Origin of the sequence: Herbaspirillum sp. YR522 (assembly GCF_000282575.1) — a bacterium.
Taxonomy (GTDB): Bacteria; Pseudomonadota; Gammaproteobacteria; order Burkholderiales; family Burkholderiaceae_D; genus Herbaspirillum.
The window spans coordinates 1-57,671 of record NZ_AKJA01000107.1; the positions used below are offsets into that span (position 1 = coordinate 1).

Sequence of the window (57,671 nt, forward strand, 5' to 3'; positions counted from 1 at the left end):
CCGCCGCCGGTAGCGGCAGGCCGACACGGACGGCGGCGCGCGCCAGGTGGATTTCGTCAAAGACGGCGTCGAGCAGGGTCAAGAGCTTGGGGTCGAGGGCGGCGAGGTTCATGAAGCGGCGGCAGGTGGTCGTCATCGGCGGCAACTACGGTCACCCCGAACGGCGCGAAGTGTAGCCGCTTCGCCGCCGCCGGACAAGCAATGGCACGCGATGGCACGCAAAGGGCGCGCAAAGGGCGCGCAAAGGCGCGCCACGCCGTCAGCCGAACGCTTCCTTGAGCGTGATGATGCGTCCGGTGTCGGTGGCATCGTAGCCGGCCAGGTTGTTGACCACGTTCCTGAAGGCATCGGACTGCAGGGTGTCGATCACGGCACGGATCAATGGATCGTGCAGCGACGCCGATGGCAGCGCGAAGAAGTAGCGCTCGCGCACCAGCGGGATGAACTCCAGGCCGAAGCGTTGCGATGCGGTCTGCACCCCGAAGCCGACATCACCCATGCCGCTGGCGATGAAGGCCGCCACCGCCGAGTGGGTGAACTCGGTATTCTCGAATCCGTTGATGTCCCTGGGCGCGATGCCGGCGTCGCCCAGCATCAGCTCGAGCAGCATGCGCGTGCCCGACCCGGCCTCGCGATTGACGAAGCGCAACTCGGCGCGCGTCAGGTCGGCCAGCGAGTGCACGCCCTTGGGATTGCCGGGGGGAACGAACAGCCCCTGGCTGCGCACGGCCAGGTGAATCAGGCAGTCGCTGCGGCCATTGAGCCACTTGGCGTAGGCGGCGATGGCGGGGCGCTCGAATTCGCCCAGCGGCACATGAAAGCCGGCCAGGTCGCATTCCTGGCGCGACAGGGCGGCGACCGCATCGGTGCTGTGTCGATAGCGGACCTCCACCGGCAGGCGTGCCGCATTGAGCTTGTCGAGCAGCGCGGCTACCGCAAAGCCGTGACTGGCGTTGAGGCGGATGGTCTGGGCGCTGCCGCCGACGGTCTTGCCAAGCTCGGTCTCGAGCTCCGAGGCCAGGCTGTCGAGGGTGGGTGACAGCCGCGCGGTGACCAGCCGGTCGCCCCACAGCAACTTGTTGGCGAAGGCGGTCAGGGTAGTGCCGCGTCCGCGTCCGCTATCGATCAGGTTGTTGCCGAAGATGCGCTCGGCATCGCGCAGCAGGCCCCAGGCGTGCCGGTACGAATAACGGATCTGCTGGGCAGCCTGCGCGATCGACCCGCTCTGCTGGATTGCAGTGAGCAGGGTCAGCAGGTTGGTGGTGTCGAGGGCGGCCTCGTTATCGCGGGAAATTTCCCAGTGTGGCTTGATGTGGACTTTATACATTTATGAAAAATATAGCATATTGATCCACGTCAAATTGGGGGATAATTCGGCCGCAAGCCACATTTTTGATAAAAATATATGTGGTGTTGTTCATATATTAAGGGGAGGGGCCTCTTGCAAAGATGAACCGTAATACGGTTTTACCGGCTTTGCCATGGGTTTCTCCGATTCACATCATCAAATAATTATTCGGAGGAATAATGGCTTTCGATTTCCTGCAAAAGGAACATACGGTTGCCAAGCCCGGATTCAACCGTTGGTTGGTCCCGCCGGCTGCACTCGCAATTCATCTTTGTATCGGCATGGCCTACGGTTTTTCGGTGTTCTGGCTGCCCCTGTCCAAGGCCCTGGGCGTGACCGCGCCGATCGCCTGCGGCGCCGACATCGGCTTTTTCGCGCAGGTCTTCTCGTCCACCTGTGACTGGAAGATTTCGATGCTGGGCTGGATGTACACCATGTTCTTCGTGCTGCTGGGTATCTCGGCAGCGATCTGGGGTGGCTGGCTGGAACATGCCGGCCCGCGCAAGGCCGGCGTGGTTGCCGCATTGTGCTGGTGCGGCGGCCTGCTGATCTCGGCCCTCGGCGTCAAGACCCACCAGCTGTGGCTGATGTGGGTGGGCTCGGGTGTGATCGGTGGCATCGGCCTGGGCCTGGGCTACATCTCTCCGGTATCGACCCTGATCAAGTGGTTCCCTGACCGTCGCGGCATGGCCACCGGCATGGCCATCATGGGCTTCGGCGGTGGCGCGCTGGTGGGCAGCCCGCTGGCCGACATGCTCATGCGCCATTTCGCCACCCCGACCTCGGTCGGCGTGTGGGAAACCTTCGTCGCCATGGCAGCCATCTATTTCGTCTTCATGATGGCCGGTGCCTTCGGCTACCGCGTGCCGCCTTCGGGCTGGAAGCCGGCAGGCTGGACGCCGCCGGCGGCCCAGGCCAGCAACACCATGATCACCCAGAACCACGTGCATGTCAGCCGCGTGTGGGGCATCCCCCAGTTCTGGCTGGTGTGGCTGGTGCTGTGCCTGAACGTGTCGGCCGGTATCGGCGTCATCGGTATCTCCTCGCCGATGCTGCAGGAAGTGTTCGGCGGTCACCTGCTGGGTGTCAATGTCGGCTTCAACGACCTGTCGGTCGAACAGAAGGCTGCCATTGCCGCACTGGCGGCGGGCTTCACCGGCCTGATCAGCCTGTTCAACATCGGTGGCCGTTTTGCCTGGGCCTCGTGCTCCGACTTCTTCGGCCGCAAGCTGACCTACGTGATCTTCTTCGTGCTGGGCTTCGTACTGTACGTGAGCCTGCCTTGGTCGGCCCAGGCCGGCAGCGTGGCCCTGTTCGTGGGGGCGGTGTGCATCATCCTGTCGATGTACGGCGGCGGTTTCGCCACCGTGCCGGCCTACCTGGCCGACCTGTTCGGCACCCAGATGGTGGGCGCCATCCACGGTCGCCTGCTGACCGCGTGGGCCACCGCCGGCATCCTGGGCCCGGTGGTGGTGAACTACATGCGCGAATACCAGCTGTCGCTGGGCATGCCGCGCGAGCAGGTCTACAACACCACCATGTACATCCTGGCCGGCATGCTGGTGCTGGGCCTGATCTGCAACCTGCTGATCCGCCCGGTAGCCGCCAAGCACTTCATGACGCCCGAGGAATTGGCGCGTGAAAAGCAGCTGGCGCACGAGAAATCGGCAGCCGATGCCGCGGCCACCGCTTCCGGCGCCGACCTGTCGAAGGTCGGCAGCGGCGGCAACCCGGTGCTGATCGGTGCGGCCTGGCTGGCAGTGGGCATTCCGCTGGTGTGGGGTATCACGCTGACGTTGCAGAAGACGGCCGTGCTGTTCCGTTGATGGCATCGAGGTAGCAAGCGCCGGACCCATCGAGGTCCGGCGTGGTGGCGCAAGCCACTGACAAAAACGGCACTGTCGCCAGGCCGTTTCTGCCAGTGACCAATCCTCGTCTCGAGCATCGGGATGAGGTCCGATAAAAGCGGGCATCGATCCGCCATGTCTGTTCTGTACCAACCCGCAAAGGCAGGGAGAACATGCAATCACGGAGACCAGTCGTATCCCCTCCCGTGGCCATCGCCGATGGTCCGATGACCTGGCTGTCGCCAGCGTTTTCCCGTCTTCGCTCCTTTGTCCTTCATCCGGATTTTTTGTGCGGCAGGCAAGCAGGTCCCGTCGGGACGACTGCCGCTTCATGGCAAGCCAGGAGACTTCAATGGATAGGCAACAGGTTTTCGACGTGGCAGCAGTGCGCGACATCATTGCCGCGCGCCGGCAGATGGCGGGCGCCATGCTCCCCATCCTGCACGGGATCCAGGATCGCATCGGCTACGTTCCGCCGCAGGCCGTAGCGCTCATCGCCACCGAGCTCAATGTCTCGCGCGCCGAGGTGCATGGTGTGATCTCGTTCTACCATTACTTTCGTCAGCAGCCGCCGGCGCGGCATGTGCTGCAGGTGTGTCGCGCCGAGGCTTGCCAGGCGCGCGGCGGCGAGGCCTTGGCCGAGGCGGCCCGGCAACTGCTGGGTTGCGGCTTTGACGAAAGCAGCGCCGACGGCCTGTTTACGCTGGAGCCGGTGTATTGCCTGGGGCAATGCGCCTGTGGCCCCAACGTCACCATCGACGACCGGCTGCATGCACGGGTCGACGCCGCCCGGCTGCAGCAGCTGGTGCAGGCCAAGCGGGAGGCATGATGGACCCTCGACCCCAATCCCGGCCCGGCTGCGCGCCGGTGACCATCTACGTGCCGCGCGACTCTACCGCGCTGGCCCTGGGCGCCGATGAGATCGCCGCCGCCATCGTCGGCCAGGCCGAAGCGCGCGGCCTGCCTATCGCGCTGGTGCGCAATGGCTCGCGCGGCATGTTCTGGCTGGAACCGCTGGTGGAGGTGGCGACCGCCGCCGGCCGTGTCGGTTACGGCCCGGTCGCCGTCGACGACGTGCCGGGGCTGTTCGACGCTGGCCTGTTGCAGGGTGGCGCGCACTGCTTGCGCCAGGGCCTGGTGGACGAGCTGCCCTACCTGAAGAACCAGGAACGCCTCACCTTTGCCCGGGTCGGCCTGACCGACCCGCTCTCGCTGGATGACTACCTGGCCTACGAAGGCTATGCCGGCCTGCGCCAGGCCCTGTCGATGACGCCGGCCGAGGTGGTGCAGCAGGTGCTCGACTCCGGCTTGCGCGGGCGCGGCGGCGCGGCTTTTCCTACCGGGATCAAGTGGCGGACGGTGGCGCGGGCGCCGGCGGGCCGCAAGTACGTGGTGTGCAACGCCGACGAGGGCGATTCGGGCACCTTCTCGGACCGCATGGTGATGGAAGACGACCCCTTCATGTTGATCGAAGGCATGACCATTGCCGGCATTGCCGTGGGCGCCACGCAGGGCTACGTCTACGTGCGTTCCGAATATCCGCATGCTTTGGCCACGCTGGCGCAGGCCATTGCGATTGCCACCGAAAAGGGCTACCTGGGCGACAACGTACTCGGTAGCGGACGGGCCTTCCACCTGGAGCTGCGGCGTGGCGCCGGTGCCTATATCTGTGGCGAGGAAACCGCCATGCTGGAAAGCCTCGAGGGCAAGCGCGGGGTAGTGCGGGCCAAGCCGCCGCTGCCGGCGCTGCAGGGCCTGTTCGGCAAGCCCACGGTGATCAACAACCTGATCTCGCTGGCGTCGGTGCCGATCATCCTGGCACGGGGCGCGGCGTTCTACCGGGATTACGGGGTAGGGCGTTCCAGCGGCACCCTGCCTTTCCAGCTGGCCGGCAACATCAGGCAGGGCGGGCTGGTGGAAAAGGCCTTCGGCCTGACGCTGCGCCAGTTGCTGGACGATTTCGGTGGCGGCAGCCACAGCGGGCGGCCGATCCGGGCGGTGCAGATGGGTGGCCCCCTGGGCGCCTACCTGGCCGCGCACCAGTTCGACACCCCGCTGGACTATGAAGCCTTTGCCGCCATCGGCGCCATGATCGGCCATGGCGGCCTGGTGGCGTTCGACGACACGGTCGACATGGCGCGCCAGGCACGCCATGCAATGGCATTCTGCGCCCTCGAATCGTGCGGCAAGTGCACGCCGTGCCGCATCGGTTCCACCCGCGGCGTGGAGGTGATCGACAAGATCATCGCCAACCACGACCGGCCGCAGCAGATGCGGCTCTTGCGCAGCCTGTGCGACACCATGGTCGATGGCTCCCTGTGCGCCATGGGCGGCATGACACCGGTGCCGGTATTGTCGGCGCTGGCGCATTTCCCCGAAGACTTCGGCACCCCCGGCGCACAGGCCGCCTGAGCTGTCCCCCAATTCGATATCGAGGAGTTCACCATGAACCATCTCAACCAGGCCGATTACGGCACGCCGGCGCGCCAGTCAGAGCAGCAGGTGAGGCTGGAGATCGATGGCGTGGCCGTGACCGTGGCCGCTGGCACCTCGGTCATGCGCGCGGCCATCGAAGCGGGCATCAATGTTCCCAAGCTATGCGCCACCGACAGCCTGGAGCCGTTCGGCTCGTGCCGGCTGTGCCTGGTCGAGATCGAACAGGACGGCCGGCGCCTGAAGGGCTACCCCGCTTCCTGCACCACGCCGTGCGAGAGCGGCATGAAGGTGCAGACGCAGACGCCCAGGCTGGCCGAGATCCGGCGCGGCGTGATGGAGCTGTATATCTCGGACCATCCGCTGGATTGCCTGACCTGTCCCACCAACGGCAACTGCGAGTTGCAGGACATGGCCGGTGTGGTCGGCCTGCGCGAGGTGCGCTACGACCCGCAGGGCGCAAGCCACACCGGCATGCAGAAGGACGAATCGAATCCTTACTTTACCTACGATCCGTCCAAATGCATCGTCTGCAACCGTTGCGTGCGCGCCTGCGAGGAAACCCAGGGCACCTTCGCCCTGACCATCGACGGCCGCGGCTTTGCCTCGCGCGTGTCGGCCGGGCAGATGGAAAGCTTCATGGAGTCCGAATGCGTCTCGTGCGGCGCCTGCGTACAAGCCTGCCCGACCGCCACGCTGACCGAAAAGAGCGTGATCATGCTGGGCCAGGCCGAGCACAGTCACGTCACCACCTGCGCCTATTGCGGCGTCGGTTGCGCCTTCAAGGCCGAGATGAAGGGCAACCAGGTGGTGCGCATGGTGCCATACAAGGATGGTCACGCCAATCATGGCCATTCCTGCGTCAAGGGCCGCTTTGCCTGGGGCTATGCGAGCCACAAGGACCGCATCCTCAATCCGATGATCCGCGGCAGTATCAACGACCCCTGGCGCGAAGTGTCGTGGGACGAGGCGCTGACCTATGCGGCCAGCGAGTTTCGCCGCATCCAGCAGCAGCACGGCAAGCACGCCATCGGCGGCATCACCTCGTCACGCTGCACCAACGAAGAGACCTACCTGGTGCAAAAGCTGGTGCGCGCCGCCTTCGGCAACAACAACGTCGACACCTGCGCCCGGGTATGCCATTCGCCCACCGGATATGGCCTGAAGCAGACCCTGGGCGAATCGGCCGGCACCCAGACCTTCGATTCGGTGATGAAGTCGGACGTGATCCTGATCATGGGCGCCAACCCGGCCTCGGGCCATCCGGTGTTCGCCTCGCAGATCAAGCGCCGCGTACGCCAGGGTGCGCGGCTGATCGTGATCGACCCGCGCAGCACCGAGATGGTCAAGTCGCCCCATGTGCAGGCCGACTACCACCTCAAGCTGCGCCCGGGTACCAATGTGGCCATCGTCACCGCGCTGGCGCATGTGATCCTGTCCGAAGGCTTGCAGCAGGAAGACTACATTGCCCAGCGCTGCGACCTGCCATCCTACGAGCACTGGAAGCAATTCGTGCTGCGTCCCGACAACTCGCCCGAGGCCATGGCCGCCGTCACCGGGGTACCGGCCGAGGATATCCGGGGCGCGGCACGCCTGTTCGCCACCGGCGGCAATGCCGCCATCTACTATGGCCTGGGCGTGACCGAGCATGCGCAGGGCTCGACCACCGTGATCGGCATTGCCAACCTGGCCATGTGCACCGGCAACGTCGGCCGCGAAGGCGTGGGTGTGAACCCGTTGCGCGGCCAGAACAACGTCCAGGGTTCGTGCGACATGGGATCGTTCCCGCATGAACTGCCGGGCTATCGTCATATCTCCGACTCGACCGTGCGCGCTACCTTCGAGCAGGCCTGGGGCGTGACGCTTGACCCCGAGCCCGGCTTGCGTATTCCCAACATGTTCGAGGCGGCGCTGGACGGCAGCTTCAAGGGCCTGTATTGCGAGGGCGAGGACATCGTACAGTCCGACCCCAACACCCAGCACGTGGCGGCGGCCTTGCAGGCAATGGAGTGCATCGTGGTGCAGGACCTGTTCCTCAACGAAACGGCCAAGTATGCGCATGTGTTCCTGCCCGGGTCATCGTTCCTGGAGAAGGACGGTACCTTCACCAATGCCGAGCGCCGCATCTCGCGCGTGCGCCGCGTGATGCCGCCGGCCGCCGGCAAGGCGGACTGGGAGGTGACGGTGGCGCTGGCCGCAGCGCTGGGTACCCCGATGCCGTACAATCACCCGTCGGAGATCATGGACGAAATCGCCTCCCTCACGCCCAGCTTCAGAGGCGTCAGCTATGCCCGCCTGGAGCAGTTGGGCAGTATCCAGTGGCCCTGCAACGCAGCCGCTCCCGAGGGCACGCCGATCATGCATGTGGGCAGCTTCATCCGTGGCAAGGGCAAGTTTCTCAACACCCAGTACTTCGCCACCGACGAAAAGGTGACGCAGCGCTATCCATTGATCCTGACCACCGGTCGCATCCTGTCGCAGTACAACGTCGGCGCCCAGACACGCCGCACCGAGAACTCGCGGTGGCACAGCGAAGACCGGCTCGAGATCCATCCGCACGATGCCCAGGACCGCGGCATCGTCGAAGGAGACTGGGTGGGCATCGACTCGCGTGCCGGGCAGACCGTATTGCGCGCCACGGTGACCGAGAAAGTGCAGCCGGGTGTGGTGTACACCACGTTCCACTTTCCGGAATCGGGCGCCAATGTGATCACCACCGACAACTCGGACTGGGCCACCAATTGTCCCGAGTACAAGGTGACGGCGGTGCAGGTGCTGCCGGTGACGCAGGCTTCGCAGTGGCAGCAGCAATACCGGCAATTCAACCGCGAGCAGCTGGACCTGCTCAAGCAGCACAAGCTGGCAGAGCCGGTGGCGAAGTGATCCGACCGACCGTATGGCAAGCAAACCTGGTCTTCCCGGCCCTGGCCGGGGCGCCCCAATCAATGAATCGACCAGCATGAACGCACGTACCCCGCAGTCTCCCAGTATCGATGCCGTCACCGGCGACTATGCCACCTCGACTTGCGTCACCGTCTCGCGCTGGCGCGACGGCCAGCGCGAGACGGTGCAGGACGTGGTGGCCGAGGAAGTGCCGATCGCGCTCGAATACAACGGCATCTCGCACGCCGTGATGATGGCCACGCCGGCCGACCTGGAAGACTTTGCCCTGGGCTTTTCGCTCACCGAGGGCATCATCGCCGACCCCGGCGAGCTCTATGAATGCGAGATCGTGCCCGGCTGCGAGGGCGTGCAGGTGCAGATGCGCATTGCCACCGAGCGTTTCGTGGCGTTGAAGGAGAAGCGTCGCAACCTGACCGGTCGCACCGGTTGCGGCCTGTGCGGCGCCGAGACGCTGGAGCAGGCGGTGCGCCATCCCAAGGCCGTGGCGCATGAGGGCGCCCAGTTCAGCGTGGCGCAGGTCCATGCCGCGCTGGAACGGATGCAGGGCGGCCAGCAACTGCAGCAGCTTACCGGCGCCACCCACGCCGCGGCCTGGCTGGCCGGGGATGGCAGCATCGCGCTGGTGCGAGAAGACGTGGGCCGCCACAATGCGCTGGACAAGTTGATCGGTGCGCTGGCTGGGCAGGGCGCCGATTTCTCGACCGGTGCGGCCATCATCACCAGCCGCGCCAGCTATGAGATGGTGCAGAAGGCGGCGACGGTGGGCATCGGTTTCATCGCGGCCATTTCGGCCCCGACGGCGCTGGCCATCCGCCTGGCCGAGGAAACCGACGTCACCTTGCTGGGCTTTGTGCGCAAGCAAGGGCATGTGGTGTATGCCTGCCCGCACCGCCTGAGCTGAACGATAACTGGAGGATACCGCCGTGAATGCAGCGAACCTGGTCAAGATGGCCAACCAGATTGCCGACTTCTTCTCGACCATGCCCGACCACGAACAGGCGGTGGCCGATCTCGCCGCGCACCTCAAGCGTTTTTGGGAACCCCGCATGCGCCGGGCCTTGCTGGCGCATATCGACCAGACCCGGGGCGAGGGGCTGTCACCGATGGTGATGGAAGCGGTGGACCGGCACGCCGGGATATTGCACGCCTAGTGGTGCAGGTGGTAAGAGGCGTTGCAGCCGTTTTTCTTGATGCGATCGAGCAGGCCGCCGCGCTCGCCGATGCTTTCCCGCCGCAATATGTCGGTGTATAGCACCGAAGCGCTCGAACCGGCCGCGCGCAACTCGCGGGTCATGCCATCGAAGGCCGCCGGCGCCAGATGTCGTATGCCACACGCCGCATAGAGCCGCGCCTCGGTCGTGGCGACCCTGCCGCGCAGCAGCTCGGCAAATATCCTGAACCCGCTGGGTGAGCGCAATATGCGCCGGTAGACCTGCTCGCCATGGCTGATGTGACCGACCAAGCCGACCTGGCCGATGGCGAAGGTGGGCGTCATGGCCAGTTGGGCCACCAGGTCGGCATCGATGACGTCCTCGCTGGCCGACGACGTCAGGAAAAGCGATACGGCAGCGGCGAGCAGCAGGTGGTGCATGGGCGGTTTCGGGTGATGGTGGCGCCAAGGCGATGGACAGGGTGGCGATGCGGCAATGCGCAGCATCGCATCGATGTCGCGGCCGGCGCAGTGTCCGGAAAAAGATAATGGGTTCGCTTCGAATAACACCGACAGGCCAGGCGCCATCGCCCGGTGTGCGGGCGCTTTCGTCGCAGCCGCTGAGAAAAGTTAAAAAGCTTTGGCTCGCATTCTTCTGCGTGTTGTCGGCCGACATCTCCCTTCATCGACATTCATCAAACTTTTCATCTGAAATCGTTTGCTAAAGGATTTTCACGCTGCTATCTTGGAACCGGTTCCAAAAGATTCAAAAATGAACAGCCCGGAACCGCGAGCAGTACAAATCGAACGATCACCATCATCTGATTTGGCGGGCAACAGTGAGACAAGGCATAAAAACCGGCACCGACCGGGTCACCATCGCGCAGGTAGCGCGTGAGGCCGGCGTGTCCAAGACCAGCGTATCGCGATTTCTCGGCGGCGAGTTCGACGCCCTGTCGCAGCATTTGCGCCAGCAGATCGGCCAGACCATCACCCGCCTCGGCTATCAGCCCAGCCAGATGGCGCGCGGTCTCAAGGGCGGTCGTACGCGATTGATCGGAATGCTGGTGGCCGACATCCTCAACCCGTATTCGGTGGCGGTGCTGCATGGTGCCGAGGCGGCCTGCCAGAAGCACGGCTATACGCTGATGCTGTGCAATACCGGCAACGACGAGAAGCGCGAGAAGCAGTCACTGGCGGCCTTGCATTCCTACAGCGTCGAGGGCCTGCTGTTCAATACCCAGGGGCGCAGCGTGGCGCCGCTGGAGGAACTGGGGCAGGCCGCTTTTCCGGTGGTGCTGCTGGACCGGCGCATCGATGGTTGCGATTTCGACCTGGTCGGCCTGGATAACGTCAATGCGGCACGGCTGGCGACCCGGCATCTGCTGGACCAGGGCTACACCGATATCGCACTGGTGGTGCAGCCGCTGCATGGCGTGAGCTCGCGCCAGGGACGGCAGGCGGGTTTCCTGCAGGCGATGGCGGGTTGTCCCGGTGGCCACGGCGAAACGCTGGAAGTGCATCTCGACCAGCCCGGGCATGTGGCAACGGTGCTGCGCGAGTTCTTCCAGCGGCGCGCTCACAGTAGCGGTCGCATCGCGATCCTGGCCGGCAATGGCATGGTGTCGCTGCAGATCGCGTTGGCATTGCAAAGCATGAAGTTGCAGTTTCCCGACGATGTCGGACTGCTGTGTTTCGATGAGCTGTCATGGTCACCGCTGGTGGGATGCGGCATCAGCACCATCGAGCAACCCACTTATGAAATCGGTTTCACCGCCATCGAGCGGTTACTGGTGCGGATCAACGGCGAGCGCTCGGTGCGCATGGAAATCCTGCTCGACGGGCGCCTGATCCACCGCCAGTCCAGTTGCAGCGTGGCCAACGACCGGACGCTGGCGCTGTGCAGCCGGATCGCGGGCAAGATCGGCAGCAGCGCAGGCATGACGCGCTAGGCCGGTCCTGGAACCGGTCCCAGGGTGCATTGCGCGGTAGTGGTAAGACCTTGGGACCTATGCATGGCAAGGCCCCGCCGACAGTTCAGCAGTAGCAACAAGACCTGAGCATGATCAGGCCCGCAGCAAAGAGGGTGAAGAACCTGTTCGATCCGAACGGGCAAATGCGCCAGACCGACTGCCGTACACCTGTGCGGCATATTTTCAGGAGACTAGGATGAACATCAGAAGACTTTTCGGCACCAAATTCATTGCGTTGACCCTGGCCGCGACCTGCGCCGCGGGCGCCGCCGCCAGCGCCAGTGCGCAAAGCATTTCGGAATTGACCAAGAAGGGCAAGATCACCATCGGCGTGGTCAGCGGCACGCCTCCGTTCGGCAGTGTCGATGCCAAGGGCGTGCCGATTGGCTACGACGTCGATGTCGCCAACCTGATCGGCAAGTACCTGGGCCTGCCGGTGGAGATCGTGCCGCTGGTGCCGCCGGCCCGTATCCCGGCGCTGGAATCGGGCAAGGTCGACATGCTGGCCGCTACCCTGGCGCCAACCCCGGAACGCGCCAAGGCCGTGTTGTTCACCATGCCCTACAGCGGCTTCGAGTTGTCCATCGTGGGGCCGGTCGGCAGCAACTTCAAGAAGCTCGATGACCTGGTCAAGAAGAAGGTGGGCGTCTCGCGCGGCAGTACCAACGACACCGCACTGACCCGCCTGGCACCGGCCGGCACGGTGCTGGTGCGTTTCGAGGACGACTCGACGGTGACCCAGGCCCTGTTGTCGAACCAGGTCGATGCGATCTCGATCCCCAACACCATGGCCACCGAAATCGTCAAGACCCGCGGCCAGGGCAAGATCGAAGTCAAGTTCCCGTACTCGGTGCAACCCAATTCGATGACCGTGCGCAAGGGTTCCTACGAGTTGCGCGAATGGCTCAACAACTTCATCTACTACGTCAAGCTCAATGGCGAACTGGATGCGATCTCGCGCAAGTGGTCCGGTCCGTTGCCCAACCTGCCAGTATTCTAAGACCTGGCCGGGATCCGGGGGCGGGACCGTCAGCGGCGCGCATGTGCACCGCTGACGGCCTCTCGCTGTGGATCTGCGGCAGGTTCGCCGTGGATGGGGGCAGGCATTGTCGTCCCACGAGACATAAAAGCAAAGCTGGCCTCGGGTGTCTTGGTTACCTGGTTGCCAGACTTGTAGCTCCCGGGTTCACCGGGTGAAGGCAAGGAGCACACGATGCATTACGATTTTCAGTTCGCGTTCATCTTCCAGCATCTCGATCAGTTGCTGGTAGGCGCGCTGCTTACCATCCGGTTGAGCGCGCTGTCGATGGTCTGCGGTTTGGCGGTGGGGATCTTCGGCGCGATCGTGAGCATTCACGGCAGCAAGCCGGCCCGCTTTGCGGTCACGTCCTATGTGGAGCTGATTCGCAGCACGCCTTTCCTGGTCCAGTTATTCATCATCTTCTTCGGCCTGCCGGCCGCCGGCATCCAGGTCGACGCCAATATCGCCGCGCTGGTGGCGATGACGGTCAACCTGGGCGCCTATTCGACCGAGATCGTGCGCGCCGGCATGATGGCGATCCACCCGTCCCAGATCGAGGCGGCACATGCGCTGGCCATGACCCGCGGCCAGGTGATCCGGCACGTGGTGCTTACGCCGGCGCTGGAAAAGGTCTACCCGGCGCTGGCCAGCCAGTTCACCCTGATGATGCTGGCCTCCAGCGTGGTCTCGGCGATCTCGGCCGAAGAGCTCACGGCCACCGCCAACCTGCTCGACGCCGAGACCTTTCGCAGCTTCGAGATCTACCTAGTGGTGATGGTGATGTACATCCTGCTGGCCTTGCTGTTCCGCCTGGGTTTCTGGCTGATCGGCCTGGTCGTGTTCAAACGTCGCCGTCGTCTGGGCGTACCCCGTCCGAGGAGAATGTAAATGATTGCCGAATTTTCCGTTGACCAGTTCATCTTCCTCTTGGAAGCGGCGCAATGGACGGTCCTGCTGTCGCTGCTGGCCTTCGTGGTGGGCGGTGCCGCCGGTTTCGTGGTGGCGCTGATGCGCACCTCGCACCTGCAGGTCCTGCGCACCGTGTCGGCGATCTACATCCAGATCGTGCAGGGCACCCCGGTGCTGATCATTTTGTTCCTGTCGTTCTACGGCCTGGCGATCTACGGTTTCAAGCTGCCGCCGATGGTAGCGGCGACCATCGCCATGACGATCTACTCCAGCGCCTACCTGGGCGAGATCTGGCGCGGTTGCATCGAAGCCGTACCGGTGCCGCAGTGGGAAGCATCCACCGCGCTGGCCATGACCCGCTGGCAGCAGTTGCGGTATGTGATCCTGCCGCAGGCAGTGCGCATCTCGTTGCCGCCGACGGTGGGTTTTCTGGTGCAGATCGTCAAGAACACCTCGATTGCCTCCATCATCGGGCTGGTCGAACTGACCCAGGCCGGCAAGCTGGTCAGCAACGCCACCTTCCAGCCGTTCCTGGTGTTCCCGATCGTGGCCGGCATCTACTTCATCTTCTGTTACCCGCTGTCGCGGTTCAGCTTCGCCCTTGAGAGGAAATACCATGCCCATCGTTGAGATCGACAACATCACCAAGAGCTTCGGCAGCAACCAGGTTCTCAACGGCATTTCGCTGACGGTGGAAAAAGGCCAGGTGGTGGCCGTGATCGGCCGCAGCGGTTCCGGCAAGAGCACCATGCTGCGTTGTATCAACGGACTGGAAAGCATCGACGGCGGCAGCATCAACGTGGCCGGCCACAAGCTGACCAATCGCCACGAACACCTCATCGAGTTGCGCAAGGACGTGGGCATGGTGTTCCAGCACTACAACCTGTTTCCGCACCTGACGGTGGAAGAGAACGTGATGCTGTCGCCGCGCATCGTCAAGAAGATCGCCACCGACACCAGCCGCGCCACCGCCACCCGGGTGCTGACCCAGGTCGGCCTGGAACACAAGCGCGACGCCTATCCCGAGCAACTCTCGGGTGGCCAGCAGCAGCGCGTGGCGATTGCCCGTTCGCTAGCCATGGAGCCGCAGGTGATGCTGTTCGACGAAGTGACCTCGGCGCTCGACCCCGAACTGACCGCCGAAGTGTTGAAGGTGATGGAAGAGCTGGCGCGCGGGGGCATGACCATGCTGCTGGTGACGCACGAGATGGAGTTCGCCCGCCGGGTAGCCGACATCACCGTATTCATGCACCAGGGCAAGGTATGGGAAGCCCGTCCGTCCAGGGAATTCTTTGCCGATCCCCAGACCGCCGAGGCCAAGCAGTTCATCGGCGCGGGAAATATCAAATGACCCCGGTGCTGGTCGCCGCATCGGCCTACGGCGCCGATCTGGTGCGTCGGGTAGGCCATGCCGACCTGGTGCACATGGTGGCCAACGCCGGTGCGGCCGGGCTGGAGATACGGCGCGAGCTGTTCGATGGCCCGCAGGACCTGCCCGCATTGGGCGCGCTCATCGCGCAGCACGGCCTGTTTGCGGTCTATTCGGCGCCGTTCGAGCTGTTTGGCGCCGATGGCCGCTTCGATCGCGCCCGCATCGACCTGGCCATGGACGAAGCCGGGCAGGTGGGGGCGCGTTACCTGAAGGTGTCGCTGGGCCATTTCTCGGCCGCCAGCGACTTGCAGAGCCTGTTGCGCTACGTGGCGCAGGCGCCGGTCGAGGTGCTGCTCGAGAATGACCAGACACCGCAGGGCGGGCGCCTGGAGCCGATCGTCAGTTTCCTGTCCTTGTGCACCGGCAATGGCTATACCTTCGGCCTGACCTTCGATATCGGCAATTGGCACTGGAACGGCGTCGATCCCGACCTGGCCGCGCGCACCCTGGCACCGTATGTGCGCTATGTGCATTGCAAGGGCGTGCGCCACGAGCGCGGCAAGCTCAGGGCGGTGCCGTTGGAGGCGCAGGACACCGATTGGCCGGCATTGATGGCGTATTTTCCGCAGGGCATACAGCGCGCCATCGAGTTTCCGCTGGTCGGCAGCGACCTGGAACAGGTCACGCGCCGCTATGTGGCCCTGCTGGCCACCGTTTGACGAAAGGACCGCATGAGACCGAGCGCAGTGCAACTGGACGTGGCCACCTATGGCGAATCGCTGGCCCTGCTGGTGGCCGACCAGGTCGGGGCCTTTGAAGACGTCGAGAAATACACCCGCCGCCTGGCCGGCGCCGAGACCAACGTCGCCATCGGCCTGGCACGACTGGGCCTGAAGGTCGGCTGGCTCAGCCGGGTCGGCGACGATTCGTTCGGCCGCTTCATCTGCAAGCGGGTGGCGCAAGAGGGCGTCGATGTGAGCCGGGTGGTGACCGATGCCCAGTACCGTACCGCGATCCAGCTCAAGGCGCGTGCCGTGGACGGCGCCGATCCGGCCATCGAGTATTACCGCAAGGGTTCGGCCGCCAGCCACCTGTCTCCGGCCGATTTCGACCCGGACTATTTTGGCGCCGCGCGCCATCTGCACGCCACCGGGATCGCCCCGGCCTTGTCGGCCAGCACCATGGCACTGGCGCATCATGCGCTCGACTTCATGCGCGCACGCGGCAAGAGCATCTCGTTCGACCCCAACCTGCGGCCCATGCTGTGGCCCTCGCAGCAAGTCATGGCGCAGCAGCTCAACGCCCTGGCGGCCAAGGCCGATTGGGTCCTGCCGGGGCTGTCTGAAGGAAAAATCCTGACGGGTTACACTGAGCCTGCCGACATCGCCGCCTTCTATCTGGATCGTGGCGTGTCGCTGGTGGTGGTCAAGCTCGGCGAGCAGGGTGCCTACTACCGCAGTGCCCAAGGCGAAGGCGTGGTGCCGGGCGTGCCTGTCAGGCAGGTGGTCGATACCGTGGGCGCTGGCGATGGCTTTGCCGTGGGTCTCATCAGCGGCTTGCTGGAAGGGCTGCCGATCGAGCAGGCGGTGAGGCGCGGCAACCGCATCGGCGCCTTCGCCATCCAGGTGGTGGGCGATATGGAAGGCCTGCCGACCCGCTCCGAGCTGGAGGCGGCCAGCCGGGCCGACTGAACCGATGGACTAAACAATTCAACCAGGACGGAGTGTCGATGAAGCAGCGCGTGGTGGTGTACAAGAAATTGCCGGAACACCTGATGGACCGGCTGCGCGCCGAGTTCGACGTGACCGCCTTCGAGCGGATCGACAGCAGCAACCGCGGTGCCTTCGTCGATGCGTTGAAGAGTGCGCACGGTATGATCGGCGCCAGCCTGCAGATTTCCAATGACATGCTCGACGCCGCCCCGGCGCTGCGCATCGCCTCCACCGTCTCGGTCGGCGTCGACCAGTTCGACCTGGACTACTTCAGGCAGCGCGGCCTGCTGCTGGCGCATACGCCGGGCGTGCTCAACGAAGCCACCGCCGACACCATCTTCGCGCTGATCCTGTCGACCGCGCGGCGGGTGGTGGAGCTGGCCGAACTGGTCAAGGCCGGGCAATGGAAGGGCAGCATCGGCGAGGCCCAGTTTGGCGTCGACGTCCATGGCAAGACGCTGGGGATCATCGGCATGGGCCGCATCGGCAGCGCCGTGGCACGCCGTGGCCATCATGGCTTCGGCATGAAGATCCTGTACCACAATACGCGTCCCAATGCCCAGGCCGAACGGGAGCTCGACGCCAGCTTCGTCAGTCGTGACGCGCTGCTGGCGCAATCCGACTTCGTCTGCCTGATGCTGCCACTGACGGCGCAGACCGAGCGCATGTTCGGCGCCCGCGAATTCGGCCTGATGAAGCGCAGTGCCATCTTCATCAACGCTTCGCGCGGGCGCATCGTGGATCAGGCCGCGCTGGTGCGCGCCTTGCAGGAAAAGACCATCCACGCCGCCGGCCTGGACGTGTTCGAGGTCGAGCCGCTGCCGGCCGATTCTCCATTGCTGGGCCTGCGCAATGTGGTGGCCTTGCCCCACATCGGCTCGGCCACCCATGAGACCCGGCTGGCGATGGCCGAGCTGGCGATCGACAACCTGGTCGCCGGCCTGCGCGGCGAGCCCGTGCCGCACCTGGCGCTATAGGCCTGCGGCCCGGCGCGCCGGTGGCGGCTTTTGCGGCGCAGCACGGGCGGCACCGCTTTTCCCTTCCGTTTGCCGGCTTTAATGTGTATGCTGCGAACTTAAATAGAACGACCGTGCTAAATAAAAGTCGGTTTGTCATTTTGCACTTATAATCCGGCAAAGCTTTACGTTTACGTCAATTCGTTTTTTCAAGGGCCAAGCGATGAAAGTATTAGTACCAGTCAAGCGCGTCGTGGATTACAACGTCAAGGTGCGCGTCAAGAGCGACGGCAGCGGCGTGGACATTGCCAACGTCAAGATGTCGATGAACCCGTTCGACGAGATTGCGGTGGAAGAAGCGGTACGCCTGAAGGAAGGTGGCAAGGTCACCGAAGTGATCGCCGTCTCCGCCGGTGTCACCCAGTGCCAGGAGACCCTGCGCACCGCCATGGCCATCGGCGCCGACCGCGCGATCCTGGCCGAAGTCGGTGCCGAGGTCGAACTGCAACCGCTGGCCGTGGCCAAGATCCTCAAGGCGCTGGCCGAGAAGGAGCAACCGCAATTGATCATCCTGGGCAAGCAGGCCATCGATGACGACTGCAACCAGACCGGCCAGATGCTGGCGGCACTGCTGGGCTGGCCGCAGGCCACCTTTGCCTCCAAGGTGGTGCTGGAAGAGGGCAAGGTGACGGTCACCCGCGAAGTCGACGGCGGCCTGGAGACCCTGGCCCTGACGCTGCCGGCCATCATCACCACCGACCTGCGCCTCAACGAGCCGCGCTACGTGACGCTGCCCAACATCATGAAGGCCAAGAAGAAGACGCTCGATACCGTCAAGCCCGACGAGCTGGGCGTGGACGTCACGCCCCGCGTGAAGACGCTCAAGGTGGTCGAGCCTGCCAAGCGCAGCGCCGGCGTGAAGGTGCCCGATGTGGCCACGCTGGTGGCCAAACTGAAAAATGAAGCCAAGGTGATCTAACCATGACCGCACTCGTTATCGCAGAACACGACAATGCCAGCCTCAAGGGCAGCACCCTCAATACCATCACCGCGGCCGTGCAGGCCGGCGGCGAGGTCCATGTGCTGGTAGCAGGTTCCAATGCCAAGGCCGCTGCCGAGGCAGCGGCCCAGGTAGCCGGCGTGGCCAAGGTGCTGCTGGCCGATGGCGCCCAGTTTGCCGATGGCCTGGCAGAGAACGTCGCCGCGCAGGTGCTGGCCATCGCGAAGGACTACAGCCATATCCTGGCGCCGGCCACGGCCTACGGCAAGAACATCCTGCCCCGCGTGGCGGCGCTGCTCGACGTGGGCCAGATCTCGGACATCACCAAGGTCGATTCGCCCGACACCTTCGAGCGTCCGATCTATGCCGGCAACGCCATTGCCACGGTGCAATCGAGCGATGCCATCAAGGTCATCACCGTGCGCACCACCGGTTTCGATGCGGCCGGTGCCGGCGGCAGTGCCGCCGTCGACACCATCACGGCGGTAGCCGATTCGGGCAAGTCCAGCTTCGTGGGCCGCGAAGTGGCCAAGTCGGATCGTCCCGAACTGACGGCCGCCAAGATCATCGTCTCGGGCGGTCGCGGCATGGGTTCATCGGACAGCTTCAAGATCCTCGAGCCGTTGGCCGACAAGCTCAATGCCGCCATGGGCGCTTCGCGCGCCGCGGTCGACGCCGGCTATGTACCCAACGACTGGCAGGTCGGCCAGACCGGCAAGATCGTCGCGCCCCAGCTCTATATCGCCGTCGGCATCTCGGGCGCGATCCAGCATCTGGCCGGCATGAAGGACTCCAAGGTCATCGTCGCCATCAACAAGGACGAAGAGGCGCCGATCTTCTCGGTGGCCGACTACGGCATCGTCGGCGACCTGTTCGAGATCGTGCCGGAGCTGGTCAAGCAGCTCGGCTGAGCCTTGACTACCGTTTGACCCTTACCCCGGCTGATGCCGGGGTAATTCCATCGGCCGACACTTTTGCGGTGGAAGTTTTTTTAAGTGCAGCGACGCCAGATCGTGAGAACTCATTTCATCCCTATGCGTGAGCGATGAGTTCGAATTAGAGGAGAGACGACAATGACCTATACCGCGCCCCTGAAAGACATGCTGTTCGTCATGAACGAACTGGCCGGCTTGGCCGAGATCAACGCCATGCCGGGCTGTGAAGACGCCTCGCCCGAGACCGCCGAGGCGGTGCTCGAAGAGAACGCACGCTTTTGCAGCGAAGTGGTGGCACCCCTGAACCGTTCGGGCGACCAGCAACCCAGTACCTGGGCCGACGGCCATGTCACGACCAGCCCCGGCTTCAAGGAGGCCTTTGCCCAGTTCGGCGCGGCCGGTTGGCAGGGCGTGCAGCACCCGTTCGAATTTGGCGGCCAGGGCTTGCCCAAGTTGCTGGCCACGCCCTGCATCGAGATGCTCAACTCGGCCAACCTGGCCTTCGCGCTGTGCCCCTTGCTCACCGATGGCACCATCGAGGCCCTGATCACGGCCGGCAGCCAACGGCAGCAGCAAGCGTTCATCGCCAATTTCATCTCGGGCAAGTGGACCGGCACCATGAACCTGACCGAGCCGCAGGCCGGTTCCGACCTGGCGCTGGTGCGCACGCGGGCGGTACCCGAGGGCGACGGTACCTACAAGGTGTTCGGTACCAAGATCTTCATCACCTATGGCGAGCACGACATGGCCGACAACATCGTGCACCTGGTGCTGGCGCGCACGCCCGATGCACCCGAAGGGGTCAAGGGCATCTCGCTGTTCGTGGTACCCAAGTTCCTGGTCAACGAAGACGGCAGCCTGGGCGCCCGCAACGACGTGCATTGCGTGTCGATCGAACACAAGCTGGGCATCAAGGCCAGCCCGACGGCGGTGTTGCAGTTCGGCGACCATGGCGGTGCCATCGGCACGCTGGTGGGCGAGGAGAATCGCGGGCTGGAATACATGTTCATCATGATGAACGCGGCCCGCTTTGCGGTCGGCATCCAGGGGCTGGCGGTGTCGGAACGGGCCTACCAGCAGGCCGTCGCCTACGCCAAGGACCGCGTACAGTCGCGCGACCTGGCCGGCTCGCCAGGTCCGGTGACCATCATCCATCAACCGGACGTGCGACGCATGCTGATGACGATGCGGGCCCAGATCGAAGCCGCGCGCGCCCTGGCCTACGTGGCCGCGGCCAGTTCGGACGCGGCCCATCACCATCCGGACCAGGCCACCCGTGGTGCCAACCAGGCCTGTTATGAATATCTGGTGCCGATCGTCAAGGGCTGGTCCACCGAGCTGGCCATCGACGTCACGTCGACCGGGGTGCAGGTGCACGGCGGCATGGGGTTCATCGAAGAAACCGGTGCCGCCCAGCATTATCGCGATGCGCGCATCCTGTCGATCTATGAAGGCACCACCGCCATCCAGGCCAACGACCTGGTCGGTCGCAAGACCGCGCGCGACGGCGGGGCGGTCGCCAAGGGCTTGATCGGGCAGATCCGCAAGAGCGTGGGCGAACTGCAGGGCGACCCGCAGTTGCAGGCCATCGGCGTGCGGCTCGACGAGGCCGCCACGGCGCTGGAGCAGGTGGTCGATTTCGTGGTGGCCAACATCAAGGGCGACATCAAGGCGGTGTTCGCCGGCAGCGTGACCTACCTCAAGATGGCCGGCGTGGTGCTGGGCGGCTGGCAGATGGCGCGCGCGGCTGCCGTCGCGGTGGACCGGATCAAGGCAGGCGAGGGCGATATCGGGTTCTACCAGGCCAAGCTGGTGACGGCGCGCTTCTTTGCCGACCAGATCCTGCCGCAGGCGCTGGCCTATCGCACGGCCATCGTCGAGGGGGCACAGTCGGTGCTGGACCTGGACGAGGACCGTTTCTGAGCACCCAGGCACCGGCACCTGCCGGTGCCCGGCGTGCCGCTAGCCGAAGGCGCCACCGGTAAACAATAGATCGAAACTGCGCGCCAGCAGGGCGATCAGCCCCATCGCCGCGGCACCGGTGGTCAGCACCAGGATCACCGCCAGTATCCAGTGCGATTCGGACTGGCGTGCGCTGCCGGTGTTATGGCGCAGGTCCCATTTGTCGTCCGGGGTCAGCCCGATCACCAGCGCCTCGATGGCTGCGCACAGCATCGACACGATCAACGGCAACGCGGTAAATATCATCGCCGAGGCAGGCAAGGCCTGTGCCAGTGCCAGCGACAACGGCACCGACAGCACATGCAGCCAGCCGAAACGGTCGCGCCATCCATGCAGGTAGAAGCGATGCAGGCCGACGCCGCCCAGCGCGGCGGCGAGCAAAGTGCTGACAGTCTTGTTCTTGTGTGGTGTGGCCAATGCCGGCTCCTCGAGTTGACGGATCAGTATAGTCCAAGCCGGGCCAGTTCCCCGCTGGCAATTCCGAGGTGGTGTTTTGTTGATGGTTTGACACCTATATTGCTCCGCTGGCGCCGATGGCGCGTTGGATGTGTACACAAAAGCGGTAATCTGGTTGCCGCGCGGGGGCGAATCCCGTTATAATCTGCGGCTTTTCCGTGTCCGTATTCTTACTGGAATCATTATGGTCGTTATTCGTTTAGCACGTGGCGGCGCCAAAAAGCGTCCCTTCTACAACATCGTTGCAACTGATTCGCGCAATCGTCGCGATGGTCGTTTCATCGAGCGTATCGGCTTCTACAACCCGGTTGCATCGGGCAAGGAAGAAATCGTCCGTATCGCTGCAGATCGTCTGGCCCACTGGCAAGGCGTTGGCGCGCAACTGTCGCCGACCGTTGCTCGCCTGGTGGCCGATGCTGGCAAGAAGGCAGCAGCCTGATCGTTATCGACTGGCGCCTTCGGGCGCAGGACGTGAATCAGTTTGGTCTCATCCGTGAATAATTCAGTGCAGCCAGGTTTCTCCGCTCCCGACGACCTCGTGACCGTCGGGTATGTGACGGGAGCCTACGGCATCCAGGGATGGGTCAGGGTCAAGCCGTATTCGACCGACGCCGATGCCCTGCTCAGCGCCAAGACCTGGTGGTTGGATAAGCCGGGGACGCCTAAGCAGGATATCGAAGTCATGCAGTCCAAGGGGCACAGCGGCGATGTCGTGGCGCGCCTGGTCGGCGTGGCCGACCGCAATGCGGCCGAGGCGATGAAAGGCCATGTCGTCCACATTTCGCGCCGCCATTTTCCGGCGCTCGATGATGGCGAGTTCTACTGGGTCGACCTGATCGGCTTATCGGTCGAGAACCTGCAGGGCGTACAACTGGGCGTGGTGTCCGACATGATGGACAACGGCGCGCATCCCATCCTCAAGGTGGCGCGTGCACTGCCTGAAGCGGCCGATGGCAAGCCAGGCGCGAACCAGGCCGAGCAGTTGATCCCGTATGTCGACCAGTTCGTCAAGACGGTTCAGCTGCAACAGAAAAAAATCATCGTCGACTGGGACCTGGATTACTGACTGCGGTCAGTTTTTTCATTTCCGGTATGGCCTGTATGGGCACGGCGGTAACGGGATTCATGGAAATGGAGGCGTGATGCAGTTCGATGTCGTCACTCTGTTTCCCGAGATGTTTGCGGCCTTGTCGCAGTCCGGCATTACCCGTCGGGCGCTGGAGCAGAAGCGTTGGGGGCTGTCGCTGTGGAATCCACGCGATTTCACCACCGACAACCACCGCACCGTGGATGACCGGCCCTATGGCGGCGGCCCCGGCATGGTGATGTTGGCCAAGCCGCTGGAAGCCGCCATCGAGGCCGCTTGCGCACGCCAGCAGCAGCAGGGCCTGGCGCGTCCGCGGGTGATCTACCTGTCTCCGCAAGGCGCGCCGCTGACGCATCAGCGGGTGGTGCGCCTGGCGCAGGATAGTGGTGCGGTACTGCTGTGCGGTCGTTATGAAGCGATCGACCAGCGCCTGCTCGACAAGTGCGTCGACGAAGAAATCAGCATTGGCGACTTCGTGCTGTCGGGCGGCGAATTGCCGGCCATGGCACTGATGGATGCAGTCATCCGGCTGTTGCCTGGTGCCCTCAACGATGGCGCGTCGGCCGTCGAGGACAGCTTCGTCAATGGTTTGCTCGACTGTCCGCACTATACGCGGCCGGAAGAATACGACGGCGTGGCGGTGCCGCCGGTACTGATGGGCGGGCATCACGCAGAAATACAGAAATGGCGTCGCCAGCGTGCGCTGGAGGCGACCTGGGCCAAGCGCCCGGACCTGATCGAAAAAGCACGCCAACAGGCGTTGCTGAGCAAGTCCGACGAGAAGTTCTTGCGCGACCTGCCGCCAGCGGCGGGCAGCGCGATACCGAAGTAGCAAGGCAATACCCGCAGTAACGTGCAGCGGCACCAGCCGCTGTGAGTCAACCCCATCCTCTACTGGGCAATATGGTGTGCCTAGCGTGCACCAGCGCCAGCAAGATGGTTACAGGAGCATCAAATGGATCTGATCCAGCAACTCGAGCAAGAAGAGATCGCGCGTCTCAACAAGAACATCCCAGCTTTCGCCCCCGGTGACACCGTGATCGTGAGCGTGAACGTGGTCGAAGGCACCCGCAAGCGCGCCCAGGCCTACGAAGGCGTGGTGATTTCGCGTCGCAACCGTGGCTTGAACTCGAACTTCATCGTTCGCAAGATCTCGTCCGGTGAAGGCGTCGAGCGTACTTTCCAGTTGTACTCGCCGCTGATCGCTTCGATCGAAGTCAAGCGTCGTGGTGACGTGCGTCGTGCCAAGCTGTACTACCTGCGCGAACGTTCGGGCAAGTCGGCACGTATCAAGGAAAAGCTGCCAAGCCGCGCCGCCAAGGCCGCAGCTGCAGCAGCTGCAGAGTAATTTCCTGCATGCATGTGCTTCAAGAAAAAGGGGTGTCGCGAGACACCCCTTTTTTTGTCCCGGATTGCCTAGATCATTCGCCCAGTCGATAACATCGTGCCCAGTTTCGATCCTGTCAGCCTTCCCATCGACGCCGTCGCCGGCGAGGATGCGCTCATCGGCGAACGGCTGAGCGCCGATTGGCTGCGCCAACGCTTTGCCAATCCGCCACGCTGGGAACCCGAGAACAGCGGCGACCAGGCCGCGCGCATGGCCGACCCCAAGGCGCGTTTCAGGGCGGCTTCGGTATTGATGCCGATCGTGCTGCGCCCGGAAGGCCCGACCCTTTTGTTTACCCAGCGCACCGCCGACCTGAAGGACCATGCCGGGCAGATCAGCTTCCCCGGCGGGCGACGTGAAGACAGCGATGCCTCGGCCATCGATACCGCCCTGCGCGAAACGGAAGAAGAGATCGGACTGGCACGCCGCCACATCGAAGTCATCGGTACCCTGCCTGACTATTTCACCGGCACCGGCTATCGGGTCACGCCGGTGGCCGGGCTGATCACGCCGCCGTTCCAGACCGTGGCCGAAACCCGTGAAGTGGCCGAGATATTCGAAGTGCCGCTGGCGTTCCTGATGAATGGCGTCAATCACCAGCGCCGTTCGGTCGACCTGCCCGAACCGGTGGGTCGTCGCAGCTTCTACACCATGCCATACCAGCGCTATTTCATCTGGGGCGCCACCGCCGGCATGTTGCGCAACCTGTTCCACTTCCTGCGCGGCTGAACGGTGGGTTGACCTGCGTCAACCATCATTTGTTTGATTCCCCACAGGCACTGCGCTATCGTATGCCCTACGAGACCCCATAAGGCTGCTTGATGACATTTCTTTCTATTCTCTTTGCGCTGTTAATCGAACAACTCAAACCACTGCGTGCGGACAATCCGATTTATGCATCGATCAAGTCATTTGCCGGCAGTATAGAAGGCTGGTTCAATGCCGGTCATGCGCATCACGGGCGGCTGGGGTGGGCGGTCATGGTGGGGGCGCTGACCATTCCCGCCGCGCTGATCTATTGGCTGTGCCTGCGCATCAGCCCGGTGGCCGCCTTTGCGTGGAACGTGCTGATCGTCTACCTCACGCTGGGCTTTCGTCACTACAGCCATTACTTCACCTCGATCCAGCTGGCGCTCAACAGCGGTGACGAGATCACCGCGCGCGCGTTGCTGGGCGAATGGACCAAGCAGGACACCACCGGCATGGACGTGAGCGAGATCGCCCGCATTGCCTCCGAGCGCGCCTTGATCACCACCCATCGCCATGTGTTCGGCGTGTTCTTCTGGTTCCTGATGCCGGCCGGCCCGGCCCTGGCGGTGATGTATCGCGTCGCCGAATACCTGTCGCGCGCCTGGAACGAACCCGATCACATGCGCACCGAAGCCTTCGGTCGCTTTGCCGCCCGCGCCTTCTACTGGATCGACTGGATCCCGGCGCGCCTGACGGCAGCAGCCTTTGCCGTGGTGGGCAACTTCGAGGATGCGATCTACGCCTGGCGCAACTTCGCCAGCCGCTGGGACGACGAGGCGGCGGGCATCATCCTGGCCGCCGGTGGCGGCGCCATGGGGGTGCGGTTCGGCACGCCCAAGGAAGCCGCAGCCGGCATCATCCTGCCGGCCGATGCCGCCATGGTCGATACCCTGCCCGAGGAGACCGACGGCCTGCCCGGCGACACGCCGTCGCCGCGCACCCTGCAAAGCACCGTGGGACTGGTCTGGCGCGCATTGCTGCTGTGGATGTTCGTGCTGTTGCTGCTATCGGTGGCAGTGTGGATGGGCTGACAACTTGCCGCATGGAATCAAACGGGCTTCGGCCCGTTTGTTCCTTGCAGCGCAAGCCGTCCCGGCCCGGTATACTCGGTTCGATATCCGGAAGCCGGCTTGCGGCGTCACCAAGCGAAGTCTTCTATAAGATATAATACTCAGCGTCATTGGCACCCACGCAGCGATGCGAAGGCACCATGGCGTCAAGGGCTCCCGTCCGATCCGGACCAGGGCATTCGGTTGCAAGGGCTTTAGAAGAATTGCATGTATGGCTGATCCCATCAAACCCGACAACGCGCCAGCGCACGAATTCATCATCCTCGGCAAGACCTCGGACGGGCGGCAGTTTCGCCCCAGCGACTGGGCCGAGCGGCTGTGCGGCGTCATGTCGTGCTTTCGACCAGCGGGCTCCGGCGGGCGCAATGCACACCTGAAGTATTCCCCTTATGTCCTGCCCACGATGATCGATGGCGTGCGCTCGGTGGTGGTCAACCAGGCGCTGCGCGAGCTGGAACCGCTGGCCTATCATTTCGTGGTCAGCTTCGCCAAGGACAACGACCTGCAGGTGATCGACGCCTGTGTACTGCCCGATCCGGGCGCGCGCGGCAAATAACGACCAGTTTTCGTGGGGGCCGCACACTGCCTGGTGACGCGGCCCTGTTTTCAAGCATCTCTTATTGCTCAGCCGGTAGTGCCAAGCCAGAGCCGTACGGGGTTATCGGGCCGCAGTGGCCCATGGACCCGTTTCGCCAACAGGCCGCCCGCCCCGCATCGGGAGCCGGGCCATGCAAGCATCGTCCTGTTGGCGTGACAGGTTCTCCAACTTACGGAGAAACACGCAATGAAACATCGTATGGAGCGCGATACCTTTGGCCTGATCGAAGTGCCTGATGACCGGCTCTGGGGAGCGCAGACCGAACGCTCACTGCATCATTTCCATATCTCCACCGAACGCATGCCGACCGAGCTGATCGTGGCGCTGGCCTCGGTCAAGCGCGCCTGTGCCACGGTCAACCGCGATCTCGGCAAGCTCGACGCCAAGAAGGCCGATGCCATCATTGCCGCCGCCGACGAGGTGATCGCCGGGCGCCATCCGCTGGAGTTCCCGCTGTCGGTCTGGCAGACCGGCTCCGGCACCCAGAGCAACATGAACATGAACGAGGTGCTGGCCAATCGCGCCTCCGAGCTGCTCGGGGGCGTGCGCGGCGAAGAACGCCTGATCCACCCCAATGACGATGTCAACCGCAGCCAGTCGTCCAACGATATCTTCCCCACCGCCATGCACGTGGCCGCCTGCATGGCCGTGGCCACCGCCCTGATCCCGTCGATCCACAGGTTGCGCAGCACGCTGGAGGACAAGTCGAACCGCTTTGCCGACGTGGTCAAGATCGGCCGTACCCACCTGCAGGATGCCACGCCGTTGACGCTGGGCCAGGAGTTCTCGGGTTACGTGGCGCAACTGACGCATGCCGAAGGCGCCATCATCGCTACCTTGAACGGCATTTCCGAACTGGCCGCCGGTGGCACCGCCGTCGGCACCGGCCTCAATGCCCATCCCGAATTCGGTGAGCGGGTGGCGGCCGAACTGGCGCGCCACTTCGGTTTCCCGTTCAAGACCGCGCCCAACAAGTTCGCCGCGCTGGCCGGGCACGACGCGCTGGTGGCGGCCCATGGCGGCCTCAAGACGCTGGCGGCGGCATTGATGAAGATCGCCAACGACGTACGCTGGCTGGCCTCGGGCCCACGCTCCGGGTTGGGCGAGATCACCATCCCGGAGAACGAACCGGGCAGCTCGATCATGCCCGGCAAGGTCAATCCGACCCAGTGCGAGGCACTCACCATGCTGTGCGCCCAGGTGTTCGGCAACGACGTGGCGCTCAACATCGGGGGTGCGTCGGGCAATTTCGAACTGAACGTGTTCAAGCCGCTGATCGTGCATAACTTCCTGCAGAGCGTGCGGCTGCTGGCCGACGGCATGGCCAGCTTCGAAGAGCACTGCGCGCGCGGCATCGAAGCCAACCATGCCCGTATCGCCGACCTGATGGAGCGCTCCCTGATGCTGGTGACGGCGCTGGCACCGCACATCGGCTATGACAAGGCCGCCAAGATCGCCAAGCAGGCCCACCACGACGGCACCACCTTGAAGGAGACCGCGTTGGCGCTGGGATATGTCACCGAGCAACAGTTCAACGACTGGATCCAGCCGGCCGACATGACGCACCCCGGCTGAGCCAGTCGGCGCCGTCCTGGAGCGGCCAGGGCGTCATCGCCCTGGCCGCTTTTTTTTATGTGCTGTCGAGTTTGGAAACGGCGCTGCTCGGTCATCCGCCCACCCGTACCGGGCGTTGATTGCAAAGACGTGACAGCGCCATGTATAACAATATTGCGGCGAGTTACGAATTGAAACATCTTGCCGGGGCCGGGCAACCGCGGCGTATATTGTTCACATGCGCGCAGTGCGGCCACGGGCCGCATCGGGGCGGGGCCTGGCCGTTCAGGTGAGGTTGCCGCGGCAAGCATACAGAGACATTCCCAGAGGCAAAAAATGAAGAAACTGGCTGCAATCGGAATTTGTGGCGCACTCGCCGTGGCGGGCCTGATGGCCAGTGGCGCCAGCTACGCACACCCGCGTTTCTACGGTGGCGTGGTCATCGGCGGTCCGGTCTATTACCCACCGCCGGTCTACTACCCGCCGCCGGTGTATGTCGAGCGCGCGCCGCCACCGGTGTATGTCGAGCAGCCGCGCCAGGATTTCTGGTACTACTGCGCCGATACCCGTTCGTACTATCCCTATGTCCAGAATTGCCCCACGCCCTGGATGAAGGTGGTGCCGCATACGCCTGGCTCGCCCGGCGGGCCGCCTCCACAGTAATTCGCCAGTCAGTGCAGCTCTTGCTCTCAAAGGACAACAAGTGAAACCGATCTACAAGACAGCCACCACGGTGGCCACGCTGGGCGCATTGCTGGCGCTGGGCGGTTGTGTCAGCGTGCCGACCGGCCCCTCGGTGATGGCCATGCCGGGCAAGGACAAGAACTACGAGCAGTTCCGCGCCGAGCAGGCCCAGTGCCAGGCCTATGCCCAGGAAGCCATCGGCGGCCAGGCGCAGCAGACGCAGAACAATGCGGCCAACAGCGCCGCCGTCGGCACCGCCGTGGGTGCAGTGGCCGGCGCCCTGATCGGCGCGGCCTCCGGTAACGCCGGCGCGGGTGCCGCCATCGGCGCCGGCGGCGGCCTGCTGGTAGGCAGTGCCTCGGGCAGCAACGCTGCCGCCGGCGGCAACTACTCGATGCAGCAGCGCTATGACATGACTTATACGCAATGCATGTACAGCAAGGGCAACCAGGTCGAGCAGCCACGCCAGGCCACCGTCACCACCTACAGCTATCATCCGCGCCGGTATTATTATGCGCCGCCACCGCCACCGGGCTATTACGGCCCGCCACCGGCCTACTATGGTCCGCCCCCGGGCGCCTGGTAAGGACGCAGGCAAGCCAGCCAGACCGCATCCCCGGATGCGGTTTTTTATTGGCCGGGCGCGGCGCGCGGCGCACCATCGGGGGCGGCGATGCTATACTCGCGGCCATGCTTTTTCGACCTGCACAATTTCAGCATTGGTGGCGCGCCTGACCCGGGCGGCCCGTTTTCACGCAGTTTGACAATGTGAGGCCGCCGGTTCCGGCGGCTTTTTTGCGTCTGGACCCGGTGGCGTTCCAGATAATCGATACGACCAGGAATGACCATGTCCCAGAACGACACGAATCCCCAAACCGAGCAGCCCGCATCGGGCGCGGCGGCCACCCGGCCGGTGGTACTCACCGGCGACCGTCCGACCGGCCCCCTGCACCTGGGCCATTACATCGGTTCGCTCAAGTCGCGCGTGGCATTGCAGGAAACGGCGCAGCAGTTCCTGCTGCTGGCCGATACCCAGGCCATGACCGACAACGTCGGTCGCCACCAGAAAGTGACCGACAACGTCCTCGAAGTGGCGCTGGACTACCTGGCCGTAGGCATCGACCCCGACAAGACCACCATCTTCATCCAGTCGCAGGTACGCGAGCTCTATGAGCTGTCGATGGTGCTGCTCAACCTGGTGACGGTATCGCGCCTGGAGCGCAACCCCACCATCAAGGAAGAAATCCGCCTGCGCGGCTTCGAGCGCGATATCCCGGCCGGTTTCCTGACCTATCCGGTCAGCCAGGCGGCCGATATCACGGCCTTCAAGGGCCAACTGGTGCCGGTCGGCAGCGACCAGTTGCCGATGATCGAGCAAACCAACGAGTTGGTGCGCAAGTTCAACGCCACCGTCGAGCGCGAGGTGCTGGTCGAGTGCAAGGAAGTGCTGTCGGACATGGCGCGCCTGCCCGGCATCGATGGCAAGGCGAAGATGAGCAAGTCGCTGGGCAATGCGATACAGCTGGGCTCGAGCGCCGACGAGATCAAGCAGGCGGTACACCGCATGTACACCGACCCGAATCACCTGCGGGTGGCCGATCCGGGCCAGGTCGAAGGCAACGTGGTGTTCACCTTCCTGGACGCCTTCGATCCCGATCACGATGCGGTCGAGGAACTCAAGGCCCACTACCGCCGCGGTGGCCTGGGCGACAGCGTGGTCAAGCGCCGCCTGGAAGGCATCCTGCAGGAACTGATCGCACCGATCCGCGAGCGTCGCCAGCATTTTGCCCAGGACCGCGGCGAGGTGATGGCCATGCTCAAGCGCGGCACCGATCGCGCCAGCGCGGTGGCGGCCCAGACCATGTCCGAGGTCAACGCGGCACTGGGCCTGAATTACTTCGGTCGCTGACCAAGGCTCATGTTCGCGCCCTGGCGTGGGCCGGCGCGGGCAGTCCTATTTTTTCGCCGGCGTCATCACCGGCAGCTCCAGCAATACCTCCAATCCGCCATCGGGCAGGTTGCGCAGCCGCAATTGCCCCTGGTGGTTCTCGGCAATATTGAGGGCGATCGTCAGCCCCAGGCCGGTGCCGCCGGTGTCGCGTGAGCGCGAGGCTTCCAGCCGGTAGAACGGCTCGAACACCGATTCGAGCTCGGACGGTGGAATCCCCGGGCCCTGGTCGCAGATGCGGATGGCCACCTTCTGTTGTTCCAGTACTACCGACACCCGTGCCGACTGGCCGTACTTGCAGGCATTGTCGAGCAGGTTGGTCAGGCAGCGCCGCAATGCGCCCGGCTGGGCCAGCACGAAGGCGCGGGTGGTGCCGTCCAGGGTCACGTCCTGGCCGGCATCGGCGGCATCGGCGCAGACGCTGTCGAGCAGCGAATCGATATCGAGCGCCTGCCTCTTCTCGGACGAATCCATGCTGCGCGCCAGGTCCAGCCCTTCGCGCACCATCTGCTGCATCACCGCCAGGTCATCCACCAGCTTTTGCCGCAATTGCGCATCGTCGACCTTTTCCAGTCGCAGCCGCAAGCGCGTCAGGGGCGTCTGCAGGTCATGCGTGATGGCCGCCAGCATGTGGGTGCGATGCTGGATCTGGCGCCGGATACGGCCCTGCATGGCATTGAAGGCATGCGCGGCCAGGCGGATCTCGGTGGGACCGGTCTCGGCCAGCGGCGCGCGGTCGATGTCACCGCCCAGCGCCGTGGCCGCGTGCGCCAGCTTGCGGATGGGGCTGGTCGCCATGCGTGCCACCAGGTACGCCAGGATCGCGATCAAGACCAGGAACAAGGCAATGTACTGCAATCCGAAGGGGCCGCCCTGGGCGTGGCCGCGCAGCACCGGTGGCTCGCTGGGCTGGTGCAGCCGCAAGCGCATCAATGCGTGATCGTGCAGGCTGACGTAGACCACCCGGCATGATTCGCGGCGCGGGCCTTCGCGCGCGCCGGGCCGGGGCGCGCATTCGGTCTCGCGCTGTACCGCGATCTTGCGCTCGGCGCCCAGGCGCGACTGCAACATCTCCTGTACCGGGGTGGTGCTGGCATTGGCGCCGACGGCGTCGTTCATGTCGTCCACCATGCGCGCCTCGAAGCCGAAGTTGGCGGCCGCCTGCAGCACGATGGGGCGCTGTTCGGGTGGGATGTCGTCAACCGCCTGGACAATCTGTTCGATGCGGTCGGCCAGGTGCGCAAAGCGCAACTCGCGCAGCGAGTTCTTGCGCTCGTTGGTAGCCAGCCAGGTGGTGGCCACTACCGCCAGCACCACGCCGGCCAGCAGCAGCACGAACATGCGATTGCCGATGGAACCGATGAAATTGCTCATGTCGCATGTCCCGCGCCCTCGGCCGTGACGGTGGTGGCCAGGACATAGCCCTCGTTGCGCACGGTCTTGATGATCACCGGCGTGCGCGCATCGTCGCCCAGTTTCTGGCGCAGGCGGCTGATCTGGATATCCACCGAGCGGTCGAATGGATCGGATTCGCGACCCTGTGTCAGTTCCAGCAACTGGTCGCGGTTGAGCACCCGGTTGGGATGGTCCAGGAACACCTTGAGCAAGCGGAACTCGGCCCCCGACAGCGCCACCACCACGCCCTGCGGGCTCAGCAGGTGGCGCGCGGTCAGGTCCAGGTTCCATTGCGCGAAACGCATCATCACCACGTCGGCCTGGGCCATGTTGGGGGGCAGGGCCTGGGTGCGACGCAGTACGCTGCGTATGCGCGCAAACAGCTCGCGTGGCTCGAACGGCTTGGCCAGGTAATCGTCGGCGCCCATCTCCAGCCCGAGGATGCGGTCCAGCGGTTCGCCGCGCGCCGTGAGCATGATCACCGGCACGTTCGAACTGGCGCGCAGGTTGCGGCACAGCGTCAGGCCGTCCTCGCCGGGCAGGGTCAGGTCGAGCACGATCAGGTCCACCCTGGATTCTTCCAGCGTGCGCCGCATCTCGGCGCCGTTGGTGGCCGTGAGCGTACGCAAGCCGTTACTGTCGAGGTACTCGGCCAGCAAGGTGCGGATCTCGCGGTCATCGTCGACCACCAGGATGTGAGTATTTGTATCCATGAAAACCCTCTTCGATAAAGCACAACCGCATTATGCCCAAAGACTTTGGGCCGATAAGGCGGCTTTGTATCGGCTCTTAACAAGTGAGCGGTTAGACATGAAACGATACCTGGCGGCCTGCGCCATATACAAAACGATACAAAAGCCCGGGCCCGGGAAAGATTGGCGATACACGCCGCCGGTTTAATGGGAACCGTGCAAAGACAGCACGACATTCAAAGGAGCAAATCATGTTGAAGATCAAGACCCGCATCCTGGCCGGCATCGCCGCCGTGAGCATCAGCGCCGTGAGCGTGGCCGCAATGGCCCAGACACCGCCGCCGCCGGATGGCCCGCACGGTCGCGCTCCCAGCGCCGAGCAGATCGCCAGGTTCGAACAGATGCGCAGCAAGCACCAGGCGCAACTGCACGACAAGCTCAAGATCACCTCGGCCCAGGAAGCAGGCTGGAAGCTGTTCCTGGACAAGACCAAGCCGGCCCCGTTCGACGCCGCCCAGCGTCCCGACCGGCAGGAGTACGCCAAGCTGAGCACCCCGGAACGGCTGGACAAGAAGCTGGAAATGATGCGCAAGCGCGAATCCTTCGCCGAACAGCGCATCGCCGCCACCAAGGAGTTCTACGCCACCCTGTCGCCCGAACAGCAAAAGACCTTCGATGCCGAGTTCGACAAGATGGAACGCCACCGCTTCGAGCACTTCCGTCACGGTCACGACGGCCGCAAGGGCCCGCCACATGGCCCTGGCAAGCCAGACGGCGAGGCTCCCGCCCCGGCCGCCAAGTAAGCACGCAGTGCTCACAGCAAAAGCCTTGCGGCCCCGGCCGCAGGGCTTTTTCATGTGATCAGTGCAGCCACGCCGATATTTAACGGGTTTTTGCCCCGTTGTTACCCGTGCGTCGCGGCCGTTTGCTCGGTACACTGCCTGCCTTCACTGTGCGCGCAGGTTTTATCGGTGCCAGAGACATTTCAGCGTAGGTACGTTGGTTTCCAAAATGACAAATACAGCAAATTCCGGGCAGCAACCTCCTTCCACACCCAACGCCAGGGGCAGCATCCTGCGGCGCTGGTGGTTCTGGGTCATCGTGCTGGCGCTGGTGGCCGGCGGCGGCTACAAGTTCTGGACCAAGAAAAAGGCCGAGCAGGCACAGGCGGCGGCCATGGGCGGCAGCGGCGGGCCTGCCGCCGGCGGGCCGCGCCGTGCCGGCGCCGGCGGTCCCGGCGCCAACCTCGCGATGCCGCCCACGCCGGTCGGGGTGGCGCGGGCCCAGGTGCAGAATGTCGATGTCTATCTCAACGGCCTGGGATCGGTCACGCCCACGGCCACCGCCACGGTGCGCGCACGGGTCGATGGCCAGTTGCAGAAACTGCATTACCAGGAAGGGCAAATGGTCAAGGCCGGCGACCTGCTGGCCGAGATCGATCCGCGTACCTTGCAGGTGGCGGTGACCCAGGCCGAAGGCCAGCTGGCGCGCGACCGGGCCCTGCTCGACTCGGCCAGGATCGACCTCAAGCGCTACCAGACGCTGCTGGCCCAGGACTCCATCGCCAGCCAGCAGGTCGATACCCAGGCCGCACTGGTGAAGCAATACGAAGGCACCGTCAAGGCCGACGAAGGGGCGGTTGCCAGCGCCAGGCTGCAACTGTCGTTCGCGCGCGTGACTGCACCGATCAGTGGACGGCTGGGCCTGAAGCAGGCCGATGTCGGTAACAACATCACCACCAGCGACACCAACGGGCTGGTGATCATTACCCAGTTGCAGCCGATCACCGCCATCTTCAGCATTCCCGAAGACAATATCCCCAGCGTGCTGCGCCAGCTGCAGGGCCAGCGCAAATTGCCGACCCAGGCATGGGACCGGGAACAGAAGAAGAAGCTGGCCGATGGCGTGCTGCTGACCATCGACAACGTGGTCGATGCCACCACCGGCACGGTCAAGCTCAAGGCGCAATTTCCCAATACCGACTTCGCGCTGTTTCCCAGCCAGTTCGTCAATATCCGGCTGCTGCTCAATACCGAGCAAAACGCCATCGTGATCCCGACCGCGGCCATCCAGCGTGGCGCCAAGGGACTGTTCGTCTACGTGGTCAAGCAGGACGGCACGGTCACCGTGCGTAATATCAAGACCGGCGCGGTGCAGGGCGACCTGACCGCGATCACCGAGGGCGTCGCCGCCGGTGAAACGGTGGTCATCGATGGCCTGGACCGCCTGCGCGAAGGCGCCAAGGTCGAGGCCGTCACCCGCGGTGGCGCCGACGACCCGGCCAACAAGCCGGTGGCCGACAACCCGCGCCCCCATGGCAGGCGCCAGGGGCAGGGCGGGCAGGGCGAGATGTCGGCCGAGCAACGCCAGCAGCGCTGGGCCGAGCTCAACCGTCGCATCGACGCCGGTGAATTCGGCGAAGAGATCAAGAAGCTGCCCGAAGACCAGCGGCGCCAGAAGATGATGGAACTGCGTCGCCAGCAGGGCGGCAACGGCAGTGGCAGTGGCAATGGCGCCGCGGCGGCGCCAGCGCCAGCCGGCAAATAAGGCGCCGGCATGAATCCCTCGCGCCAGTTCATCCTGCGGCCGGTCGCCACATCCCTGTTGATGCTGGCGATCCTGCTGGTGGGTATCGTTGCCTATCGCATGTTGCCGTTGTCGGCCCTGCCCGAGGTCGATTACCCGACCATCCAGGTGACCACCTTGTATCCCGGTGCCAGTCCCGACGTCATGACCTCGTCGGTGACCGCGCCGCTGGAACGCCAGTTCGGCCAGATGCCGGGCCTGAAGCAGATGTCGTCGACCAGTTCGGGCGGCGCCTCGGTGATCACCTTGCAGTTCAACCTCGATCTCAACCTCGACATCGCCGAGCAGGAGGTGCAGGCCGCCATCAACGCCGGCGGCAACCTGTTGCCGTCGGACTTGCCGATGCCGCCGGTCTACAGCAAGGTCAATCCGGCCGATACGCCCATCCTGACGCTGGCGGTGACTTCCAGCACCATGCCGCTGCCCAAGGTACAGGACCTGATCGACACCCGGCTGGCGCAGAAGATATCGCAAGTCTCCGGGGTCGGCCTGGTGAGCCTGTCGGGTGGCCAGCGACCAGCCGTGCGCATGCAGCTCAACCCGCGCGCCATCGCCGCGCTGGGCCTGAACCTGGACGATATCCGCACCGCCATCGGCAATGCCAACGTGAACCAGGCCAAGGGCAGTTTCGACGGCCCCACGCGCGCTTCCACGATCGACGCCAACGACCAGTTGCGCTCGGCCGACGAGTACCGCAAGCTGATCATCGCCTACAAGAACGGCGCACCGATCAGGGTCTCGGACGTGGCCGAGGTGGTCGACGGCGCCGAGAACGTGCGCCTGGGCGCCTGGGCCAACGCGCAGCCGGCCGTGATCGTCAACATCCAGCGCCAGCCCGGTGCCAATGTCATCGCCGTGGTCGACAGCATCAAGACCCTGCTGCCACAGCTGCAGGCCAGCCTGCCCGGCGCCATCGACGTCAAGATCCTGACCGATCGCACCACCACCATCCGCTCGTCGGTATCGGACGTGAAGTTCGAGCTGCTGCTGTCGGTGGTGCTGGTGGTGATGGTGATCTTCGTGTTCCTGCGCAATGTCCCCGCCACCATCATCCCCAGCGTGGCGGTGCCGTTGTCGCTGGTGGGTACCTTTGCGGTGATGTACGTGGCCGGTTTCTCGATCAACAACCTGACCCTCATGGCGCTGACCATCGCCACCGGTTTCGTGGTCGACGACGCCATCGTCATGATCGAGAACATCTCGCGCTACATCGAAGAAGGCATGAAGCCGATGCAGGCCGCGCTCAAGGGCGCCGAGCAGATCGGTTTCACCATCATCTCGCTGACCTTCTCGCTCATCGCGGTGCTGATCCCGCTCTTGTTCATGGGCGACGTGGTAGGCCGGCTGTTCCACGAATTCGCGGTCACCCTGGCGGTGTCGATCCTGATCTCGGCCGTGGTGTCGCTGACCCTGACGCCGATGATGTGCGCGCGCCTGCTGCGCCACGTACCCGACGAGCAGCAGGGCTGGTTCTATCACAAGAGCCAGCTCTTCTTCGACCGCATCATTGCGCGCTACGGCGTCATGCTGGAATGGGTGCTGCAGCGCCAGAAGCTGACCCTGGCCGTGGCCGTGGGCACCCTGGCGCTGACCGCGTTGCTGTATGTGTTCGTGCCCAAGGGGTTCTTCCCGCTGCAGGATACCGGCGTCATCCAGGGCATTTCCGAAGCCACCCAGTCGATTTCGTTCGGCGCCATGGGCCAGCGCCAGCAGGCGCTGGCCAAGGTGGTGCTGGAAGACCCGGCGGTCGACAGCCTGTCGTCCTTCATCGGGGTCGACGGCACCAATGCCACGCTCAACAGCGGGCGCATGCTGATCAACCTCAAGCCGCACGACAGCCGCGACGTCTCGGCCTCGGACGTGATCCGCCGCCTGCAACCCAAGCTGGCCCAGCAGGTGCCGGGCGTGACCCTGTACATGCAACCGGTGCAGGACCTGACCATCGAGGACAGCGTCTCGCGCACCCAGTACCAGTTTTCGCTGGAAGACGCCGACCCGGACGTGCTCAGCACCTGGGTGCCCAAGCTCATCGAGCGCCTGCAACGGGTACCCGAGTTGGCCGATGTCGCCACCAACCTGCAAGACAAGGGTTTGCAGGCCTATATCCAGATCGACCGCGACGCCGCCTCGCGCCTGGGCATCACCACCGCCGCCATCGACAACGCGCTCTACAACGCCTTCGGCCAGCGCCTGATCTCGACCATCTATACCCAATCGAACCAGTACCGGGTGGTGATGGAGGTCAAGCCCGAGTTCCAGCGCGGTCCACAGGCGCTCGACAGCATCTACCTGGTGACCTCGGCCGGCAACCAGGTACCGTTGTCGTCGATTGCCACCGTCACCGAGCGCACAGCGCCACTGGTGGTGAACCATATCGGCCAGTTCCCGGCCGCCACCGTGTCGTTCAACCTGGCTTCAGGCGCATCGCTGGGCGAAGCGGTCAAGGCGATCAAGGCGGCCGAGCTCGAGATCGGCATGCCGTCATCTACCGTGACCAACTTCCAGGGTGCAGCGCTGGCGTTCCAGGCTTCGCTGTCGAACACGCTGTGGCTGATCCTGGCGGCGGTGGTAACCATGTACATCGTGCTGGGCGTGCTCTACGAGAGCTACATCCATCCCATCACGATCCTGTCGACGCTGCCCTCGGCGGGGGTGGGTGCGCTGCTGTCGCTGATGATCTCGCGCACCGACCTGGGCATCATCGGCATCATCGGCATCATCCTGCTCATCGGTATCGTCAAGAAGAACGCCATCATGATGATCGACTTTGCGCTGGAGGCCGAGCGCCACCAGGGCAAGACCCCGCGCGAGGCGATCTTCCAGGCCTGCCTGTTGCGGTTCCGGCCGATCCTGATGACCACCATGGCGGCCCTGCTCGGTGCCTTGCCGCTGATGCTGGGCACCGGCGTCGGCTCGGAGCTGCGCCAGCCGCTGGGCATCACCATGGTCGGTGGCCTGTTGGTGTCGCAGGTGCTGACGCTGTTCACCACGCCGGTGATCTATCTTGCCTTCGATGGCCTGGCGCGTCGGCTGCGCCAGCGCTTCGGCCAGGCCGACGCCGGCCATGACGACGACGGCCAGGGCCGCTCGCCTTCCTTGCCGCCGGCGGTGTGACGGGCATGAACATCTCGCTTCCCTTCATCGCCCGGCCCATCGCCACCACCCTCTTGACCATCGGCATCGCGTTGGCCGGCATCGTGGCGTTCAAGCTGCTGCCGGTGTCGCCGCTGCCGCAGGTCGATTACCCGACCATCTCGATCTCGGCCTCGATGCCCGGTGCCAGCCCCGAGACCATGGCCGCGACCGTGGCCACGCCGCTCGAGCGGGCCATGGGCGCCATCGCCGGCGTGACCGAGATGACATCGACCAGTTCGCAGAACTCGACCCGCATCACGCTGCAGTTTGCCCTCACCCGCGACATCGATGGCGCCGCCCGCGACGTCCAGGCCGCCCTCAATGCGGCACGCAACCTGCTGCCTACCGGCATGCCGAGCAACCCGACCTACCGCAAGGTCAATCCGGCCGATGCGCCGGTGATGATCCTGGCGATGACCTCGGACACCATGACCCAGGGCCAGATGTACGACGCGGCCGACAGCATCGTGGCGCAGAAACTGTCGCAGGTGCGCGGGGTAGGGCAGGTCAGCGTGGGCGGCAGTTCGCAGCCTGCCGTACGGATCGAGCTCAACCCGACCGCGCTCAACAAGTACGGCATCGGGACGGCCGACGTGCGCACCGCGATCGCCGCCACCAATGCCAATCGTCCCAAGGGCCTGCTGGAGGATGGCCAGCGCAGCTGGCAGATCTATGCCAACGACCAGGCCGGCACCGCCGCCGAATATGCGCCGCTGATCGTGTCCTATCGCAATGGCACGCCGGTGCGGGTGCGCGACGTGGCCGAGATCCGCGATTCGGTGGCCGACGTGCGCAACTACGGTTCGTCCAACGGCAAGCCGTCGGTGCTGGTGATCATCAACCGCCAGCCCGGCGCCAACATCATCGATACCGTCGACAGCGTCAATGCGCTGCTGCCGCAATTGCAGGCATCGATCCCGGCGGCCATCGACATGAAGGTGGTGATGGATCGCACGCCCACCATCCGCGCCTCGCTGAAAGAGACCGAATTCACGCTGATCCTGTCGGTGGCGCTGGTGATCATGGTGGTGTTCCTGTTCCTGCGCAACCTGCGGGCCACGCTGATCCCGGCGGTGGCGGTGCCGGTATCGTTGATCGGTACCTTCGGCGTGATGTACCTGGCCGGCTTCAGCCTGGACAACCTGTCGCTGATGGCCTTGACGATCGCCACCGGGTTCGTCGTCGATGACGCCATCGTGGTATTGGAAAACATCTCGCGCCATATCGAAGCCGGCATGAAGCCGGTCAAGGCGGCGTTGCTGGGTGCGCGCGAGGTCGGCTTCACGGTGCTGTCGATGAGCATCTCGCTCATTGCCGTATTCATCCCCATCCTGCTCATGGAAGGCATCGTCGGTCGCCTGTTCCGCGAATTCGCCATCACCCTGTCGGTGGCGATCCTGGTGTCGCTGGTGATTTCGCTCACCACCACGCCGATGATGTGCGCGGTGCTGCTGCGACACGATCCGCGCAGCGAAGAAGAACGCGCCCGCGCGCGGCATCCGTTGCTGCAGAGATGGATGACCCAGGTCGAGGCCATCTTCGACGACATGCTGCTGGCCTACCGCCGCTCGCTCGGTTGGGCGCTGCGGGCGGCGCCACTGATGCTGCTGATCCTGCTGGCCACCGTGGCGCTGAACGTCTACCTGTACAAGGCCATTCCCAAGGGTTTCTTCCCGCAGCAGGATACCGGGCGCCTGATCGGCGGCATCCGCGGCGACCAGGCCATCTCGTTCCAGGCCATGAAGGTCAAGCTTGCCGAGTTCATCGACATCGTCAAGCAGGACCCGGCGGTGGCCGACGTGGTGGCGTTTACCGGCGGCCAGCGGCGCAACGGGGGCAACATGTTCGTCACGCTCAAACCCTTGTCCGAGCGTCGTGCGTCGGCCGACCAGGTGATTGCACGCTTGCGCATGAAGCTGGCCAAGGTGGCCGGCGCGCGGGTGTTCCTGGTGCCGGTGCAGGACATCCGCGTGGGCGCGCGCCAGAGCGATTCGCAGTACGAGTATTCGCTCAAGTCGGACGACGTGGCGCTGCTGCGGCAGTGGGAACCGAAGATCCGCCAGGCCTTTTCCGAGCTCAAGGAACTGGAGGATGTCAGCACCGACCAGCAGGACAACGGCCTGCAGACCACGCTCACCATCGACCGCGAGGGCGCCATCCGGGCCGGGGTCACGCCGCAGTTGATCGACGCCACGCTGTCGGACCTGTTCGGCCAGCGCCAGATATCGACCATCTACAGTGGCATGAACCAGTACCATGTGGTGATGGAAGCCGCGCCGCAGTACTGGCAAAGCCCCGAGATTTTGAAGGACACCTACGTCAGCCTGGCCGCGTCGAGCAACCTGTCGCCGACCACCTCGACCCTGTCGACGCCGCCGGCGCTGTCGGCCGCCGGCAAGCTCAATTCCAACAGCGGCCTGGCGCAGACCATTTCCACGGCGGCCTCGCGCCAGGTGCCGCTGGCCAGCTTCGCCAGTTTCGCGCCGACCACGACCGCCCTGTCGGTGAGCCACGAAGGGCAGTTCGTGGCGTCCACGCTGTCGTTCAACCTGGCCGAAGGGGTGTCGCTGTCGCAGGCCACCGCCGCCATCGACCGCGCCATGTCGTCGCTGGGCGTGCCCACCAGCGTACACGGCACCTTCGCCGGCACCGCCAACGCCTTCCAGTCGTCGTTGTCGTCGCAGCCGTTGCTGATCCTTACGGCGCTGTTGGCGGTGTATATCGTGCTGGGCATCCTGTACGAAAGCCTGATCCACCCCATCACCATCATTTCGACGCTGCCCTCGGCCGGGGTCGGCGCCTTGCTGGCGCTGCTGCTGACCGGGACCGATTTCAGCCTGATCGCGCTGATCGGGGTGATCCTGTTGATCGGCATCGTCAAGAAGAACGCCATCATGATGATCGACTTCGCGCTGGACGCCGAACGCAATCGCGGCCTGTCGCCGCGCGATGCCATCTTCGAGGCCTGCCTGCTGCGATTCAGGCCGATCATGATGACCACCATGGCCGCGCTGCTGGGTGCCATCCCGCTGGCTCTCGGCCGCGGCGACGGCGCCGAGCTGCGCCAGCCGCTGGGTATTGCCATCGTCGGTGGCCTGGTGGTGAGCCAGTTGCTCACGCTCTACACCACGCCGGTGGTGTACCTGACCATGGAACGCCTGCGCGCCTGGAGCCAACGCCGCTTCGGCCGCAAGAACACCGAAACCTCGGCCGCCTGAGGCCTGGAGACTCGAATGAAAAGCAAGCTCAAACCGTTGTTGCCGGCACTGGCCGCGGCGTTCGCACTGACCGCCTGCGCCGTCGGACCCGACTATGTGCGGCCCCAGCTGCAAGACACGCCACTGGCCTTCAAGGAAGGGCAGGACTGGAAGCCGGCCGAGCCGCGCGAGCTAGACGCCGATGGCCGCTGGTGGCAGATGTTCGGCGACCCCCAGCTCGATGCGCTGGTGGCCCAGGTCGATATCTCGAACCAGAACCTGGCACTGGCCGAAGCCAATTTCCGCAGCGCCCGGGCCGCCGTGCAGAGCGCGCGCGCGGCGCAGTCGCCCACGCTGGAGGCGAGCGCGTCGGCCACCCGCTCGCGCGCGGCCAGTTCGTCGGCTTCATCGAATGCATCCAATGCCACGGGCAACGGGTCGGTACGCAATGCCTATTCGTTCGGTCTGGACGCTTCGTGGGAAGCCGACATCTGGGGTCGCGTGCGGCGCAGCGTCGAAGCCAGCAGTGCCAGCGCCCAGGCCAGCGCCGCCGACCTGGCCGCGGCCCGCCTGTCGGCGCAGGCTGCACTGGCGCAGAACTACCTGCAATTGCGCGTGCTCGACGCCGAGCAGCAGTTGCTCGATGAAACGGTGGCGGCCTACCAGCGCTCGCTGCAACTGACGCAGAACCAGTACGCCGCCGGCATGGTGGCCAAGTCCGACGTGATCCAGGCGCAGACCCAGTTCAAGTCGGCCCAGGCCCAGGCGCTGGACAACCAGGTTTCGCGCGCCCAGATGGAGCACGCCATTGCGCTGCTGGTGGGCAAGACGCCGGCCGGCTTCGCACTGCCGCGCGCGCCGCTGGCGGCGTCGGCACCACCGGTGCCGCAGGGGTTGCCGTCGATGTTGCTGGAACGCCGGCCCGACGTCGCGGCCGCCGAGCGTCGCGTGGCCGCGGCCAATGCCAACATCGGCGTGGCCCGGGCGGCGTACTTCCCCAGCCTGACGTTGTCGGCCTCGGGCGGCTACCAGAGCTCCAGTTTTGCGGACTGGTTCTCGCTGCCGGGGCGGGTGTGGTCGTTGGGGCCGCAACTGGCGCAGACCATTTTCGATGGCGGTGCCCGGCGTGCCGCCACCGACCAGGCCATTGCGTCCTATGACGGTACCGTGGCCCAATACAAGCAGGCGGTGTTGACGGCGTTCCAGGAAGTCGAGGACAACCTGGCCGCCTTGCGCATCCTGGAACAGGAAGCGGCGGTGCAGGATGACGCCCTGCAATCGGCGCGCCAGGCAGTCACGCTGGTGACCAACCAGTACAAGGCCGGCACCGTCAGCTATGTCAATGTGATCACGGCGCAGGCCACGGCCTTGTCGGCCGAGCGTTCGGCGCTGGATATCCAGAACCGGCGCATGGCGGCCAGCGTGTTGCTGGCCAAGGCGCTGGGTGGCGGCTGGGACGCGGCCAGCCTGGAAGACCTGGCCGCGGTGGGGCTCAAGGCGCCAAGATAGCGCGCTGCGCCCCGCGCAGGGCGTTGCAGACGACGATCTGCTCGGCCCGCAGCAACTGGGCACGCGTGACGGTGGCCTCGACCGCGTTGTAGTGCGGGTCGGCCAGCAACACCGTGCGCATCACGCCGGGCAGCAGTCCTGCCGCCAAGGGCGGCGTGGTCCAACGGCCATCCAGCAGCACGAACACGTTGCAGCGGCCGCCCTCGGTCAGTTCATCCTTTTCGTTGAAGAACAGCAGGTCGAAGCCGCCGCGTGCCTCGGCGTCCTTCCAGGCGGCGTCGTAGAGGGCGCGCGCGCTGCTCTTGTAACGCAACAGCGGGTCACGGCTGTCGGTGGGTGCGGCCGCGAGGAACACCTTGAGCGGTTCGTCCAGCGGTGCCAGCGGCGCGTGCCGCAGGTCGATCGCGCCGTCGTCCGCCAGGTCCAGCCGCAGGCGATGCAAGCCGTCCGGCAGCACGCTGCAGGTCTGGTGCAACGCCGCGCGGATGGCGGCTTCATCGTAGACAAAGCCCAAGTCGGCGGCCGACGCGCGCAAGCGCGCCAGGTGCAAGTCGAGATGGCGTGCGCCATCGCGCGTGGCGCGGATGGTTTCGAACAGCGTGAAGTCGTGCCCCATCCCGGTCAGGAAGCGCGCCTTCAGGTTGCATTCGGCATATTCGGAATCGGCATCGCTGTCATGGACGATACCGGCCCCCAGGCCCAGCACGCCAGGCCGCATCCCCGCCTGCGGCGGCTGCAGTTGCAGCGTGCGGATCGGCACCGACAGGCAGAAGTCGCCGATGGCCCGGGACGTGCCGTGGGACGCCTCGAACCAGCCGATGGCGCCGGTATAGAGTCCGCGCGGCGCGGTTTCGAGCTCGTCGATGATTTCCATGGTGCGGCGCTTGGGGGCCCCGGTGATCGAGCCGCAGGGATAGAGCGCGGCGACCACCTCGGCCAGCGCGACGTCCGGTCGCAGGCGGGCGCGTATGGTCGAGGTCATCTGCAGCACCTGGCCATAGCGGCGCACGTCGAACAGCTTGGGCACCTGCACCGATCCCGGCACCGCTACCCGCCCCAGGTCGTTGCGCAGCAGGTCGACGATCATCAGGTTCTCTGCGCGGTTCTTGGCGTCGGCCGCCAGCTGCAATGCCCGTTGCACATTGATTGCCTCGGCGTCGGCATGGTCGGCGTCGGCGGCGCGCGCGGTGCCTTTCATCGGCTTGGCCTTGAGCACGCCCTGGGTGTGCTGCACGAACAGCTCGGGCGAGAATGACAGGATCGCCGCGCCGTCCTCGCGGCACACCAATGCCCCGTACGGCACCGGCTGGCGCTGGCGCAGCCGTCGATACAGGGCCAGCGGTTCGCCGTAGGCATCGAAATGCAGGCGATAGGTATAGTTGACCTGATAGGTGTGGCCGGCGGCGATGTAATCGCGGATACGGTCGATGGCGGCGCCGAACTGTTGCTGGCTGACGCTGGCCCGGAGCCGGGCCACGCCGGCCGGGCCCGTTGTCGTCGCCGCCTGCGTGGCCAGCCAGTCGTCGACCTGGGCTGCGGCCAGGCGCTCGCAGCGCCCGAACAACAGGATCTCGGCCAGGGGGCCGGCGCCATGGCGATGCGGCAGGCCCTGCATGGCCGCACCCAGTTCGTAGTGCCACAGGGCCACGGCGTGCAGGCCACTCGCCAGTGCCTGCTGCATCTGCTCCAGCATGGGCGCCAGGCCGGCGGCATCGTGGCAGGACAGGGTGCGCAGGTGCTGCGTGTAGAGCCGCGAGCGCGGCGCGGCGCGGGTGGCCAGGTGATCGTCGAGCAGGGCGAAGCAGAGGGTCATGGTGCGGCGTGGCAAGTCGGGCGGCAAGGGCAGGCAAAGGCGCGGGGCGCCCGGCAGCATCATAGCGTAAAAGGTATACTCGAAGGCTTGCCGGGCGGCGCCATGCGCTGCCCACGTGTCAAACTGTCAACCTCTGTCGATGTCCATTCCACGCACCTTCGTCATCCCGCTGATCGTCGCCTGTGCGCTCTTCATGGAGCAAATGGACTCTACCGTCATCTCGACCTCGTTGCCGGCGCTGGCGCTGGATATGGCGGTCGACCCGATCTCGCTCAAGCTGGCACTGACGTCCTATCTGGTGAGCCTGGCGGTATTCATCCCGATCTCGGGCTGGATGGCCGATCGCTTCGGTTCGCTCACCATCTTCCGCTGGGCCATCTGCGTGTTCATGCTGGGTTCGATCCTGTGCGGGGTGTCGTCGACCCTGCCGCAGTTCGTGGCGGCGCGGTTCCTGCAGGGCATCGGCGGCGCCATGATGGTGCCGGTGGGCCGGTTGGTGATCCTGCGCAGCGTCGAGAAGGCCAACCTGGTCAGGGCCTTGTCCTACCTCACCATTCCGGCGCTGTTCGGGCCGATCCTGGGGCCGCCGCTGGGTGGCTTCATCACCACCTATTTCCACTGGCGCTGGATCTTCTTCATCAATATCCCGATCAGCATCCTCGGCCTGTACCTGGCCACGCGCTTCATTCCCGACCTGCGCGAAGAACAGGTCAAGCCGCTCGACTGGCCCGGCTTCGTGCTGTCGGCGCTGGGCTGTTCGCTGCTCATGATGGGCCTGGCCACCTCGGGTCGGCATCTGGTCTCGGGCGAGATCTCGCTGGCCTGTGTAGTGGGCGGAGCGGTGTTCCTGGCCGCTTACGTTTGGCATGCCCGGCGCGCCGCGGCGCCCCTGATCGACCTGCGCCTGCTGCGCATCCCGACCTTGCAGGCCGGGGTGCTGGGCGGCTCGCTGTACCGGGTGGGCATCGGCGCCATTCCGTTCCTGCTGCCGTTGATGCTGCAGCTGGGCTTTGGCTATACGCCTTTCCATTCGGGACTATTGACCTGTGCCTCCGCCGCCGGCGCCATGTTCATGAAGACCATTGCTGCCCGCGTGCTCAAGCGCTACGGCTTTCGCCGGGTGCTGATGGTCAACGGCGCCCTGGGCGTGCTGAGCCTGTTGGCCATCGCCTTGTTCTCGCCGGCCATGCCCTACCTGCTGATGACGTTCATCCTGTTGCTGGGCGGCTGCTTTCGCTCGTTGCAGTTCACCAGCCTCAACGCCATTTCGTATGCCGATGTCGACAAGTCGCACCTGAGCCAGGCCACCAGCATGGCCAGCGTGGCGCAGCAGCTGTCGATCGGCATGGGTGTGGTGCTGGCCGGTTTCGTGCTGCAGGCATCGACCGAGTTGCAGGGCCACGCGACCCTGGTGACGGCCGATTTCTGGCCGGCCTTCGTGGCCGTGTCGCTGGTGGCATCGTTGTCGCTGCTGATGTTGCGCCACCTGCCGCTCAATGCCGGCAGCGAACTGTCGGGCAATGGTCGCCCGCCTTCCACCCCCGCTGGCGCGAGCCGCTGAACAAGATCAAGACATGCAATACAGATTCCTCTGGTTCCCCCTGGGCGCGGTATCGATCTGGGCCGGCAATACGGTGGTCAGCAAGCTGGCCGCCAATGTGATCGCGCCGGAAGACATCTCGTTCTATCGCTGGGTGCTGGCCGCGGTGCTGATGTCGCCCTTCCTGGCGCGCCAGACCTGGCGCAACCGAGCCAATATCCGCCCGCACCTGGGCAAGATCGCGGTGCTGGCGCTGTTGGGCATGGTGCTGTTCCAGAGCCTGGCCTATTTCGCGGCGGCGACGTCCTCGGCCACCAGCATGGGCATCATCACCTCGCTCATGCCGTTGCTGACCTTGCTGTTGAGTATCAGGTTGCTTTCGGAGCCGCCCACCGTGGGCACGCTCGCCGGTGGCCTGCTGTCGTTGCTGGGCATGTCGGTGCTGATCGGGCGCGGCCATCCGCTGGACCTGTTCGACAACGGCGTGGTGGTGGGCGATCTGCTGATGCTGCTGGCGACCGTGTCCTATGGGCTGTACGGCGTACTGCTGCGGCGTTGGGCGCTGCCGCTGGTGACCTGGCAACTGCTCTACATGCAGGTGTTGATGGCGGTGCTGTTGCTGTTTCCCGGCTTCGTGATCGGGCACCACACCGCCTTGACGGCGCAGAACCTGCCGATCCTGCTGTATGCCGGCATCGCCGCCTCGATCGTGTCGCAGTTCCTGTGGATGCGTGGCGTGGCGCACCTGGGGGCCAGCCGCTGCTCGGCGTTTGTGAACCTGATGCCTATCTTTACTGTCATTATCGCTGTGCTGGCGCTGGGTGAAGACCTGCACGGCTATCATGCGGTAGGCGGGGCCATCACGCTGGCTGGCGTGATGATGGCGCAGTTTCTCAAGCAGCGCCTGTTCCGACCGGCCCAATAACAATCAAATCGGGCGCTGCCGCCGGGTTGCAGCGTGAGGAGCACACCATGATCGACGCCAACATGATCGTCAATTGCACGGTCTACAAGAAAGGCAAGAAGCTGCGCGAGATCGGTCTCGATGAAATCAGCGACGTACTGCAGGAGGGCGGGACCTTCGTCTGGCTGGGCCTGCTCGAGCCCAACGTCGAGCTGATGGCCAAGATCAAGGAAGAATTCAACCTGCACGAACTGGCGGTCGAAGACGCCTACGCCGCGCACCAGCGGCCCAAGATCGAAGAGTACGGCGACACCCTGTTCGTGGTGCTGCACACGGCGCAACTGGTCGGTGGCGAGATCCAGTTCGGCGAGACCCACATCATGACCGGTCCGCGCTTCGTGGTCACGGTGCGCCACGGGGCTTCGCGCAGCTATGCCAAGGTGCGCGAACACTGCGAGATGCTGCCGGAGCGACTGGGGCGTGGGCCAGGCTTCGTGCTGTACGCCATCATGGACTTCGTGGTCGACAACTACCGACCGATCATGGATGACCTGGAGGCCAAGTTTTCCCAGTTCGAGGCGCAGTTGTTCGACCCCGCCGCCAATACCGGCCAGGCCTATCTGCAGGAGCTGTACCAGCTCAAGCGGCAACTGATCCGCCTGCGTTCGGCGGCTTCGCCCTTGCTCGATGTGTGTACCCAGATCCTGCGCTTTCACGAGGGGCTCATCACCAAGGACGGCAAGGCGTATTTCCGCGATATCTACGATCACGTGGTGCGCTTCATCGATACCGGCGATCGGCTGCGCGAGATGGTGGAATCGGCCGTGCAGATCAACCTGGCGCAGGTGACCATCCACCAGAACGAGATCGTGCAGACGCTGGCCGGTTGGGGTGCGATCCTGGCCATACCGACCATGATCTTCAGCCTCTACGGCATGAACTTCGCGCACATGCCGGGGCTCGACTGGCGCTGGAGCTTCCCGCTGGTGCTCGGCGGGATCATCACCGGCTGCTCCTTGCTGTGGCGCCGCCTGCGACGGGCCGGGTGGCTGTAGGCCGGTGCGGGCCAGCGGCGCGCCGGGCGTGCCGTTGACCGCCCGGCCGCCCGGTCGTCAGTCGAAGCGGCGATTGAACACCACGTTCAAGCCATTGATGGTGCCGGCCCGCGCCACCGCCGACCAGCGCTGCGAAAACTGCCAGGTCGCCTTGGCCACGCTGGCCGCGCCCGACAGGCTCTGTTCGTAGCCCAGGGTGATCTTCTCGGTAATGGCCTTGCCCAGGTTGACCACCTGGTCGTCGCTCAGGCCCGATTCGCTGGCGCCGATCGAGAACTGGTCCAGACCGATATCCTTGGCGATGCGCTTGCCGCCCAGGTTGCCCACCAGGGCCAGCGCCTGGCTGCTGGCGCTGCGCTGGCCGATGCTGGAACTGTCGGTGCCGTGGCCGAACATCATCCATGACAGCTTCTCGTCGTCCGGCACATTCGGTTCCGATACCAATTGCACGCGCGGCTGGTTGACGTTGCCCGTGACCGAGACCCCGGCTTCGACGTCCTGGTTGCGACGCATCGCCAGGATGTTGATGTTCGGGTTGCCGATCGGTCCCTGGAAATTGATGATGCCCCGCTCGATATTGAGCTTGGTACCGAATGCCTCGTAGGTACCTTCGGCGACATTGATGGTGCCGGTGGCGCGCATGGGCGACAGCGGTTCGCTGTGCACGTTCATGTCGCCTCGCAGCAGCAGGTCGGCGCCGGTGCCGCGGAAGCGGAAATCGTTGCCCAGGTCGATGGCCAGGTTGATGACCGGGGCAAACCTGCCGGCCGGTTTTTCGGTGGCGGCCTGCAGCTTTTGCTGTGACGTGGCATTGGCGCCGCTCTTGGCGCGTTCGCCGCGCCGCACGATGACGACGTCGTCACCCAGCTTGGGCGCGCTGCTCTTGGGCAGGTCGAACAGGGCACGGTCGACGGTGAACTTGCCGTCCACCCGCAACTGCTCGTTGACGTTGGCGATGCGGCCCTGGCCCGAGATCATCAGGCGGCGGTCCGGACTGGCGAACAGTTCCAGTCGTTCGGCGGTGATGGTGGCATTGAGGTCGGGGTTGGAGGCGCCCAGCTGTACCTTGCCGTTGGCGCGCAAGGTGCCGGCGCCGCCGTGGAACTCGATCTGCCGCAGGTCGATCACGTTGTCGTCCATCACGATGCGCACGATGCCATCCTTGAGCTGGATACCCTGGTCGAATTCGGTCACCGCCAGTTCGTCGCCGTTGATCGCGCCCGACAGCCTGGGTTGTCCCAGGGTACCGCTCGCGCTCAGCTCCGCGGCCAGCCGGCCCTTGAGGCTGAGCTGCGGGCCGATCAGGTCGCCTACCCGCTTCAGTTCGGGCACCGCCAGGCGCGCCTTGAGCGCCAGCGGCGACGCGTCGGCCAGGGTGAGCAACTGGTCGATGCGCTGCAAGCCGATGGCGCCACCGATGTCGACGGTGCCCACGCGGGCGGCATCGATGCGACCATCGACCCGCATCTGCTGGCCCTGCAGGTCGGCCCGCAGGCGTAGCTCGGACAGCCCCAATGCGACTTCGCCGTTAGTGGTGGCGACCCTTGCATCGCCCGACTTGCGCACCAGCTGCATGAAGCCGCTGGCACGCTCGGCCAGCGAGAAATCCCAGTCGCCATCGAGCACCAGGTCGGTCTTGACCGGCGGTGGCGTGCCGGTAAGGTTCTGGGCGATCTGCAGCAGGCGCCCGACATCGATGGCATGGGCCTGGCCGGCCGAGGCAATGCGCCCTTGCCGGTACGACAGGTGTTTCAGGTCCAACGCCATGCGGTCGATCTCAAGCCGGGTGGCCCCGGCCTCGATGCCCTCGGCCGAGGCTTTCAGGGGCAGCGGACTGCTCATGGCCAGGCGCGGCAGGCCGTCGTTGCGCAGGCGGTCGATGACCCCATCCCAACCATAGGCGCCCCGGGTCGGCTGGGTGAGCCTGCCGTGGGCGGCGAGGTCCAGGTCGAGCGGCTGGTCCATGACCCGGCCATTGCTGCGCAACGCCAGGGTGTGGCGGCTCCAGGTGCCATCCAGATCGACATCGAGCTTGTCCAGCCGCGCTTGCGGGCCTTGGTAGCCTTGCCCCTGTACGCGCAGCGAAAGCTTGTTTTCGGGTGAATCGATGGCCGCCGCCAGGTTGGCCTGCAGGTCGGCGCCACCGGCCAGGCGCGCCAGCCGATGCTGGGCAAGCACCAGGTTCTCGGCCTGGTAGGTCGCGTGCAGGGCGGGGCGTTGCTGGCTGCCGCTCAGTTGGCCTTGCAGCCGCAACAGGCCCGACAGGCCATATCCCAGGCGTTCCAGATGCGGCGCATCGAGTTTCAGGTCGAGCCGGTCGCGGGCGCTGCCGAAGCTGCCATCGACGACCAGGGTATTGCCGGCCACCAGCAAATTGGCGCGACTGGGCAACAGGCGCTTGCCGGCCAGGCTGACCTGGCCCTGGCCGCGCATCGGCAAGGCACCATAACTGCTGTCACCAATGGCGAAGGCCAGCTTCAATTGCAGTTCGGGCGAGATGGCGCCGCTGGCGTCGAAATCCATGTTGATGCGCGCCTGCACCGGCTTGGCGGTGGCCGCCGGCAGTGGCTTGCCGGCGCCGGCCCGGCCTTTGTCCTTGGCGGCCGGCGATGGCGTGAATGCCTGCAACCAGGCCGTCGGATCGAAGTCGACCAGCCGCCCCTTGATGGCGTAGCCCATGGCGCCCGTGGTGTCGAGCTTGCCGCTCGCTTCCAGGCGCGAGCGGCCGGCCGCCAGGCTGGCCTGGTGCAATTCGACCTGTTCGGCACGGATGGTGCTGTCCAGGCGCAGCCTGATTTGACGGTCGTCCAGCGCCAGCTTGACCTGCTGGGCCGCCGGCGCGATGGTCACCTGCAACGGGCCGGCCAGTTGCGTGGGCTTGAGTTGGCGATGCACCTGGTTCAAGTCCAGGGCGGCGATGCGAAAATCGAACTTGCCTTCGCCGCTGGTGCTGAACTGCCCGCTGCCGTCGAGGCGGCCATTGCCGGGCAAGCGCAGTTCGAGGCGGCTCAGCTTCTGGTCCTGCAGGTCGAGTTCGACATTGGCGTGCGCCGACAGCAACGGCAGCAGTTGCCGGTCGAGACTGCCGGGCCGGGCGTTGTCGATGCCGACGGTGCCGGCCACGCGCAGGGTCGGGCTGCCGGCCACCGGCGCCAGGTCGGCCGTGATCCGCAAATCGGCCTGGGGCGCAGCGGCATTGAAGGCTTGCGGGTTGAGATGCTGCAGGTCGACCTTGGCGCTCTTGAGCGGCACCGGCGCAAACGGCGTGGCCTGCAGCTTGGCACTGCCGTCGAGGCGGTCGCCGGTCGCCGTCAGCGCCACGCCCAGGTCGTGCAGCGACCCCGACAGCTGCGCGGCCAGGCGGTATTTTTCCTGCAGGCCGGCGGCCTGGTACTGGCCGGACAATTCCAGGGCGCCGCCGACGGCGAACGGCGTCTTGCCATCCAGGTCCAGCCGCGCCGTGGCGTCGCCCAAGGGCGTCACCAGGCTGTCCAGTACCAGCCGATGGGCGCGTCCATCGGATTGACCGTGCAGCCGCAGCTTCGATAATTCGGTGCTCGAGGTGCCTTCGGTAAAGCTCAGCCGGTCCAGCGCGATCTCGCGCAAATCGAGCGCCAATGGCAGTTCGAGCGACTCTGGCGTGGTAGTCGGTTCGGCGGGTGCCGGTTGCTGGTTGAGCGCGACCGAACCCACCCGCAGATAACGCACGGTCAGCTTGCGCGGCGCCAGCGCCAGGTGCCAGCTGGCGTCGACGCGGTCGATCGAGAGGATGCGCCGCTGGTCGCGGTAATGCAGATCGCGCAGGCGCAAGCCATCGGCGATGGTGCCATCCAGCAACTGGCCCGACAGTTTTCCGTCCAGCAGCCGCACGGCGCTGTTCCAGGCCAGCCGCGTGCCGCTTTCGGTCTTGACCACATACAGGCCGGCGCCGCCTGCGGCCAGCACGGCCAGCGCCAGTGCACCGACGCTCCAGCACGCGATCCTGCCGGCGCGACGACGGCGTGTCGCGGGTGGTTGCTCGGAAGGGGATGGATGCTGGTCGTTCATGCGTGCTTGCCGATCAAAACTGTGGAATAGGGTGTGTCGATATCGTCAAAAGGCGATGCCCAACGAGATATGCGGCCTGATCTGGCGTTTCTGCACGCCGTAGGCCAGGTCGAGATTGAGCGTGCCGACCGGGCTGCGCCAGCGTGCGCCGGTGCCCACGCCCTGGTAGAAGGTCTTGTTGCTCCAGCTGTCGGCGGCAGCACCGATGTCGTAGAACAGCGCCGCGCCCCAGTTCTCGGTGAACCAGTGCTGGTATTCGCTGCTGCCCACGGCCAGGTACTTGGTGGGAAAGACGGTGCCGTTGCGCTCGTTGCCGATGCTCTGGTAGCTATAACCGCGCACCGAGTCGTTACCGCCGGTGCGAAACAGCAGCGAGGCGGGCACGGACGAGGCGCGCCCGGCGGTGAACACGCCACCCAGCTCGGCGCGCAACAGCACCAGGTCGCGTCGCGCCACTGGCACGAACTGCTTGAAGCGGCCGTACAGGCGCCCGAAGCTCTGGTCGGTCAGCACGCCCTTGACGGCGAAGCCGGCTTCCAGCGTCAGCAGGTTGCCGTGACGCGGGAAGATCGGGTTGTCGACATTGCGCCGGGCCCAGGCGAAACCTGGCACCAGCGCCTGGTGGGTGCCGGGGCTGACCACGGTGTTGGCGGGCAGGGTGGTACCGTTTTCCTGGGTCAGCTGATCGCGGTAATAGGTCAGCGAATAGGTGGTGTCGTAGTGCTCGCCGGTACGCGCGCGCTTGATGCCGGTCTGCAGCGTGCGCAGGTCGATGCCTTCGAGCCGGGTGCGCTCATAGGAGCTGTTGACGCTATTGACGAAGGCCTTCTCATCGGGCGGCATGGCCAGGCTCAGCAGGCCATACTGGCGCTTCTGCTCCAGCTGCAATTGGCTGTCGAACACATAGGCCCGGTCGAACACGTTGTAGTGCGAATAGCGGCCTTCGACCTGGGCACCGGTGTCGGTGCCATAACCGACCCCGGTGCGGATGCGCTGCTGCTGGAATTCGGTGACCTGCACCTTCACCGGTGCCATGTCCGGGTGGGCCGGGTCGTCGTCGATACTGACCACAGCATTGGAGAAATAAGGCGTGTTCTGGATCTGCCGCTGCAAGCTCAGCAAGCGGTCGACATCGAACGGCTCGCCGACCACCAGCGGATTGACGTTGCGGATGATCTGTTCGGGATAACGGCGGGTGCCGGTGATCTGCAATGGGCCCAACGTGAAGGCCGGGCCACTGTCGTAGCGCACCGACAGCTCGGCCTGGTGTTCATCGGGATCGACCTCGGCGCGCGAGCCGGCAATGCGGGCGGCCGCATATTTGCGTTGCTGCAATGCGCCCAGCCCGGCTTGCTTGGCCCGATCCCAGTCTTCCTGGCGAAACGGCGCGCCGTGCGGCAGCGTCCAGTCGCGGCTGATCTGCTGCACCCGTTGCGGGTCCTGTTGCGCGGCGGCGCCATCGACCGCGATCTCGGCGGCCGACACGGTAGTGCGTGGACCCGGGTCGACGCGGATGAGTACGCGCTTGGTCGCCTGCGCCCCGTCGCCGTCGCCTCTTTCGCTCTTGACCTCGATGTTGGTCACCGGCGAAAAATAGCCCTCGGTGGAGGTGAGCTCGCGCACCTGGTCGGCGGCGGTATCGGTCATGAAGCGCAATTGCTCGTCGCTGATATCGTCGCGCCCCTGGTAGCGCGAGAGGTCAAGGAAATCCTTGAGCAGCGCCTGCACCGAGCGCGGCGCATCGATCTCTACCCGATAGGCAGCATTGGCAGAACTGGTGGCGCACCACAGAGCGGTGATGGCCAGGCGGCAAGTCCATTTCATGAATCGTCGTAGTCGGGTTGAGGCGGTGATGCCGGGCGGCTGTTGGCGTGCGCGCAAAGTCGGTTACGATATGGAGTTATTGTGAACCAGGCCTGTTCATTGCGGGCGACGCGGGCTATCAAGCCAGACCGGAGGCCGCAGCAGATAGTTCCTGTTCGTCATGCGGGGCGCACCGTCGTTGCAATTCACGCGCCGAGGCCGTCCGTTGGAGCAAAAACGTCATTGTAATGGCTGCCGCCGACGGTGTTGCCGGCCTCGATTTTTTTTCAGATTTTTCTTAAATGTTCTGAGCGATCGCCGTTGACGGGCGAGCACGGCATCGCATCAGACCCTGCTTGCCCAAGGAGCCATGAAGTGAGCCTGGATGCCTATGCCGAAAAGGCCAGTTGCGAGCGCCTGCTGTCGGTGCAGCGATGGACCGACAAATTGCTGACTTTCCGTACCACGCGCCCGGCCGGCTATCAATTCGTAGCCGGCCAGTTTGCGCGCCTGGGCCTGGAAATCGACGGCGAGATCGTCTCGCGCGCCTATTCGATCACTTCCTCGCCGACCGATGACGTGCTGGAGTACTACGCCATCGTGGTCCCCGACGGCAAGTTCACCACTTGCCTCGATGGGCTGCGTCCGGGCGCGCCGGTATGGGTCGAAAAGCTGAGTTACGGGTTCATGACGGCCGACCGTTTCACCGATGGTCGCGACCTGTGGATGCTGGCCACCGGCACCGGGCTGGGGCCGTACCTGTCGATATTGCAGCAACCCGATGTATGGCAGCGTTTTGCGCATCTGGTGGTGGTGCATGGGGTGCGTCACCAGGAAGAACTGGCCTATCGCGAACAACTCGACGCCCTGCGCGAGCAGGCCGCAGCGCGCGGATGGGCGGCCCGCCTGCATACGCTGCGCGCCGTCACGCGCGACGACCGGCCACCGGCGGACTTGCTGCAGGGGCGTATCACCACGCTGCTGGCCGATGGTTCGCTGGAGCGTGTAGTGGGTACGCAGATCGAGCCGCAACATGCACGCGTCATGGCGTGCGGCAATCCGGAAATGGTCACGCAGGTGCGTGAAATACTGCGCGAACGCGGCATGACGCCGCTGCGGCGCAGCGGCGGCGGACAGTTCGTTACCGAGGATTACTGGTAGAGCGGTTTGGCCTGTCTGGCGCGCGCGGCGCAGACAGGCGGTCGCATCACAGGTAGTCGATTGCCACCAGCATCCCGCCGCCTTGCTGCGCCTGTGCGGCAACGCTCCCGCGCTCGGGCTGGTCTGCCTGGCTCGCCACTGCCTCGAGCCGCGCCTTCATCTGGACCTGGTGTGTCATGCGTTGCGGCAGCGCGATGGGGATCGCCTCGCCCGGGGTGACCTCGCGTCCCTCGCGTTGCAGCTGCAGGCGCACGCCGTCGATCCCGGTATCGAACCCTGCTCGTGTTTTCGAGGAGGGCTGGATCATCGACAGCTGGATGGCCTGGCGTGCATTGCAGTACATGCTCAACTCCAGCGGCGTGGCCGCGCTCCTGCGGGTGCGCCTTGCCTGTTGCAATGCTTCCTGCCCGAACCCCAGGGCCGTGGTCGATACCGTACATGCCGGCTCGACCACCGCTCCCTTAATGCGAATGGTGCCATCGGCCGCGTGGACCTGGGCCGAGATGGCCGCCAGCGCGGCGATCAAGAAAACACGTGTTGCAGTGGCGGGGTGCAGTGACATGGTGATTCCTCATAGCGATGTTGTCCCTCCCAGGACCATCGATGAATGCGCTCGCATGCGCTAGATCTTTTGCGTTTCGGGTCGACGAAACTAATTCAAATATCAACTCGTAAACGTCCTAGCAGTTTATCAGGAAAAATGCGGTAATAATGTTGCTTTATATCAACTCGCAAATATTCGCGTCATTTTTTTATCTTGATTTTTTAAAAAATCTTAAATGCCGGTTTCATAGGAGGAACGCGGCAGTTGCACACAAATGGCAGTCGTCAACGTGACAATCATTGGGAACCAAGCCCGAGCTCATCCAGTCGAGGACAGGCACGGTGCATGGACGTCAGTGGGGTGACGCAGCACCGATCGCCGAACTTTCAACGTCAATCCATCCATTGGGGGTAGTAAAAATGAATATGAGCAACAAGATCCTTCACGTCGCCATTGCTGACGACCACCCGGTCGTATTGGGCGCCATTCGCCAAGAACTCGCACGCCTGCCCGAAGTGCGCATCGACCTCGAAGTAGAGACCGGTGACGCGTTGCTCAACGCATTGCGTCGTTCGCCCTGCGAGATCGTCATCACCGATTTCACGATGCCCAACGACGAGAAGGAAGACTCCGACGGCTTTTCGCTGATCAAGCGCATCAAGGCCGATCATCCGTCCAGCAAGGTCATCGTCTATACCGCCATGGCCAATAGCGCAGTGGTCAAGCGCCTGTACCGGATGGGGGTGTTCTCGGTGATCAACAAGCGTGAAAAACCCGAGGAGCTGATCAACGCCTGCCTGGCCACGCAAAGCACCAAGCAGGTGTATTTCCCGGTGTCGCTGCGTGGCGAACTGGAGGTGAGCTGGGCGCAGGGCGAGGCCTTCTCGCACGCCAAGGAATTAACGCTCTCGGAGCTCGAGGTGGTGCGCCTGTTCGTCGAGGGCAATTCGCTCAGCGACATCTGCGACCGCCTCTCGCGCACACCCAGCACCGTCAGCACGCACAAGAACAATGCGATGCGCAAGCTGGGTTTGTCCACCGATGCAGAACTGATCAAGTACGCCTATTCGACCGGCATGATCTAAATCGCCACGCCGTACCGGCATCTCCAAAACAGCGGATTCCACCGCTGTTTTTTTTCGCCCGTCGTAAGCGATGTGGGCCATGTCGCCTTCCGCAGCGCTCACTGTTATTCCAGATTTTTCTCGTATCAAGCATCTGATGCGCCAACTAC

At 64.7% G+C, this 57,671-nt stretch carries 47 protein-coding genes; 38 read left to right on the top strand and 9 right to left on the bottom strand.

Annotated elements, in window-relative coordinates; translation table 11 throughout:
* Window positions 1–259: 259 nt before the first annotated feature.
* On the bottom strand, window positions 260–1,327 hold the full coding sequence (locus PMI40_RS14425) for a substrate-binding domain-containing protein (RefSeq protein WP_008116671.1): 1,068 nt from the start codon (window positions 1,325–1,327) through the stop codon (window positions 260–262).
* Window positions 1,328–1,527: 200 nt separating this feature from the next.
* On the opposite strand from PMI40_RS14425, the gene PMI40_RS14430 reads away from it, so the two are divergent.
* From PMI40_RS14430 to PMI40_RS14455, 6 genes are all read left to right on the top strand, one after another.
* A complete protein-coding gene (locus PMI40_RS14430; protein ID WP_008116674.1) occupies window positions 1,528–3,174 on the top strand; it encodes an OFA family MFS transporter in 1,647 nt (548 codons plus the stop codon).
* Between the two features lie 373 nt (window positions 3,175–3,547).
* Window positions 3,548–4,024: a formate dehydrogenase subunit gamma gene (locus PMI40_RS14435; protein WP_008116675.1), complete on the top strand. Its 477-nt coding sequence runs from the start codon at window positions 3,548–3,550 to the stop codon at window positions 4,022–4,024.
* A complete protein-coding gene (locus PMI40_RS14440; protein WP_008116677.1) occupies window positions 4,024–5,607 on the top strand; it encodes an NADH-quinone oxidoreductase subunit NuoF in 1,584 nt (527 codons plus the stop codon). The genes PMI40_RS14435 and PMI40_RS14440 overlap by 1 nt, the downstream gene beginning before the upstream one ends.
* A gap of 33 nt (window positions 5,608–5,640) precedes the next feature.
* Entirely contained in the window at window positions 5,641–8,511 is a 2,871-nt protein-coding gene (gene fdhF, locus PMI40_RS14445) for a formate dehydrogenase subunit alpha (protein WP_008116679.1), read from the top strand.
* A gap of 76 nt (window positions 8,512–8,587) precedes the next feature.
* Window positions 8,588–9,433, top strand: a complete 846-nt coding sequence (gene fdhD / locus PMI40_RS14450; protein WP_008116681.1) for a formate dehydrogenase accessory sulfurtransferase FdhD — start codon at window positions 8,588–8,590, stop codon at window positions 9,431–9,433.
* Window positions 9,434–9,455: 22 nt separating this feature from the next.
* On the top strand, window positions 9,456–9,683 hold the full coding sequence (locus PMI40_RS14455; protein WP_008116683.1) for a formate dehydrogenase subunit delta: 228 nt from the start codon (window positions 9,456–9,458) through the stop codon (window positions 9,681–9,683).
* On the opposite strand, the gene PMI40_RS14460 is transcribed toward PMI40_RS14455, so the two are convergent.
* Window positions 9,680–10,123, bottom strand: a complete 444-nt coding sequence (locus PMI40_RS14460) for a hypothetical protein (RefSeq protein WP_008116685.1) — start codon at window positions 10,121–10,123, stop codon at window positions 9,680–9,682. The genes PMI40_RS14455 and PMI40_RS14460 overlap by 4 nt on opposite strands.
* Before the next feature lie 398 nt (window positions 10,124–10,521).
* Here PMI40_RS14460 and PMI40_RS14465 point away from each other — a divergent pair, with 398 nt between their 5' ends.
* From PMI40_RS14465 to PMI40_RS14515, 11 genes are all read left to right on the top strand, one after another.
* Window positions 10,522–11,634: a LacI family DNA-binding transcriptional regulator gene (locus PMI40_RS14465; protein ID WP_008116686.1), complete on the top strand. Its 1,113-nt coding sequence runs from the start codon at window positions 10,522–10,524 to the stop codon at window positions 11,632–11,634.
* Window positions 11,635–11,851: 217 nt separating this feature from the next.
* Complete coding sequence (locus PMI40_RS14470; RefSeq protein ID WP_008116688.1) at window positions 11,852–12,655, top strand: transporter substrate-binding domain-containing protein; 804 nt, start codon at window positions 11,852–11,854, stop codon at window positions 12,653–12,655.
* 213 nt (window positions 12,656–12,868) lie between these two features.
* Entirely contained in the window at window positions 12,869–13,564 is a 696-nt protein-coding gene (locus PMI40_RS14475; RefSeq protein ID WP_008116690.1) for an amino acid ABC transporter permease, read from the top strand.
* Window positions 13,565–14,215, top strand: a complete 651-nt coding sequence (locus tag PMI40_RS14480) for an amino acid ABC transporter permease (protein WP_008116691.1) — start codon at window positions 13,565–13,567, stop codon at window positions 14,213–14,215.
* Window positions 14,202–14,936, top strand: coding sequence for an amino acid ABC transporter ATP-binding protein (locus tag PMI40_RS14485; RefSeq protein WP_008116693.1), 735 nt, complete (start codon window positions 14,202–14,204; stop codon window positions 14,934–14,936). Before PMI40_RS14480 ends, PMI40_RS14485 begins: the two co-directional genes overlap by 14 nt.
* Window positions 14,933–15,676: a sugar phosphate isomerase/epimerase gene (locus PMI40_RS14490; RefSeq protein ID WP_008116696.1), complete on the top strand. Its 744-nt coding sequence runs from the start codon at window positions 14,933–14,935 to the stop codon at window positions 15,674–15,676. The genes PMI40_RS14485 and PMI40_RS14490 overlap by 4 nt, the downstream gene beginning before the upstream one ends.
* A gap of 12 nt (window positions 15,677–15,688) precedes the next feature.
* Window positions 15,689–16,648 carry a sugar kinase gene (locus PMI40_RS14495; RefSeq protein WP_008116698.1) on the top strand — a complete coding sequence of 320 codons (960 nt, stop codon included), beginning with the start codon at window positions 15,689–15,691 and terminating at the stop codon, window positions 16,646–16,648.
* Between the two features lie 38 nt (window positions 16,649–16,686).
* Window positions 16,687–17,646 (top strand): D-glycerate dehydrogenase, encoded by a 960-nt coding sequence (locus PMI40_RS14500; protein ID WP_008116702.1) that lies wholly within the window; start codon window positions 16,687–16,689, stop codon window positions 17,644–17,646.
* Window positions 17,647–17,848: 202 nt separating this feature from the next.
* Window positions 17,849–18,604 (top strand): electron transfer flavoprotein subunit beta/FixA family protein, encoded by a 756-nt coding sequence (locus PMI40_RS14505; RefSeq protein ID WP_008116703.1) that lies wholly within the window; start codon window positions 17,849–17,851, stop codon window positions 18,602–18,604.
* A 2-nt stretch (window positions 18,605–18,606) separates the two neighbouring features.
* The gene (locus PMI40_RS14510) at window positions 18,607–19,536 is read left to right on the top strand and encodes an electron transfer flavoprotein subunit alpha/FixB family protein (RefSeq protein WP_008116706.1); all 930 of its coding nucleotides are present in this window, start codon (window positions 18,607–18,609) and stop codon (window positions 19,534–19,536) included.
* A gap of 162 nt (window positions 19,537–19,698) precedes the next feature.
* The gene (locus PMI40_RS14515; RefSeq protein WP_008116708.1) at window positions 19,699–21,483 is read left to right on the top strand and encodes an acyl-CoA dehydrogenase; all 1,785 of its coding nucleotides are present in this window, start codon (window positions 19,699–19,701) and stop codon (window positions 21,481–21,483) included.
* A gap of 39 nt (window positions 21,484–21,522) precedes the next feature.
* On the opposite strand, the gene PMI40_RS14520 is transcribed toward PMI40_RS14515, so the two are convergent.
* Complete coding sequence (locus tag PMI40_RS14520) at window positions 21,523–21,939, bottom strand: NINE protein (RefSeq protein ID WP_008116710.1); 417 nt, start codon at window positions 21,937–21,939, stop codon at window positions 21,523–21,525.
* A gap of 223 nt (window positions 21,940–22,162) precedes the next feature.
* Between PMI40_RS14520 and rpsP the strand changes: the two genes are divergently transcribed.
* The 11 genes from rpsP (at window position 22,163) to trpS (ending at window position 31,017) form a co-directional block, all read left to right on the top strand.
* Window positions 22,163–22,417: a 30S ribosomal protein S16 gene (gene rpsP, locus PMI40_RS14525; RefSeq protein ID WP_008116712.1), complete on the top strand. Its 255-nt coding sequence runs from the start codon at window positions 22,163–22,165 to the stop codon at window positions 22,415–22,417.
* Window positions 22,418–22,471: 54 nt separating this feature from the next.
* A complete protein-coding gene (rimM, locus tag PMI40_RS14530) occupies window positions 22,472–23,044 on the top strand; it encodes a ribosome maturation factor RimM (RefSeq protein ID WP_040502091.1) in 573 nt (190 codons plus the stop codon).
* A gap of 76 nt (window positions 23,045–23,120) precedes the next feature.
* Window positions 23,121–23,897: a tRNA (guanosine(37)-N1)-methyltransferase TrmD gene (trmD, locus tag PMI40_RS14535; protein ID WP_008116716.1), complete on the top strand. Its 777-nt coding sequence runs from the start codon at window positions 23,121–23,123 to the stop codon at window positions 23,895–23,897.
* 123 nt (window positions 23,898–24,020) lie between these two features.
* On the top strand, window positions 24,021–24,413 hold the full coding sequence (rplS, locus tag PMI40_RS14540) for a 50S ribosomal protein L19 (protein WP_008116718.1): 393 nt from the start codon (window positions 24,021–24,023) through the stop codon (window positions 24,411–24,413).
* Window positions 24,414–24,509: 96 nt separating this feature from the next.
* Window positions 24,510–25,181 (top strand): CoA pyrophosphatase, encoded by a 672-nt coding sequence (locus PMI40_RS14545; RefSeq protein WP_008116720.1) that lies wholly within the window; start codon window positions 24,510–24,512, stop codon window positions 25,179–25,181.
* 92 nt (window positions 25,182–25,273) lie between these two features.
* Complete coding sequence (locus tag PMI40_RS14550; protein ID WP_008116722.1) at window positions 25,274–26,233, top strand: CobD/CbiB family protein; 960 nt, start codon at window positions 25,274–25,276, stop codon at window positions 26,231–26,233.
* A 250-nt stretch (window positions 26,234–26,483) separates the two neighbouring features.
* Window positions 26,484–26,828 (top strand): DUF3579 domain-containing protein, encoded by a 345-nt coding sequence (locus PMI40_RS14555; RefSeq protein WP_008116724.1) that lies wholly within the window; start codon window positions 26,484–26,486, stop codon window positions 26,826–26,828.
* Between the two features lie 228 nt (window positions 26,829–27,056).
* Window positions 27,057–28,445 (top strand): class II fumarate hydratase, encoded by a 1,389-nt coding sequence (gene fumC / locus PMI40_RS14560; protein WP_008116725.1) that lies wholly within the window; start codon window positions 27,057–27,059, stop codon window positions 28,443–28,445.
* Window positions 28,446–28,760: 315 nt separating this feature from the next.
* The gene (locus tag PMI40_RS14565) at window positions 28,761–29,087 is read left to right on the top strand and encodes a hypothetical protein (protein ID WP_008116727.1); all 327 of its coding nucleotides are present in this window, start codon (window positions 28,761–28,763) and stop codon (window positions 29,085–29,087) included.
* Window positions 29,088–29,127: 40 nt separating this feature from the next.
* Window positions 29,128–29,694 (top strand): glycine zipper family protein, encoded by a 567-nt coding sequence (locus PMI40_RS14570; protein WP_008116729.1) that lies wholly within the window; start codon window positions 29,128–29,130, stop codon window positions 29,692–29,694.
* 261 nt (window positions 29,695–29,955) lie between these two features.
* Window positions 29,956–31,017 carry a tryptophan--tRNA ligase gene (trpS, locus tag PMI40_RS14575; RefSeq protein ID WP_008116732.1) on the top strand — a complete coding sequence of 354 codons (1,062 nt, stop codon included), beginning with the start codon at window positions 29,956–29,958 and terminating at the stop codon, window positions 31,015–31,017.
* Window positions 31,018–31,062: 45 nt separating this feature from the next.
* On the opposite strand, the gene PMI40_RS14580 is transcribed toward trpS, so the two are convergent.
* Together PMI40_RS14580 and PMI40_RS14585 are read right to left on the bottom strand one after the other, a co-directional pair.
* The gene (locus PMI40_RS14580; RefSeq protein ID WP_008116734.1) at window positions 31,063–32,430 is read right to left on the bottom strand and encodes an ATP-binding protein; all 1,368 of its coding nucleotides are present in this window, start codon (window positions 32,428–32,430) and stop codon (window positions 31,063–31,065) included.
* Complete coding sequence (locus PMI40_RS14585; RefSeq protein WP_008116737.1) at window positions 32,427–33,164, bottom strand: response regulator; 738 nt, start codon at window positions 33,162–33,164, stop codon at window positions 32,427–32,429. Before PMI40_RS14585 ends, PMI40_RS14580 begins: the two co-directional genes overlap by 4 nt.
* 230 nt (window positions 33,165–33,394) lie before the next feature.
* Here PMI40_RS14585 and PMI40_RS14590 point away from each other — a divergent pair, with 230 nt between their 5' ends.
* From PMI40_RS14590 to PMI40_RS14610, 5 genes are all read left to right on the top strand, one after another.
* Complete coding sequence (locus PMI40_RS14590; RefSeq protein WP_008116739.1) at window positions 33,395–33,946, top strand: Spy/CpxP family protein refolding chaperone; 552 nt, start codon at window positions 33,395–33,397, stop codon at window positions 33,944–33,946.
* 208 nt (window positions 33,947–34,154) lie between these two features.
* Window positions 34,155–35,690 (top strand): MdtA/MuxA family multidrug efflux RND transporter periplasmic adaptor subunit, encoded by a 1,536-nt coding sequence (locus tag PMI40_RS14595; protein ID WP_008116741.1) that lies wholly within the window; start codon window positions 34,155–34,157, stop codon window positions 35,688–35,690.
* A 9-nt stretch (window positions 35,691–35,699) separates the two neighbouring features.
* Window positions 35,700–38,843, top strand: a complete 3,144-nt coding sequence (locus PMI40_RS14600; protein WP_008116744.1) for an MdtB/MuxB family multidrug efflux RND transporter permease subunit — start codon at window positions 35,700–35,702, stop codon at window positions 38,841–38,843.
* Window positions 38,844–38,848: 5 nt separating this feature from the next.
* On the top strand, window positions 38,849–42,082 hold the full coding sequence (locus PMI40_RS14605) for an efflux RND transporter permease subunit (RefSeq protein WP_008116746.1): 3,234 nt from the start codon (window positions 38,849–38,851) through the stop codon (window positions 42,080–42,082).
* A 15-nt stretch (window positions 42,083–42,097) separates the two neighbouring features.
* Window positions 42,098–43,570 carry an efflux transporter outer membrane subunit gene (locus PMI40_RS14610; protein WP_008116747.1) on the top strand — a complete coding sequence of 491 codons (1,473 nt, stop codon included), beginning with the start codon at window positions 42,098–42,100 and terminating at the stop codon, window positions 43,568–43,570.
* Here the strand turns inward: PMI40_RS14610 and pabB are convergent.
* Window positions 43,554–45,383, bottom strand: a complete 1,830-nt coding sequence (gene pabB / locus PMI40_RS14615; protein WP_040502096.1) for an aminodeoxychorismate synthase component I — start codon at window positions 45,381–45,383, stop codon at window positions 43,554–43,556. The genes PMI40_RS14610 and pabB overlap by 17 nt on opposite strands.
* A gap of 139 nt (window positions 45,384–45,522) precedes the next feature.
* Between pabB and PMI40_RS14620 the strand changes: the two genes are divergently transcribed.
* The 3 genes from PMI40_RS14620 to PMI40_RS14630 are packed head-to-tail and all read left to right on the top strand — an operon-like array spanning window position 45,523 to window position 48,882.
* Window positions 45,523–46,944 (top strand): MFS transporter, encoded by a 1,422-nt coding sequence (locus PMI40_RS14620; RefSeq protein WP_008116751.1) that lies wholly within the window; start codon window positions 45,523–45,525, stop codon window positions 46,942–46,944.
* 13 nt (window positions 46,945–46,957) lie between these two features.
* Window positions 46,958–47,848 (top strand): DMT family transporter, encoded by an 891-nt coding sequence (locus PMI40_RS14625; RefSeq protein ID WP_008116753.1) that lies wholly within the window; start codon window positions 46,958–46,960, stop codon window positions 47,846–47,848.
* A 47-nt stretch (window positions 47,849–47,895) separates the two neighbouring features.
* The gene (locus tag PMI40_RS14630; RefSeq protein ID WP_008116754.1) at window positions 47,896–48,882 is read left to right on the top strand and encodes a magnesium and cobalt transport protein CorA; all 987 of its coding nucleotides are present in this window, start codon (window positions 47,896–47,898) and stop codon (window positions 48,880–48,882) included.
* 57 nt (window positions 48,883–48,939) lie between these two features.
* Here the strand turns inward: PMI40_RS14630 and PMI40_RS14635 are convergent, their stop codons facing one another.
* Together PMI40_RS14635 and PMI40_RS14640 are read right to left on the bottom strand one after the other, a co-directional pair.
* Entirely contained in the window at window positions 48,940–52,929 is a 3,990-nt protein-coding gene (locus PMI40_RS14635) for a translocation/assembly module TamB domain-containing protein (RefSeq protein ID WP_008116756.1), read from the bottom strand.
* 45 nt (window positions 52,930–52,974) lie between these two features.
* Window positions 52,975–54,753, bottom strand: coding sequence for an autotransporter assembly complex family protein (locus tag PMI40_RS14640; RefSeq protein WP_008116759.1), 1,779 nt, complete (start codon window positions 54,751–54,753; stop codon window positions 52,975–52,977).
* A gap of 354 nt (window positions 54,754–55,107) precedes the next feature.
* On the opposite strand from PMI40_RS14640, the gene PMI40_RS14645 reads away from it, so the two are divergent.
* A complete protein-coding gene (locus tag PMI40_RS14645) occupies window positions 55,108–55,893 on the top strand; it encodes a ferredoxin--NADP reductase (protein WP_008116761.1) in 786 nt (261 codons plus the stop codon).
* Between the two features lie 46 nt (window positions 55,894–55,939).
* On the opposite strand, the gene PMI40_RS14650 is transcribed toward PMI40_RS14645, so the two are convergent.
* Window positions 55,940–56,455, bottom strand: coding sequence for a type 1 fimbrial protein (locus PMI40_RS14650; RefSeq protein WP_008116764.1), 516 nt, complete (start codon window positions 56,453–56,455; stop codon window positions 55,940–55,942).
* A gap of 401 nt (window positions 56,456–56,856) precedes the next feature.
* On the opposite strand from PMI40_RS14650, the gene PMI40_RS14655 reads away from it, so the two are divergent.
* On the top strand, window positions 56,857–57,522 hold the full coding sequence (locus PMI40_RS14655) for a response regulator transcription factor (RefSeq protein WP_008116766.1): 666 nt from the start codon (window positions 56,857–56,859) through the stop codon (window positions 57,520–57,522).
* The last annotated feature ends 149 nt before the right edge of the window (window positions 57,523–57,671 follow it).

What these genes read in the sequence shown, in the direction of transcription:
- PMI40_RS14425 (WP_008116671.1), bottom strand. Translation starts at nt 1,327, where the DNA reads ATGTATAAAGTCCACATCAAGCCACACTGGGAAATTTCCCGCGATAAC.
- PMI40_RS14430 (WP_008116674.1), top strand. Translation starts at nt 1,528, where the DNA reads ATGGCTTTCGATTTCCTGCAAAAGGAACATACGGTTGCCAAGCCCGGA.
- PMI40_RS14435 (WP_008116675.1), top strand. Translation starts at nt 3,548, where the DNA reads ATGGATAGGCAACAGGTTTTCGACGTGGCAGCAGTGCGCGACATCATT.
- PMI40_RS14440 (WP_008116677.1), top strand. Translation starts at nt 4,024, where the DNA reads ATGGACCCTCGACCCCAATCCCGGCCCGGCTGCGCGCCGGTGACCATC.
- fdhF (WP_008116679.1), top strand. Translation starts at nt 5,641, where the DNA reads ATGAACCATCTCAACCAGGCCGATTACGGCACGCCGGCGCGCCAGTCA.
- fdhD (WP_008116681.1), top strand. Translation starts at nt 8,588, where the DNA reads ATGAACGCACGTACCCCGCAGTCTCCCAGTATCGATGCCGTCACCGGC.
- PMI40_RS14460 (WP_008116685.1), bottom strand. Translation starts at nt 10,123, where the DNA reads ATGCACCACCTGCTGCTCGCCGCTGCCGTATCGCTTTTCCTGACGTCG.
- PMI40_RS14470 (WP_008116688.1), top strand. Translation starts at nt 11,852, where the DNA reads ATGAACATCAGAAGACTTTTCGGCACCAAATTCATTGCGTTGACCCTG.
- PMI40_RS14475 (WP_008116690.1), top strand. Translation starts at nt 12,869, where the DNA reads ATGCATTACGATTTTCAGTTCGCGTTCATCTTCCAGCATCTCGATCAG.
- PMI40_RS14480 (WP_008116691.1), top strand. Translation starts at nt 13,565, where the DNA reads ATGATTGCCGAATTTTCCGTTGACCAGTTCATCTTCCTCTTGGAAGCG.
- PMI40_RS14485 (WP_008116693.1), top strand. Translation starts at nt 14,202, where the DNA reads ATGCCCATCGTTGAGATCGACAACATCACCAAGAGCTTCGGCAGCAAC.
- PMI40_RS14490 (WP_008116696.1), top strand. Translation starts at nt 14,933, where the DNA reads ATGACCCCGGTGCTGGTCGCCGCATCGGCCTACGGCGCCGATCTGGTG.
- PMI40_RS14495 (WP_008116698.1), top strand. Translation starts at nt 15,689, where the DNA reads ATGAGACCGAGCGCAGTGCAACTGGACGTGGCCACCTATGGCGAATCG.
- PMI40_RS14500 (WP_008116702.1), top strand. Translation starts at nt 16,687, where the DNA reads ATGAAGCAGCGCGTGGTGGTGTACAAGAAATTGCCGGAACACCTGATG.
- PMI40_RS14505 (WP_008116703.1), top strand. Translation starts at nt 17,849, where the DNA reads ATGAAAGTATTAGTACCAGTCAAGCGCGTCGTGGATTACAACGTCAAG.
- PMI40_RS14510 (WP_008116706.1), top strand. Translation starts at nt 18,607, where the DNA reads ATGACCGCACTCGTTATCGCAGAACACGACAATGCCAGCCTCAAGGGC.
- PMI40_RS14515 (WP_008116708.1), top strand. Translation starts at nt 19,699, where the DNA reads ATGACCTATACCGCGCCCCTGAAAGACATGCTGTTCGTCATGAACGAA.
- rpsP (WP_008116712.1), top strand. Translation starts at nt 22,163, where the DNA reads ATGGTCGTTATTCGTTTAGCACGTGGCGGCGCCAAAAAGCGTCCCTTC.
- trmD (WP_008116716.1), top strand. Translation starts at nt 23,121, where the DNA reads ATGCAGTTCGATGTCGTCACTCTGTTTCCCGAGATGTTTGCGGCCTTG.
- rplS (WP_008116718.1), top strand. Translation starts at nt 24,021, where the DNA reads ATGGATCTGATCCAGCAACTCGAGCAAGAAGAGATCGCGCGTCTCAAC.
- PMI40_RS14550 (WP_008116722.1), top strand. Translation starts at nt 25,274, where the DNA reads ATGACATTTCTTTCTATTCTCTTTGCGCTGTTAATCGAACAACTCAAA.
- PMI40_RS14555 (WP_008116724.1), top strand. Translation starts at nt 26,484, where the DNA reads ATGGCTGATCCCATCAAACCCGACAACGCGCCAGCGCACGAATTCATC.
- fumC (WP_008116725.1), top strand. Translation starts at nt 27,057, where the DNA reads ATGAAACATCGTATGGAGCGCGATACCTTTGGCCTGATCGAAGTGCCT.
- PMI40_RS14565 (WP_008116727.1), top strand. Translation starts at nt 28,761, where the DNA reads ATGAAGAAACTGGCTGCAATCGGAATTTGTGGCGCACTCGCCGTGGCG.
- trpS (WP_008116732.1), top strand. Translation starts at nt 29,956, where the DNA reads ATGTCCCAGAACGACACGAATCCCCAAACCGAGCAGCCCGCATCGGGC.
- PMI40_RS14580 (WP_008116734.1), bottom strand. Translation starts at nt 32,430, where the DNA reads ATGAGCAATTTCATCGGTTCCATCGGCAATCGCATGTTCGTGCTGCTG.
- PMI40_RS14585 (WP_008116737.1), bottom strand. Translation starts at nt 33,164, where the DNA reads ATGGATACAAATACTCACATCCTGGTGGTCGACGATGACCGCGAGATC.
- PMI40_RS14590 (WP_008116739.1), top strand. Translation starts at nt 33,395, where the DNA reads ATGTTGAAGATCAAGACCCGCATCCTGGCCGGCATCGCCGCCGTGAGC.
- PMI40_RS14595 (WP_008116741.1), top strand. Translation starts at nt 34,155, where the DNA reads ATGACAAATACAGCAAATTCCGGGCAGCAACCTCCTTCCACACCCAAC.
- PMI40_RS14600 (WP_008116744.1), top strand. Translation starts at nt 35,700, where the DNA reads ATGAATCCCTCGCGCCAGTTCATCCTGCGGCCGGTCGCCACATCCCTG.
- PMI40_RS14605 (WP_008116746.1), top strand. Translation starts at nt 38,849, where the DNA reads ATGAACATCTCGCTTCCCTTCATCGCCCGGCCCATCGCCACCACCCTC.
- PMI40_RS14610 (WP_008116747.1), top strand. Translation starts at nt 42,098, where the DNA reads ATGAAAAGCAAGCTCAAACCGTTGTTGCCGGCACTGGCCGCGGCGTTC.
- pabB (WP_040502096.1), bottom strand. Translation starts at nt 45,383, where the DNA reads ATGACCCTCTGCTTCGCCCTGCTCGACGATCACCTGGCCACCCGCGCC.
- PMI40_RS14620 (WP_008116751.1), top strand. Translation starts at nt 45,523, where the DNA reads ATGTCCATTCCACGCACCTTCGTCATCCCGCTGATCGTCGCCTGTGCG.
- PMI40_RS14625 (WP_008116753.1), top strand. Translation starts at nt 46,958, where the DNA reads ATGCAATACAGATTCCTCTGGTTCCCCCTGGGCGCGGTATCGATCTGG.
- PMI40_RS14630 (WP_008116754.1), top strand. Translation starts at nt 47,896, where the DNA reads ATGATCGACGCCAACATGATCGTCAATTGCACGGTCTACAAGAAAGGC.
- PMI40_RS14635 (WP_008116756.1), bottom strand. Translation starts at nt 52,929, where the DNA reads ATGAACGACCAGCATCCATCCCCTTCCGAGCAACCACCCGCGACACGC.
- PMI40_RS14640 (WP_008116759.1), bottom strand. Translation starts at nt 54,753, where the DNA reads ATGAAATGGACTTGCCGCCTGGCCATCACCGCTCTGTGGTGCGCCACC.
- PMI40_RS14650 (WP_008116764.1), bottom strand. Translation starts at nt 56,455, where the DNA reads ATGTCACTGCACCCCGCCACTGCAACACGTGTTTTCTTGATCGCCGCG.
- PMI40_RS14655 (WP_008116766.1), top strand. Translation starts at nt 56,857, where the DNA reads ATGAATATGAGCAACAAGATCCTTCACGTCGCCATTGCTGACGACCAC.